This window comes from Actinacidiphila glaucinigra (assembly GCF_035918135.1).
GTDB lineage: Bacteria > Actinomycetota > Actinomycetes > Streptomycetales > Streptomycetaceae > Actinacidiphila > Actinacidiphila glaucinigra.
This window is the reverse complement of the sequence record NZ_CP109144.1, coordinates 4,251,036-4,305,749: the sequence shown is the minus strand read 5'-3', so window position 1 is coordinate 4,305,749 and position 54,714 is coordinate 4,251,036. Positions and strand designations below refer to the sequence as shown.

Here is a 54,714-nt window from a genome sequence, read left to right as displayed (position 1 = left end):
GGATCGCTGCCCGACACGATTCCACCGGCCGCATCGCGGCGGAACTGGAGGTTCAGCTGACGCGGGAGGAGGTGCACGCGGCGAGGACCGCACCGCCGGTGCCTCACGCCGACCGGCTGGTGGAGCGCCTCGCCGCCGGCGGACGGCAGGTGGCCGTCACGACCAACAACTCCGCCCGCGCGGCTCTCGCCTATCTGCAACGGCGCGGACTGGCACGGTACTTCGGCTCGCACGTCCACGGCCGTGCCGCGGATCCGGCGTTGCTCAAGCCGCATCCGGACTGCCTGGAGCGCGCTTTGGCTTCGACCGGGACGGCGCCTGCGGAATGCCTGATGGTCGGTGACTCTCCTGGCGACTTCTTTGCCGCTGTCAGTGTCGGTGTTTCCTTCGTCGGCTACGCGCGCAACGATCGCAAGGCGCAGGCGTTGCGGCAGGCGGGGTCGGAGCATGTTGTCCGTTCCCTGGAGGACTTGACGATGGCTGCCGCCCTCGCCTAGACCTCACAGACCGTACGACATCCAGTGCCCCGGCTCCGCGAGCGGGGCGAAGCCCACTTTCTCGTACACCCCGTGCGCGTCGTGCGTGGCCAGCAGCACGAGCCGTACGCCCAGCCCCTGCACGTGGTCGCGGGCGGTCGTGGCGAGGGCGGTCGCGAGGCCGTGGCCGCGGGCGGCCGGGGTGACGTAGACGTCGCAGAGCCAGGCGAAGGTGGCGCGGTCGGTGACGACGCGGGCGCAGGCGACCTGGGTGCCGGTCTCCCTGTCGTACGCGCCGAAGTTGAGGGAGGCGGCGATCGCGGCGTCCTGGACGGCGCGGGGGCGGCCGAGAGCCCAGTAGGCGTCGGTGGAGAGCCAGTGGTGGACCAGGGTGGCGTCCACGCGGGCGGGGTCGGCGGAGATCTCGTACCGGTCGTCTCTCATGGGGCCCGAGGCTAGGGGATGCGCCTTCGTGCAGCACTGCTTACCGGTGCGATGAAGGACTATTAACTGGACCTTGAGGGTCCTGTGGGCCCACGCTCGAGGGCATGGGTATTCACGTACCGCTCATCACCCCCTTCGACGAGGCGGGCCGCGTGGACGCCGGCGCCCTGGAGCGCCTGGCGCACGAGGTGGCCGACGGGGGCGTCGCCGGGCTGGTGGCGCTGGGGACGACCGCCGAGGCGGCGATGTTGGACGAGGCCGAGAAGGCGGTCGTCCGGGAGACCGTGGGGCGGGTGTGCCGGGAACGGGGGCTCTGGTACACCGTGGGCGCCGGCGGGACGGACACCCGCAGGGCCGCGGCCGAACTCGCGGGGCTCGACGCGGACGCCGCCCTCGTCTCCGTGCCGTCGTACGTCAGGCCCTCCCAGGACGGCGTCGTCGCGCACTTCGAGGCCCTGGCCCGGGCGTCCGCGGTGCCGCTGGTCGTCTACAACATCCCCTACCGCACCGGGCTCGCCCTCACCGCCGAGACGGTGCGCCGGATCGCCGCGATCGACGGGGTCGTGGGCTTCAAGCACGCCGTCGGCGGCATCGACCAGGACACCGTGCTGCTGGTGGGGGAGGTGCCGCTGTACGCCGGGGACGACGTCTTCGCCCCGGCGCTGCTCGCCCTGGGCGCCGAGGGGGCGATCGCCGCCTCCGCGCACCTGGCCACCGAACGGTGGGTGGAGCTGGCCCGCTCTAACGATCCGGCGACGGGGCAGGCGCTCGCGAGGCTCGCCGCCGCCCTCTTCGCCGAGCCGAACCCCACGGTGATCAAGGCGGTGCTGCACGTCCAGGGACGCATCCCGAGCCCCGACGTGCGCCTGCCGCTGCTGCCCGCGGGCCGACCGTCCCTCGGGACGGCACTCCGGGCACTCGCCGCATCGGGGGATACTCGGGACCGTACGTACGCACTGATCGGAGAGACCGGATGAGGATCGGAATCGTCGGAGCCACCGGCCAGGTCGGCGGTGTCATGCGCAAGGTGCTGGCCGAGCGCGACTTCCCGGTGGAGCAGCTGCGGCTGTTCGCGTCGGCCCGTTCGGCCGGGCGCACCGTGCCGTGGAAGGACGGCGAGGTCACGGTCGAGGACGCGGCCACCGCGGACTACGCGGGTCTCGACATCGTGCTGTTCTCCGCGGGCGGCGCGACCTCCAAGGCGCTGGCCCCGAAGGTCGCGGCCGCGGGCGCGGTCGTGATCGACAACTCCTCCGCCTGGCGCATGGACCCCGAGGTCCCGCTGGTCGTCTCCGAGGTCAACCCGCAGGCGATCGCCGACCGCCCCAAGGGCATCATCGCCAACCCGAACTGCACCACCATGGCCGCCATGCCCGTGCTGCGCCCGCTGCACGAGGAGGCGGGGCTGACCGCGCTGGTCGCCACCACCTACCAGGCGGTCTCCGGTTCCGGCCTGGCCGGTGTCGCCGAGCTCGACGGCCAGGTGCGCAAGGTCGCCGACCGGGCGACCGAGCTGGCCTTCGACGGTGAGGCCGTGGAGTTCCCCGAGCCCGCGGTCTACCAGCGGCCCATCGCGTTCAACGTCGTCCCGCTCGCCGGGAAGATCGTCGACGACGGCCGCTTCGAGACCGACGAGGAGCAGAAGCTCCGCAACGAGTCCCGCAAGATCCTGGGCATCCCGGAGCTGAAGGTGTCCGGCACCTGTGTCCGCGTGCCCGTGTTCTCCGGGCACTCGCTGCAGGTCAACGCCCGTTTCGAGCGTCCGGTCAGCGTCGAGCGCGCGTACGAGCTGCTGGGCGCCGCCCCGGGCGTGGAGCTGTCGGAGATCCCGACCCCGCAGCAGGCCGCGGGCAAGGACCCCTCCTACGTCGGCAGGATCAGGGTGGACGAGACCGTCGAGCACGGCCTGGCGCTCTTCCTCTCCAACGACAACCTCCGCAAGGGCGCCGCGCTCAACGCCGTCCAGATCGCGGAGCTGGTCGCCGCCGAGCTGCGCGGCTGACCCCGAGAGTCCCACGGTGCCCCGGCGCGGACCGCGCGCCGGGGCGTCGTCGCGCTTGACCCTCACACCGTGTGAGGCGCTGGACTCGGAGACGTCATGTTCGGGATCGGAGACTTCGCCAGGCACGGCCGCGTGTCGGTCCGCATGCTGCGTCACTACGACGCCATCGGACTGCTGCGCCCCGACCGTGTCGACCCCGCCAGCGGCTACCGCCACTACGCCGCCGGGCAGCTCGCCCGGCTCAACCGCATCATCGCCCTCAAGGACCTCGGCTTCACGCTCGAACAGGTGCGGTCGATCCTCGACGAGGAGGTGAGCGCGGAGCAGCTGCGCGGCATGCTGCGGCTGCGCCGCGCCGAGCTCGCGGCCGCGATGGCCGCGGACGCGGCCCGGCTGGCGGGGGTCGAGGCGAGGCTCCGGACGATCGAGAGCGAGGGACGGATGTCCACCGACGACGTGGTGATCAAGAAGGTGCCCGCGGTACGGCTCGCGGAGCTGACGGCGACCGCGGCCGGGTTCGAGCCGGCGCAGATCGGGCCCGTCATCCAGCCGCTGTACGGCGAGCTGTGCCGGCGGCTGGACGCGGCGGGCGTGCGCCCGGTCGGGTCGGGGATCGCGTACTACGAGGACGCGCCGGAGGGGGAGGGCGCGATCCTCGTCCACGCGGGGCTGCAGGTCGCGGTCGAGCCGGACGGCGGGTACGACTTCGCGGTCGTCGACCTGCCGGAGCTGGAGAGCGCGGCGACGATCGTGCACCGCGGCTCCATGGACGACGTCCTGCGCTCCGAGCAGACGCTGGCCCGCTGGATCGACGCCCAGGGCCACCGGTCCCTCGGCTACCCCCGGGAGCTGTACCTGGAGTGCGAGGGGCATCCCGACACCTGGGTGACGGAGCTGCAGGAACCGGTGGCGACGCGGGCGTGATCGGTCACCCCATCGGCTTCCCCTGCTGAGCCGCCTCGGCGACCAGCTCGAAGGCCGTCCGGCCGTCCAGGGACTCGCGGATGACGTCCGCGTGCCCGGCGTGCCGGGCGGTCTCCTCGATGAGGTGGAGCAGGATCCAGCGGGCGCTGACCTTCATGCCCGGCGGGTTCCAGGGCGCGTCCGGAAGCGGCACCACGACGTCCAGGTCGGGCAGCGCCAGGATCGCCTCCTCGGTTTCCCGGCCGGTCCTCGCGTACTCCTCCAGCCAGCCGGCGAGGGTCTCGCCCTCCAGCAGCCGGAAGCCGTCGAGGTAGTCCGCCTCGGTGCCCTTCTTGTCCTCGTGGCCCAGCAGCAGGCCCTGCACCCAGGACTCCTCGGTCCTGGTGACGTGCTTGACCAGCCCGGCGAGGTTCATCTCGCTGACGCTGGGCCGCGAGGAGGCCTGCTCGTCGGTGAGGCCGAGCACCGCGCGCCGCACCCCGCCGCGCTGCGCCTCCAGGTACGCCAGCAGTGCGTCCCGCTCACCCGTCTCGTTCCGTACCACCGTCGGCATCGTGCGCTCCCCTTGGTCGTGGGTCCTGGCTTCGGGCGCCGGTTCTCCGGCGTCCTTCGCGTCTTCGACGGTACGCACCCATGCGGTCAGTTCCGGTCCGCAATGGGCCGCGGGGAGAAGGCTCCTCCGGACAGGACGGGTACGACGGAGGCCGCGTCGAGTTCCGTGGCGATCGCGACGTCCTCGGGGAAGCCACCGCCGCGGAGTTCGCGTCCGGAGGCGCAGGCCGCGACGGCGGCGGCGGGGTCGGCGGTCCCGGTGAAGGCCGCGGCCGCGGTGTGCGCCTCGGGGGAGGGGGTCACCGCGGGCGCGTGCTCGCGCAGCGCGGCGACGACCGCGCCGGCGCCGAGCAGGTCCTCCAGCGCGGGGCGCAGGGTCCCGTCGGGCCAGCGCTCGCCGGCGGCGACCACCGCGACGGGGCGGTCGCGGACGCCGTAGCCGTGCCGGGCGAGCCACGCGCCGACGGCGCTCGCGTTGCGCAGGGAGGCGGCGACCACGGTCGCCACCTCCCCGGCCGCGGCGGCGATCGCCGACCCGTTGGGGGAGGGCAGCACCAGCCGCGGGGTGAAGGGCGCACGGCGCAGGGCGGCGGGGGACAGCGACCACGGCGAGCGCTCGGTCACCTCCCGCCGCCCCACGGCCAGCCGCGCACCGACCCGACGCGCGTAGGCGGCCGCCGTCGCGTCGCGCCAGGCGTACGGGTGCACCGCGGTCCCCGCCTCGACGGCCACCGTCACCGCGGTGGTGAAGGACAGGACGTCGACGACGACCAGGCAGGCCACGTGCGCCCCGATCCGCCGGGCGCCCTCCGGTCCCCATTCGAAGCGCACCCCGTGGCCTGTCTGCAGAAACCATTCCTCGCTCATGGGCCAGGACTATGCCGCCGCGGCCCTCCCGTGTACATCGGCGACCACGCAACTGACGTTGTCCGGACCGCCGGCGGCGTTGGCCAGCTCCACCAGCGTGCGCACCGCCGCCTCGGGCCCGGCGCCGGAGGCGAGGACCCGGTGCAGTTCCTCGTCCGGCACGACGCTGGACAGGCCGTCCGTGCACAGCAGGTAGCGGTCGCCGGGACGCGGGTCGTGCAGCCGCAGGTCGGGCAGGCGCCCGGCCGGGCGGGTGCCCGAGCCCAACGCCCGTACGAGCAGCGACCGCTGCGGGTGCGAGGCGGCCTCGGCCTCGGTCAGCCGGCCCTCGTCGACCATCGACTGCACCATCGTGTGGTCGTGCGTGATCCGGAAGAGCTCGCCCTCGCGCAGCAGGTACGCCCGCGAGTCGCCGATGTGGACGAGGGCCAGCCGCTCCCCGGACCACAGCAGCGCGGTGAGCGTGGTGCCCGAGTCCGCGAAGCCGCGCACGGTCTCGTCGGCCCGGTCCAGCGCGTCCTGCAGCACGTCGAGCAGACCGCCCGAAGCGGCGCCGGCGTCGAGCTCCCTCAGCGCGTCGACGGCGGCGGCGCCCGCGGGCGCCCCCTCACCACCGAAGCCGTCGGCCACCGCCAGCAGCCGTTCGCCGGCGTAGGCGGTGTCCTGGTTGCCCGGCCTGACGAGGCCGGCGTCGGAGAGGGCGGCGCAGCGCAGCTCCAGGGGGTGGTTCGCGTCGTTCACGGCGGAGTCCTTTCGGGACAGGTGATCGACGAGGAAGGCGGCCAGGTCCCGCCGAGCGCCGTGCGCTGCCTCGGTCCGTGCCCAGTACACCCGGATCTCCCGCGCGGCGGCGGGCGCGTCCAGCGCGCACACCTCCCGTATGCGGGCCAGCGGCATCCCCAGCCGCCGCAGCCAGGCCACGAGCCGGGCGCGTTCCAGCTGGGCGGGCGCGTAGTGGCGGTAGCCGGTCAGCGGATCGACCCGCGCGGGCGTCAGCAGCCCCAGCTCGTCGTACAGCCGCAGCGCCTTCGGCGACAGCCGGGACGCCTTCGCGAACGCCCCGATCGTCAGCGAGTCCATGGCGGGCTCCCTCCCTCGGGCCGGGCACGCCGCCCGGCCGCCTCGATGCTGTGGCCTGCCCCAAGGTCAAGGTCAACTGGCCGTACGGGCCAGGGTCACAGAGCGATCGGGCGGTAGGCGAGCGCGGCGTCGACGATCTGCTCGGCAGAGGCGTCCTCAAGGCCGGCGGGCGGGTGGAAGAGCAGGCCGGAGGCCCGGGGATGCGGGGTGTTGCAGTCGAAGAGCAGCAGGTAGTAGTCGGTGTCCTCGCCGGCCGGATCGTCCTCGACGCGGCGGACGATCTCGACGAGTTCCTCGCGCGTGATGTCCGCCACCCGCGGCCGGGCCGGCCGGGCGGCCTCACGGGCGAATTCCTCCAGGTTGCGCGACGCGCCGTACCAGGCGAAGTCGGACAGCAGGTAGTCGTGGCCCGTGCGCTCGTCGAACGCGGCCACGGCCTTCTTCGCCGGTTCGCCGGCCCCGACCAGGTCCTCGATCCGCTCGATCTCACGGGCGACCTCCGCCAGTCGTTCCGGGCTGACGGGCGGCGGGAGCAGTTCGGGTCGCAGGTCCACGCAGGCATTGTGCGCGGGGGCGCCGACAGCGGGCGCGCGCGGCGGGCCGGGCCGGAGAGGGGTAGGTCACATGACCGTAACGAGACTTTTGCAAGCACCTTGCTTGCAAAAGTTAGCACCGCGCGGCATCCTCGGAGGCATGGCTTCACTGAACGTCGGCACCCTCGGCGAGTACCTGCGGGAGCAGCGCCGCAACGCGCAGCTGTCCCTGCGTCAGCTCGCCGACGCCGCGGGGGTGTCCAACCCCTACCTCAGTCAGATCGAGCGCGGGCTGCGCAAGCCCAGCGCAGAGATCCTGCAGCAGCTCGCCCGGGCGCTGCGCATCTCCGCCGAGACCCTGTACGTGCAGGCCGGGATCCTCGACGAGCGGGACCAGGGCGACGGGATGGAGGTGCGGACCGCCATCCTGGCCGACACGGCGATCAACGAGAAGCAGAAGCAAGTCCTCGTGCAGATCTACGAGTCGTTCCGCAAGGAGAACGCCGCAGTGGAGGAAGCTCTTGACGAGCAGCCCGCTGCGCCGCGCGAGCACGTGGCGAAGAAGGCGGCGAAGAAGGCTGTCGCCGTGCTGAAGCCGAACGCGTCCGGACCGGCCGGACAGGGCAGCGGCGGTGGCGGCGGCGACGCCGCGGCCGCCGGGTGACCGGCCGCGCCCCGTCGCGCGGAACGAACGATCCAACAGACGTACCCGCCACCATCCTCAAACGGGAGAAACCCTCATGGCGATCACCGAAGACATCGTCAAGACCCTCAAGGACCCGACCCCGCTGTACGCGCTGGCCGGGACCGCGGACCTCGCGGCCGAGAAGCTCAAGGAGGTCCCGCCGCTGATCGAGAAGATCCGCGCCGAGGCCCCCGAGCGGATCGAGAAGATCCGCGGCACCGATCCCAAGGCCGTGCAGGAGAAGGTGACCGCGCAGGCCAAGGACGCGCAGACCAAGGCGCAGGCCAAGGTCAACGACCTCCTGGGCACCATCGACGGCGACCTGCGCAAGCTGCGCGACTCCGCGCAGGACTTCGCGCTGCAGCAGGTGGGCCGTGCCGCCGAGTACGCGGTCCGCGCCAAGGAGGCGTACGACGGCCTGGCCGAGCGCGGCAAGGACGCGGTCGCCACCTGGCGCGGCGAGGCCGCCGAGCAGGTCGAGGACATCGCCGTCGCGATCGAGCCGGAGCCCGTCCCGGCGGCGCGGCAGGCACCGGTCTCGGACACCAAGCCGACCCCCGCCCCGGCCCCCGCCCCCGCCCACGCGCCGTCCCCGGCGGCGCAGGACGGCCAGGCGAAGAAGGCCCCCACGGCGGCGAAGAAGGCCCCCGCGGCCAAGAAGCCCGCGACGCCGGGCAAGCCCGCTTCCTGAGCGGCCGGCCATCACGGGCCGGGCACGCGCGGCGTGCCCGGCTCGTTGTGCCGGTACGGTGGGAGCCGATGACGGAGGTGGACGGCAATGCTGGTGCAGGGCTTCTACGACATTCTGGGCTGGGTCTCCATCGCCCTGCTGGTCTTCGCGGTGTTCGCGCTGGTCGACGCGGCCATCCGGCGCGAGGACGCCTACCGGGCGGCGGACAAGAAGACGAAGGCCTTCTGGCTGATCATCCTGGCGGTGGCGGCGGCGCTGATCGCGATCCTGCCGATCATGTCGTTCCTGCCGGTCATCGGCCTGATCGCGGTGATCGTGTACACGGTCGACGTGCGTCCGGCCCTCAAGCAGGTGTCCGGTCCGCGGCGGCGCGGCGGCAGCAGCAGCAGCGACGGCCCGTACGGCCCCTTCAACCGCTGAGGTGTCCCCCGGCCGGCTGACCGGCCGGGGCCGTCGGATCAGGCGCCCGACTCCAGGAGCATGAGCGCGACGTCGTCCGTCAGCTCCCCGCCGTTGAGTTCGCGCACCTCGGTCATGGCCGCGTCCAGCAGCTCCTCGCCGGCGAGTCCGGCCGACAGCTGCCGCCCGACCAGGTCGACCATGCCCTCCTGGCCCAGCCGCTGCGCGCCCAGGCCGATCCGGCCCTCGATGAGCCCGTCGGTGTAGAGCATCAGGCTCCACGCCTCGCCCAGCTCGAAGCGCGCGCCCTCCCAGCAGTCCTTCTGCGGCAGCAGCCCGAGCGCCGGGCCGCCGTGCTCGTACGGCAGCAGTTGCGGCGCCATTCCGGACAGCGACAGCAGGGGTGCCGGGTGACCGGCCAGCCACAGGTCGGCGGCGCGCCCGTCCGGACTGATGTCGACCTGGCAGAGGGTCGCGAAGATCTCGTCGTCGGAGCGCTCGTGCTCCAGGACCTGCTGGAGCGTGCCCAGCAGGGCGGCCCCGCACAGTCCGGCCAGTGTCAGCGCGCGCCAGGCGATGCGCAGCTCCACGCCGAGGGCGGCCTCGTCCGGGCCGTGGCCGCAGACGTCGCCGATCATCGCGTGCACGGTGCCGTCCGGGGTGCGGACGGTGTCGTAGAAGTCGCCGCCGAGCAGAGCCCGGCTGCGGCCGGGCCGGTAGCGGGCGGCGAAGCGCAGGTCGGCGCCGTGGAGCAGCGGCGTGGGGAGCAGCCCGCGCTCCAGCCGCGAGTTCTCCTGGGCGAGCAGCCGGGACTCGGTCAGCTGGCGCTGCGCGACGTCCGCACGCTTGCGCTCCACCGCGTAGCGGATGGCCCGGGTCAGGTGGGACGGATCCAGATCGGCCGGCGTCAGGTGGTCCTGGGCGCCGACGCGGACGGCCTCCGCGGCGCGCTCGGCATCGGTGTCGGTGCCCGCGGTGAGCACCAGCACGGCGGTGCGCGGGGCGAGCCGCAGCAGCTGCCGCAGGTTGTCCATCCCGTCGGACGCGTCCTCGGCGGCCTGGGCGGAGAGCTCCAGCAGGATGCAGTTGACGTCGTCCCGGAGCAGCCGCTCGGCCTCGGTCAGGTTGCGGGCGCGGCGGATGCGGACGCGCGTGCCGGAGACGTCCAGCAGGTCGGGGACGGTGAAGGCGCCGGCGGGGTCGTCACCGATGACGAGCAGGGTCAGGGCAGGGGAGGTCCGGCCGTCGGCCAGGGGTGTTTCCTGGCGCGGCCCCGGCACGGCGGCGTACTGGTCGGTGCGCCGCCCGGTCGCGGACATCGGCGACATCGGACAATTCCTTCCCTCCCCCCGAGGGCAACGTCCCGGAGCGGTCGGATCGGTCGGATCGGTTGCTCAGCTCCGAGAACACTGAAGGGCGACCATAGCGGTAGCGCCCGGCGGCGGGGGAGGCCCTGTTGGTAAACCGCCCGTGTCATATGCGGTTCTGAGCTGGGGATTTCGGCCGCGGGGGGACGAACCGGGCATGACCAACGTCACGTTTGCCCCACCTCGGCGTGGCGCGCGTCACGCGGCGGGGGTCACAGGACGCAGGTCACAGCGGGGCGGCCGCCCGCGCGGCGTGCGCGGTCACCCGGGGCGCACGACCCCGAGGACGGGCATCGACCCGGCACCCGCCATCGTGATCCGCCGCCCGGGGCGCGGCGCGTGGACGATGGCGCCGTCACCCACGTAGATGCCGACGTGGCTGGCGTCGTCGAAGTACACGACCAGGTCGCCCGGGCGCATCCGCGCCACGGGGACGCGCGGCAGGAGCCGCCACTGCTCCTGCGAGGTGCGCGGGATGCCGACCCCGGCGGCGCGCCAGGCGGCCCGGGTCAGCGCGGAGCAGTCGTACGCCGCAGGGCCGTCCGCTCCCCATACGTAGGGCTTGCCGATCTGCGCCGAGGCGAAGGCGACGGCGGCGGCGCCCTGCCGGGTGGCGCCCGCGGCGTCGCGGCGCAGGCGGGTGGCGGCGTCGGTGCGCAGCCAGGCGACCTGGGAACGGTAGGCGGCCTCGTCCTCCAGCCGTTCCAGCCGTGCCCGCTCCCGGGCCTCCAGGCCGGCGAGCAGGCGCTTCGCCCGGGCCAGCCGGCCGGTGACCTCGCGCTCGGCGTCGGCGGCCTCCTTCCGGCCGGCCATGAGGCGCTCCCAGGCGGCGGTCGCGGAGCGGGCGTAGGCGCCCAGCTCCGCGGTGGTCGTGCGCAGCCGGCCGATGGTGGCGTCGGCGGCCTGGGCGCCGCGGTCGGCGAGGGTGAGTCCGTCGAGGAAGGCGTCCGGGTCGTCGCTGAGCAGCAGGTCGAGCCCGGGGCCGATGCCGCCGCCGCGGTACTGGGCGCGGGCGAGCGCGCCCGCCTGGGCGGTGAGGGCGCGCAGCCGGGTCTGCTCGCGGTCGAGGACGCGGGCCAGCGCGACGATCTGCTTCTGCTGGGCGAGGACCCGTTCGTGCGCGGAGTTGTAGGTGTCGGTGGCGCGCTCGGCCTGCCGGTAGAGGGCGTCGACCTCGGCCCGCACGTCCCGCAGTGTGCGGCGCGGGTGGGGCGGATCGGCGTGCGCGACCGGCACGGGGGCGGACAGGAGCAGCAGCAGCGCGGCGCAGGCAAGGCAGGCCGTACGCTTCATGCGGGCACCTCCGCCGCGTATCTGACGGTCCGTCACGTGGTTGTGGATGGTGCCACGGAAGACGCGAATCGGCCAGAGCCGCGGGCCCGCGCATCGCGCTCCGGCGCCGTGCCGGACCGGCCGGCGGCGGGTATCAGCGCAGCGCCGGGGCCAGGGCCTCCCAGCGGACGGTCACCTCGCCCTGGCGCCAGCGGGCCGGGGTGTCGGTGACGGGCCACCCGCCCGGACCCGCCAGGCTGCGCACGGCGCGGATCCAGCGCTGCCGGGCGCCCAGGGAGGCGAAGGGCGCGGCGGCCGCCCACGCCCGGTCGAAGTCGGTGAGGAACGCGTGGACCGGCTCGCCCGGCACATTGCGGTGGATCAGCGCCTTGGGCAGCCGCTCCGCCAGGTCGGAGGGGCGCTCCAGCGAGCCGAGCCGCGTGGCGAAGGTCACCGTGCGCGGCCCCTCGGGGCCGAGCGCCACCCAGACGTGGCGGCGGCCGATCTCGTCGCAGGTGCCCTCCACCAGCAGCCCGTCCGGCGCGAGACGCGCCCGCAGCCGCGTCCACACCTCGGCGACCCGCTCCTCGTCGTACTGGCGCAGCACGTTCGCCGCCCGGATCAGGGCCGGCCTGCGGCCGCCCGGGAGGGGTACCTCGAAGCCGCCGTGCGCGAAGGAGAGTCCCTCGCGCGCGTACGGCCGGGCGGCGGCGACCCGGGCCGGGTCGATCTCGATGCCGACGACCTCGGCGTCGGCGCGCGCGGTGCGCAGCCGTACCAGCAGCTCCAGGGCGGTCCAGGGTGCCGCGCCGTAGCCCAGGTCCACGGCGAGGGGGTCCTCGCTGCGGCGCAGCGACGCCCCGTGCTGGGCGGCGATCCAGCGGTCCATGCGGCGCAGGCGGTTGGGGTTGGTCGTCCCCCGGGTCACCTCTCCGACCGGCCGTGTCGCGCGCATGCGCCGAGCCTATGCGAGCCGGCGGGTGCCGGATCGGGCCGTGTCGACGGTCACGCTTTGGCAAAGCGGAAATGGATCTAGGCCTTCCGCCGGTTGTCACTGTTGAAGGGTGGCCCCCGCTCAGCCGCCCGCCGGAGAAGTGGAGGACGCGACGTGAGCCAGTACGTGGCGAAGGTCCTGGCCGCTGGTGCCCACCGCCGGCTGCGCCGCCATGCCGGTGGGCGCCGTCCGCGGCGCGTGGCCATGCTCAGCGTTCACACCTCGCCGCTCCACCAGCCCGGCACCGGGGACGCGGGCGGCATGAACGTCTACATCGTCGAGCTGGCCAAGCGGCTCGCGGAGGGCCCCGGCGTGGAGGTCGAGATCTTCACCCGCGCCACCACCGCCGCCCTGCCGCCCACGGTCGAGCTGGCGCCCGGGGTCCTGGTGCGGCACGTGGACGCGGGCCCGTACGAGGGACTGAACAAGGAGGACCTCCCCGCGCAGCTGTGCGCCTTCACCCACGGGGTGATGCACGCCGAGGCCAGCCACCGGCAGGGCCACTACGACCTGGTGCACTCGCACTACTGGCTCTCCGGCCACGTCGGCTGGCTCGCCGCCGAGCGCTGGGGCGTCCCGCTCGTCCACGCCATGCACACCATGGCCAAGGTCAAGAACGCCGCGCTCGCCGAGGGCGACACCCCTGAGCCCACCGCCCGGGTCATCGGCGAGACGCAGATCGTCGACGCCGCCGACCGGCTGATCGCCAACACCGCCGAGGAGTCGGACGAGCTGATCCGCCACTACGAGGCCGACCCCCGCAAGGTCGCCGTCGTCCACCCCGGGGTGAACCTGGACCGCTTCCGGCCGGACGCCAACGGCGGCCGTGCCGGGGCCCGCGCGCGCCTCGGCCTCCCGCAGGACGCGGTGATCCCGCTCTTCGCCGGGCGGATACAGCCCCTCAAGGCGCCCGACATCCTGCTGCGCGCCGTGGCGATCCTGCTCGCGGAGGACCCGTCGCTGCGCGAACGTCTCGTCGTCCCCGTCGTCGGCGGGCCGAGCGGCAGCGGTCTGACCAGGCCCGAGCGGCTGCACAAGCTCGCCGCCCGGCTGGGCATCTCCGACCTCGTGCGCTTCCAGCCGCCGGTCGCCCAGGACCGGCTCGCGGACTGGTACCGGGCGGCGTCCGTACTCGTCATGCCCTCCTACAGCGAGTCGTTCGGGCTGGTCGCCATCGAGGCACAGGCCTGCGGCACGCCGGTGGTGGCGGCATCGGTCGGCGGACTGCCGGTGGCGGTGAGGGACGGCGAGACCGGGTTCCTCGTCGCCGGTCACGACCCGGCCGACTACGCGCGCGCCCTGCGCCGCTACGTCGAGCACCCGCAGCTGGTGCCCGCCATGGGCGCGGCCGCCGCCCGGCACGCGGAGTGCTTCGGCTGGGACGCCGCGGCCACCCGGACCGCCGAGGTGTACGCGGGTGCGATGGCCGAGCGCCGGCGTCGCCTACGATCGCCGCATGGGTGAGCGGGAGCAGGCGGCGGCGCGCACGGCGGTCGAACAGGCACTGCAGGAGGCGGAACTCGGCTGGGAGACCGGCGCCGGGGGCGAGTACGTCGTCAAGCTCCCCGGCACGCGCAAGCTCTCCACCACCGTCGCCCTGGCCGTGGGACGGCACACCCTCACGGTCAACGCCTTCGTCGTGCGCCGCCCCGACGAGAACCACGAGGCCTTCTACCGCTGGCTCCTGGAGCGCAACACGCGGCTGTACGGCGTGGCCTACGCCATCGACGCGCTCGGCGACGTCTACCTCTCCGGCCGGCTCCCGCTCGTCGCGGTGACACCCGAGGAGGTCGACCGGGTGCTGGGCGCCGTCGTGGAGAACGCCGACGGCAGCTTCAACACCCTGCTGGAGCTGGGCTTCGCGGACGCGATCCGCAAGGAGCACGCCTGGCGGACCGCGCGCGGCGAGTCCACGCGCAACCTCGACGCCTTCACCCATCTGATCGGCAAGGCGGACAAGGGCGCCGAGTAGCGCGCGGCCACCGCCTCGGCCCGGCGACGCATCGGCGGGACGGCCGTACGGGGTGCAGCGCGCCCGCACGGCCTAGCAGTCCGCGGTCGGCTCCGGTACCCGCACCGGGGCCGGCGGCGCCGCGTCCACCGACCCGGCCCGCGCCCCGCGCTCCCGCAGCAGCAGCCAGTAGCCGGCGCCGGCGACGGTGCCGACCACGGCGCAGGCCGCCCACACCACGCCGCCGCCCCACCGGTCCAGCGCCACGCCGCCCAGCAGCGGCCCGGCGAAGGACGCCGCCGGCCAGGCGAGGGAGTACATGCCCTGGTAGCGGCCCCGGGCGTGGGAAGGCGCCAGGTCGGCGACGAGCGACATCGAGGCCGGCGCGTGCAGGATCTCGCCGATCGTCCACACCGCCACCGTCAGCGCGTAGAACGGGACCGAACCGGCGAAGGCGGTGAGCCCGAAGCCCCAGCCCATCAGCAGCGTGCCCGCGGTGAGCAGCGCCGCCACGCTCCGCCGCTCGACGAGCCGGGTCAGCGGGAGTTGCAGGAGCACGATCAGCAGGCCGTTGAGCCCGATGACGAGTCCGTACTCGCTCGCGGTGAAGCCCTGGCGGCCCATGTGGACGGAGAGAGTCGTCGAGCCCTGCTGGGTGACCGTGCCCAGCAGGAACGTCAGGGCGACGAACGCCATGAAGCGCCGGTCGCGCAGCACGACTCCGAGGCCGACCCGGGACTCCTTCGTCCCGGCGACGTCCACCGGCGGCGGTCCCGAAGCCGCGGGCTCATGGCCCGGCATCGACTCCGGCACCTTGGCGTAGATCACCAGTGCGCAGAGCAGCGTCATGAACGCGTCGCCGAGGAACAGCCAGTAGTAGCCCTGCGAGGCGATGAGGCCGGCGGCCGCCGAGGAGACGGCGAAGCCGATGTTGATCGCCCAGTAGTTGAGGGAGAACGCCCGTACGCGGTCCGCGGCGGGCACCACGTCCGCCATCATCGCCTGCACGGCCGGCCGCGACGCGCTGCTCGCCAGGCCGATCACCATGGCCACCGTCGCGATCGCCGCCTGCCCGTGGACGTACGCCAGAGTCGCCGTGCCGGCCGCCGCCGCGACCTGCGCCAGCAGCATCGTCGAGCGCCGCCCCACCCGGTCGGTCAGCACACCGCCGACGACCGCGCCGACGGCGCCGCCGAGACCGTACAGGGACGCGACAAGACCGGCGTAGGTGGCGGAGTAGCCCCGGTCGACGGTCAGGTAGAGGGCGAGGAAGGTGACGACGAAGCCGCCGAGCCGGTTGACCAGCGTGCTGGTCCACAGCCACCAGAAGGTCCGGGGGAGTCCCGACACGGTCTCCCGTACGGCACGTCTGACATCGGGCACGGCGGCTGCTCCTCGCGGCGTTCGGGGCGTCGTAGGCGTAATGGGCCAGGTTGGCCTGCGCAGCTTACAGGCGCCCTCCGGAGGGCACCAAGAGGTTTTCTCTTAGACTCCTTGGCATGGCAGAAGCTCCCTACAAGCTGATCCTCCTCCGCCACGGCGAGAGCGAGTGGAACGCGAAGAACCTCTTCACCGGCTGGGTTGACGTCAACCTCAACGAGAAGGGCGAGAAGGAGGCGGTCCGGGGCGGCGAGCTGCTGAAGGACGCCGGACTCCTCCCCGACGTCGTCCACACCTCCCTCCAGAAGCGCGCGATCCGCACCGCGCAGCTGGCCCTCGAGGCCGCCGACCGGCACTGGATCCCCGTCCACCGCAGCTGGCGCCTCAACGAGCGCCACTACGGCGCCCTCCAGGGCAAGGACAAGGCGCAGACCCTCGCCGAGTTCGGCGAGGAGCAGTTCATGCTCTGGCGCCGCTCCTACGACACCCCGCCGCCGCCGATCGAGGACGGCAGCGAGTTCTCCCAGAGCGACGACCCGCGTTACGCCTCCATCCCGCCGGAGCTGCGCCCGCGCACCGAGTGCCTGAAGGACGTCGTCGACCGCATGCTGCCGTACTGGTACGACGGCATCGTCCCCGACCTCCTCACCGGCCGCACCGTCCTGGTCGCCGCCCACGGCAACAGCCTGCGCGCCCTCGTCAAGCACCTCGACGGCATCTCCGACGCCGACATCGCGGGCCTGAACATCCCCACCGGCATCCCGCTCGCCTACGAGCTCGACGCCGACTTCCGCCCCGTCACCCCGGGTGGCCGCTACCTCGACCCCGAGGCGGCCGCGGCGGCGATCGAGGCCGTGAAGAACCAGGGCAAGAAGAAGTAGCGCGACGCGATCAAGCCCCCTGCCTGCGGTTTCTCCGCGGGGAGGGGGCTTGTTGCCGCTCCGGGCCGCCTCTGGGCCCGCTACGGAGTGGGCCGGGCCATCGACTCGAGGCAGGAGCCGGCCCGATCCGCGGCCGGCGTAAGGCCCCTGCTCCTGCTCGACCCCGGACCGGACAGGCCACCGCCCGAAGCCGCTCCGCCTGCCGCGCCGTACCGTGGCCGTTCGACTCGAAACCTTGTCAGTTCGCGGCCCTCGCGCGCGACGGCGTTCGGGAACTCCGCCCGCCGCGTGCCTCCGGGCCGACTCGGACGCAGCGTGCCCGACGGGGCGGCGCAGCCCCCGCGACTCCCGCTCGCGCGGGAGTGCCCAGCAGTGCGGGGCTGTGGGGCTGCGGGGCGCCTTGTGGGGTCTAGTCGACCTGCTCCCCGTCGTGCGTACCGCCCTTGCAGAGGTTGCCCTCCTCGTCGCGGGCGTTCCGCCGCCCTCCTTGCACTCGGAAGGCTGACGAAGGATGGGGCACCCTGTGCGATGGCGGCGGTAGCGGTGGCGGCGCCTGTGAGGCCGAGTCCGGCGAGGGCTGCCGTGGCGATCACGACAGTGAGGATTCGTCGAACACGCATGTGGTTCCCCTTTCCTCGGCGCGTTCGGTCTCTACCGGCGGTCCTACCGGCCGGCGCCGGCCGCGGCGACGGATTCGCCCGACGCGGTGCTGCAGCGGACCGCGGCAGCCGTCGTGCCCGCGGCGGCCGATTCCCACCAGCCCTAGGTAAAGGAGGACTTCGGCCCCGCGCGACCGTGGTGCACAGGCGTCTGAGGGGACATGCTGTGCGCATGGAGGACGAGCCCCTGGAACAGTGGCTGCGACGGCGCAACGAACGGCAGGCACGGAAAACGGGTCGGCTCCGTGCCGGCACGCTTGCTCCGGGGCCGCCGCGGGGCGCTCACGTGGCACCGGACGCCCCACGTCTGATCTCGCGGTGGGACGGCCATGCCTGGCAACCGGTCGCCGTGGTGGCCGACCTGGCGGAGGCCAGGGCCGTCCTGCGCGCGGCGCGGAACGGCCGGCGGGCGGCCTCTCCGACCGGAGGCAACGGCGCGGCCACGCCCCCTCCCGCGGCGGCCGCCGACAGGCGGGAGGCGAGGCTGCGGGCGCTGCTGGACGAGTAGCCGGGCCCCGGCATGCGCGCCGCTGCTCAGGAGCAGAAGCCCCGTCGTCCGGCTGCTCCCTGCGGGCACTTCGTAACGGGCGGAGACCACGTCGGGGGCCGCGGATCGAGCAGCCCGGGGCTTTCGGGATCGTCCACGGCGCGAACACGATCCGGTGGTCGAGGACGTCGCGGTCCACGCTCGCCGGGCCGGTGTCGGTGGCCGTCGCTAGCATCGGCGGCAGCCTTCGGGGAGGGGAGCCATGGGGTACACCGGCGATTTCGTTCTGGCGCGCTGCGACGCATCGTTGGAGCGGCTGCCCGTGCTCGGTGACCCCGCCCGGTGCATCGAGGAGTTCGACGAGTACCTGAACGTGTGCCGGCCGCGGCCCGGGGGCCGGCAGACGCTGCAACTCGGCACGGAGCTCCCGGACAACGACGACGATCGGTGGCTGGACGCACTGGTCGCCGCGACCGGTTCGCCCGTCCTGATCGCGAGCGTCTTCGACAGCGACGTCTGCCTCGTACGCGGCCGCGCGCCGTCCGGCGCGGAATGGTCCGCCTTCCCCGACCCGGAGATGGCCGCCGACTACGAGATCGCCGGGTCGCCGCCGCCCGTGGACGACCCGCCCCCGGGGAGGGCGATAAGGAGAGGAACGTCCGCTGGATGCTCGCGGGGGTGCCCGGGACCGCGCAGGAGATCGCCGACTGGGCCGCCGAGGCCGGTTTCACCGCGGACCGTGAGGCGTTGCGCGAGGTGCTCGCCAGCGGGCGGACCCGTTCGTGGAGGACCTCGTCTTCCAGTTGATCGACGCCTGCGGACTGCCGCCCGCCCGACTCGAAGGAGAGGACCCCGTGGACATCGACCCCCTTGCGCACCCCGGTCACCGCCCCGGTGACGGCAGCCCGTACGGCAGCGCGCTGGAGAAGGCGGTGCTGAACCTCCCCCGCGACGGGCACCTGGTGCTGGAGTGCGCCGCGGACGAGCAGTGCTACGCCCAGGTGTGGCACCGCCCGGACGGCACGTACCAGCTCGAGTACCGCGATCTCGCCCCCGCCGAGCACTACCTGACGCGTACGGTCTCGGCCGAGAAGGTCGTCGCGGCCCTCCAGGGCTGGACGGCCGGCGGGGCCGGCCGGCGGGACGCCTTCCGGTGGGAGTCGATCGGCTCCTGGTTCGCCGATTCCTAGGGGCCTAAGGTCGTTCCCCATGACCGAGCCCTCCCTCCATCCCGTCTCGACGGCCGGTGCGTACGACGCCGTCGCCGTTCTCTACGCCCGGCTGTTCAGCGACTCGCTCGACTCGCTCCCGCTGGACCGCGCGGTGATAGCGGCCTTCGCCGACTCCGTGCGGGCGGCCGGCGGCGGGACCGTCGCCGACCTCGGGTGCGGCCCGGGGTACGTCACCGCGCACCTCCGGGACCTCGGGCTGGACGCGTTCGGCGTCGACCTGTCGCCCGTGATGATCGGCCTCGCCCGGGAGGCGCATCCGGACCTGCGCTTCGACGTCGGCTCCATGGACGCCCTGCACGACGTCGCCGACGGCGAGCTGGACGGCATCCTGTCCTGGTACTCCGTCATCCACACCCCGCCATGCGACCTGCCCGCGTACTTCGACGAGTTCCGCCGGACCCTGGCCCCGGGCGGCCACCTCCTGCTGGGCTTCTTCGAATCCGGCGGCGAACCCCTCGACGCGTTCGACCACAAGGTGACGACGGCCTACCGCTGGCCGATCGACGACCTCGCCGCCCTGGCGGTCTCCGCCGGCTTCACCGAGACCGCCCGGATGCTGCGCGAGCCCGGACCGGACGAGCGCTTCCGCAGGGGCCACCTGCTCATGACCCGGGACGGCGGCCGCCGGGCCGCCGATGAGTTTCCCGCCCCGGGCCGGTCATAAGGGCGTACGCGCCCATGCGTCAGGAGGAGGCAGCGATGACCACCGACGGATTCACCACGTGCCTGTGGTTCGACGGGAAGGCCGAGGAGGCGGCGGACTTCTACGTCTCGGTCTTCAAGAACTCGGCCATCGGCACGATCGGCCGCTACACCGAGGCCGGGCCGGGGCCCGCCGGGTCCGTGGTGGCCGTGGAGTTCACGGCCAACGGCCAGAAGTTCGTGGCGCTCAACGGCGGTCCGGAGTTCACCTTCAGCGAGGCGGTCTCGTTCCAGATCCGCTGCGCCGACCAGGCCGAGGTCGACCACTACTGGGAGAAGCTCACCGACGGCGGCGAGGAGGGCCCCTGCGGGTGGCTGAAGGACCGGTTCGGGGTGTCGTGGCAGGTGTTCCCCGAGGTGCTGCTGGAGATGATCGGGGACGCCGACCCGGAGAAGGCCAGGCGGGCCACGGCGGCGATGCACTCCATGAAGAAGCTGGACCTCGCCGCGCTGCGCCGCGCGTACGACGGGGCGTGAGCGGGAGAAGACGGCGTCGGGGGCCCGTCCGGAGTGACCGGACGGGCCCCCGAGCGTGAAGAACGCGGGTGGCGTGGAGTCGGTGGAGTCAGCAGCTGCCGCCGCAGCGGCAGGGCGCTCCGGACTGGCAGCCGCATCCGCAGCCCGATCCGCAGCCGCACGCTCCGAGCAGCGGCAGTTCACGGATGCCGGGGGACTGCGGGGTCCCCTCGGGGGACGGCTGGTCGCGGGCGGTGGGTGACGTGGGGGACTCGGGCATGGTTACCCTCCTCTGCCGTTGGCGACGGCTGCCTGCATGCCTTTCACCAGTGAACGACGCCCCACCCCGGCGCATCAACGGCGCGCGGAAGCGTTTACCCCTGAGGGGGCACACTCCCCGCGCGCCGTCCCGCGCCGTACGGCCGTTCCGCTGCTGTTCGGCAACCGCCGTTCCGGCGCCTAGTCCGCCGGCATCGGGGTGGGAGGCGGGGACAGCTCGTCCGCGTGCTCGCCCGTGACGAGGTAGACGACGCGCTTGGCGACCGAGACCGCGTGGTCGGCGAAGCGCTCGTAGTAGCGGCCGACGAGCGTGACGTCCACGGCCGTCTCGATGCCGTGCTTCCAGCGGTCGTCCAGCAGGTGCTGGAAGAGCGTGCGGTGCAGCTCGTCCATGCGGTCGTCGTCCGCCTCCAGCTGCAGCGCGTCGTCGACGTCCTTGGTGACGATGACCTCGGCGGCCTTCGCCATCAGGCGCTGAGCCAGCTGGCCCATCTCCAGGATCGTGCTGTGCAGGTCGCGCGGGACGGCGGTGTTGGGGAAGCGCAGCCGTGCGAGTTTCGCCACATGCCGGGCGAGGTCGCCGGCGCGCTCCAGGTCCGCGCTCATGCGCAGGCTGGTGACGACGATCCGCAGGTCGGTCGCGACGGGCTGCTGGCGGGCGAGCAGGGTGATGGCCCGGTTCTCCAGCTCGCGCTGCAGGTCGTCCACCTTCTCGTCGGCGGCGATCACGCTCTCCGCGAGCTTGAGGTCGGCGTCGAGCAGTGCCGTGGTGGCCCGCCCGATCGCGGAGCCGACCAGCCTGGCCATCTCGACCAGGCCGTCACCGATCGAGTCGAGTTCCTCGTGATATGCGTCGCGCATCGCATTCCTTCCGTTGCCGCTTCAGCCATTCGAAAAGAGGATTGTCCTCCCACGCTGACACGCTCCCAACCTCGCGCGGGCACGCGTACCGCCCGAGCATCCGGAATGAACCGGTACTGACACCACGGTGAACTCTTGGCAACGCGCGTTCGAGAAGACGCTCCGACCCTGTGGGCCACTCATTTCGTCCCCCTAACCTGGGTGTATGGACGTGAACGCGGCAGTCGCCGCAGCCAGTGCGATCGCCGGGCTCTGCACCGGTGTGATCGCTGTGCTCGCGTTCCGCTGGAGCGAGCGGGAACAGGCCCGCCCCACACGCACATCCCTGCGGCCCGACGCCGCAGCCGTACTACCGCCGGGCGTGGACACGGTGCTGTCCGTGCTGCGCTCGTCGGCCGTCGTCCTCGACGAGGGCGACACGGTGGTCAAGGCGAGCTCGGCGGCGTACGCCCTCGGGCTGGTCCGCGGCGGCAGGCTCGCCGTCGACCAGATGCTGCAGATGGCCCGGGAGACCCGGCGGGACGGCGAGATACGGCAGGTGGAACTGGACCTGCCACGCCGGGGCGCCGGCCGCGGGGAGGGCCTGGCGGTCTCCGCCCGGGTGGCACCACTGGGCTCGCGCCTGGTGCTGCTGCTGGTCGAGGACCTGACCGACGCCCGGCGCATCGAGGCGGTACGGCGAGACTTTGTCGCCAACGTCAGCCATGAGCTCAAGACCCCGGTCGGCGCGCTGTCGCTGCTCTCCGAAGCGGTGATGGACGCCAGTGACGACCCGGAGGCCGTCGAGCGCTTCGCGGGCCGGATGCAGATCGAGGCCGCCCGGCTGACCAGCCTGGTCCAGGAGATCATCGACCTCTCCCGGGTCCAGGACGACAACCCCCTCGACGACGCCGAGCCCGTAGCCGTCGACGACCTCGTCGCCGAGGCCGTGGACCGCTGCCGCCACCCGGCGAACGCCAAGCAGATCACCATGGCCACCGGCGGTGCCCCCGACCTGTACATCTGGGGCAACCGCAGCCAGCTCGCGGCCGCACTCGGCAACCTCGTCGAGAACGCGGTCAACTACAGCCCGGCCCGCACCCGCGTGGGGATCGCGGGCCGCAGGGTCGCCGCACCCGGCGGCGACCTGATCGAGATCTCCGTGACCGACCAGGGAACCGGCATCTCCGAAAAGGACCGGGACCGCATCTTCGAGCGGTTCTACCGGGTCGACCCGGCGCGTTCGCGCGCCACGGGCGGCACCGGGCTCGGTCTGTCCATCGTCAAGCACGTGGCCGCCTCCCACGGCGGGGAGGTCACGGTGTGGAGCGCCGAAGGCCAGGGCTCCACCTTCACCCTGCGGCTGCCCGAAGCCGCGGTGTCCCGGGACGGCCGGGACCGCTCCACCGCCGTGGCGGCGGAGGACGGGGAGCCCGGGCCCGGCTCCGGCTCCTCCTCCGCGCTCTACGAGACGTTTCCCGATCACATCCCCGCCCCGGAGGTCCTTCCGTGACCCGAGTACTCGTCGTCGAGGACGAAGAGTCCTTCAGTGACGCCCTGTCGTACATGCTCCGCAAAGAGGGCTTCGAGGTCGCCATCGCGGCGACCGGGCCCGACGCGCTGGACGAGTTCGAGCGCAACGGCGCCGACCTGGTCCTGCTCGACCTGATGCTGCCGGGCCTGCCCGGCACGGAGGTCTGCCGCCAGCTGCGGCTGAAGTCCACCGTCCCGGTGATCATGGTCACCGCGAAGGACAGCGAGATCGACAAGGTTGTCGGTCTCGAAATAGGAGCGGACGACTACGTCACCAAGCCCTACTCCTCGCGTGAGCTGGTCGCCCGCATCCGTGCGGTGCTGCGCCGCCGCGGCGAGCCCGAGGAGATCTCGCCTTCGGCGCTGGAGGCCGGCCCGGTCCGCATGGACGTCGACCGGCACGTCGTCACGGTGGGCGGCGGCAAGGTCGACCTGCCGCTCAAGGAGTTCGACCTCCTGGAGATGCTGCTGCGCAACGCGGGCCGCGTCCTCACCCGCATGCAGCTGATCGACCGGGTCTGGGGCGCCGACTACGTCGGCGACACCAAGACCCTCGACGTCCACGTCAAGCGGCTCCGCGCCAAGATCGAACCGGACCCGGGTGCGCCGCGCTACCTGGTGACGGTCCGTGGCCTGGGCTACAAGTTCGAGCCGTAAACCGGCCGCGGCCGGCACCGCCGGACGTGAAGGGGCCCCGGGAGCGCATCGCTCCCGGGGCCCCTTCGTGTGCCGGGTGCCTCAGCCGGCGGGCGACTCGGTGATCGTCTCGGTCTCGGTGGGCGAGGCCGTGACGCCCTCGGCGGGCGACTCGCCCGGGCTCGCGGTCTCGGTGGGCGAGGGCTTCTCGCTCGGCCCGAAGGAGGCGTAGTAGCCGGCGGCGGGCAGCGCGAGGCTCGGAAGGGAGACCTCGCCGGTCTTGCTGAAGTCGAAGACGACGTTCTTGAAGTCCCCGTCGTTCTTGCTCTCCGAGCCGCCCTTGAAGACGGCGGACGGGTTGCCGTCGCCGCCGAGCAGCACGGAGCTGTGGCCGGGGAGCGTGATCGGGCCGGACAGTTCGGCGTCCAGCTCACCGACCTTCACGGAGTCCAGGGTCTGCTGGTCGTCGCCGTTGTTGAAGATCTTGGCCGTCACCGAGGAGGAGCCGTCGGAGGTGGCCTGGGTGAGCACCACGACGTTCTGGACCTCGATGTCGCCGACGCTGGTCGCGGCGTTGTCCGGCCTGACGCGCAGCGTCTCCGCGTTGTTCCCGGCGGCGCAGGCGGCGAGCGGGAAGAGCGAGAGTGCGAGGGCGGCGGCGAGGGCGCCGCGTCGAAGGCTGCTGCTCACGGCGGCGGCGTCTCCTTGGGCGGGGTACGGGAGGTACGGACGTACGGGACTTACGGGTTACCTGGTGCGGGATCAGGTTACCGAGCCCGTCCGGCGCGCCCGCACCGGGCCACCCCCGGGTGGGCCGGGGCTTCACCCGCCCGGGTGTCCCGGGGGCGTTCCAGAGGCCGCCGAGGGCCTTCCGCGGGACCGCCGGACAGTCCGGCCCGGGCGCGGCGGAATCCATTCCGGGATTCCACCGAACGATTCCCGCCACACCGGCAAGATCCATTTACCGTTCATCCGCCGGACGGAAATCCGGCGTGGTGCGAAAATGGTTCGCATCAAGCCCGTGGCGGCCGAACGGAGTAGCGGGAGACCCCCCGCAAGAGAGCGACAAATCGGGATGTTCCTCCCCTTGTCCGGGCCGTCCGCAGGGTGTAACGGGGGCGTTTCAGGCCCCCTCGGCACCCGCTCCGACCTGCGAATTCCGCCTTCCGCCGGCCCTTCGCAGCACGTTCCGGTCGCACTTGTCAAGCCCCGAAATATGCCCTGACCTGCGAAAACGCCATTCAGAACCAGCCGTTCCCGTGTTACCCTGGATAGCCACGGAAGGGGTACCTGTCACATGACGTTCAAGGTTGGCGACACCGTGGTCTATCCCCATCACGGGGCCGCGCTGATCGAGGCCATCGAAACTCGCCAGATCAAAGGCGTGGACAAGACCTACTTGGTGCTCAAGGTCGCCCAGGGCGACTTGACGGTACGCGTGCCCGCGGACAATGCGGAGTTCGTCGGCGTGCGCGACGTGGTCGGTCAGGAAGGGCTGGACCGGGTCTTCGAGGTGCTGCGCGCACCGTACACCGAGGAGCCCACCAACTGGTCCCGCCGCTACAAGGCAAATCTGGAGAAGCTCGCCTCCGGCGACGTCATCAAGGTCGCGGAAGTCGTGCGTGACCTGTGGCGTCGCGAGCGGGAGCGCGGGCTGTCGGCCGGCGAGAAGCGCATGCTCGCCAAGGCCCGCCAGATCCTGGTCAGTGAACTCGCGCTCGCGGAGAACACCAACGAGGACAAGGCCGAGACCCTCCTCGACGAGGTCCTCGCGTCCTGACGCGGATTTCCGCCGTGGTGCCCGGTGCGTTCCATACGCCGGGCACTGCGGCATGCCGGGGCGCCCTCACGGTGGCCTGGCACTTCGACGACGCCGAGGAGCCCCCTCGTCTTCGTTCGCGCGTCGCTTCCCCCTGCATACTGGGTGCCGGGCCCGGGCAGCTGGCCCTGTCGGGGTCACGGAAGGGTCCGACAGGGGCTTCGCGCCCGGCACGTTGAGGCGATACCCATTTCGGCCAAGGACACAAACCTGACTACCGCGGCAGTCATTCCCGCCGCCGGACGTGGAGTCCGGCTCGGCCCCGGTGCGCCCAAGGCGCTGCGCACCCTGGGCGGCGTCCCGATCCTCGTGCACGCGGTGCGTGCCATGACCCGCGCCCGCGCGGTGTCCCTGGTCGTGGTGGTGGCGCCCCCCGACGGGGTCGCCGAGGTCAGGGCGCTGCTCGACAGCCACGGCCTGCCCGAGGCGAAGGACATAAGGATCGTCGCCGGCGGCGAGAGCCGGCAGGAATCGGTACGGCTCGGCCTGACCGCGCTGCCGGACGAGGTCGAGGTGGTGCTCGTCCACGACGCCGCCCGCCCGCTGGTGCCGGTCGACATGGTCGACGCCGTCGCCGCCGCTGTGCGCGACGGCGCCCCGGCCGTCGTGCCGGGGCTGCCGCTCGCCGACACGGTCAAGGAGATCGACCCGGCCACCGAAGCCGTCGTCGGCACCCCGGACCGCTCGCTGCTGCGCGCCGTCCAGACCCCCCAGGGCTTCGACCGGGCGACGCTGCTCAAGGCGCACACCACGGTCACCGGGGCGGTCACGGACGACGCGAGCATGGTGGAGCGGCTCGGCGTCCAGGTGCTGGTCGTGCCGGGGCACGAGGAGGCCTTCAAGGTCACCCGCCCGCTGGACCTGGTCCTCGCCGAGGCCGTCCTCGCCCGCAGGAGGGCCACCGATGACTACTGAGCCGACCGCCGCCGCCCCGGCCCCGCACGTCCCCGTGCTGCCCCAGGTGGGCATCGGCACCGACATCCACGCCTTCGAGGCGGGCCGCGAACTGTGGGTCGCCGGCCTGCTCTGGGAGGGCGAGGGGGACGGCCTGGCCGGCCACTCCGACGCCGACGTGGTCGCGCACGCCGCCTGCAACGCGCTGTTCTCCGCCGCCGGCATGGGCGACCTGGGCGCGCACTTCGGCACCGGGCGCCCGGAGTGGTCCGGCGCCTCCGGTGTGACCTTGCTCACGGAGGCGGCCCGGATCGTCCGCGAGGCGGGCTACGACATCGGCAACGTGGCCGTCCAGGTCATCGGCCCGCGCCCCAAGATCGGCAAGCGGCGCGACGAGGCACAGAAGATCCTGTCCGCCGCGGTGGGCGCCCCCGTGGCCGTCTCCGGCGCGACGACCGACGGTCTGGGCTTCACCGGGCGCGGCGAGGGACTGGCCGCCGTGGCGACCGCACTGGTGGTCCGACGCGCGAAGTGACCGGCGGCGCGGACGAGTTGAGCCGCCGCCCGCGGGGCCGCGCCGTCCGCCGTACGGGTGAAGCGGCCGCCGGCCGGCAGGCCGGGCGGCCGGTGCCACGGCCCCCGCGAGCGTCACAACACCGTGAAGCTCACGCGGAGCGGACGGCGCACGCACCCGGGGCCACTACCCTTGATGCGTGACTATTCGCCTGTACGACACCGACGCGCGCCAGGTCCGTGACTTCACCCCGCTCCGGCCGGGCTGCGTCTCGATCTACCTGTGCGGCGCGACCGTGCAGGCAGCCCCGCACATCGGGCACATCCGGTCCGGCCTGAACTTCGACATCATGCGCCGCTGGTTCGCCTACCGCGGCTACGACGTGACGTTCGTCCGCAACGTCACCGACATCGACGACAAGATCATCGCCAAGTCCGGCGAGCAGGGCCGCCCCTGGTGGGCGATCGGCTACGAGAACGAGCGGGCCTTCAACGAGGGTTACGACGCGCTCGGCTGCCTGCCGCCCACGTACGAGCCGCGCGCCACCGGCCACGTCCCCGAGATGATCGAGATGATGCGCGGCCTCATCGAGCGCGGTCACGCCTACGAGTCCGAGGGCAACGTCTACTTCGACGTCCGCTCCTTCCCGGACTACCTGGAGCTGTCCAACCAGGAGCTCGACAACCTCCGCCAGCCGGAGAGCGAGGGCGAGACCGGCAAGCGGGACGCCCGCGACTTCGCGATGTGGAAGGCCGTCAAACCCGGCGAGCCGTTCTGGGAGACTCCGTGGGGCCCCGGCCGTCCCGGCTGGCACCTGGAGTGCTCCGCGATGGCCCACAAGTACCTGGGCACCGCCTTCGACATCCACGGCGGCGGCATCGACCTGATCTTCCCGCACCACGAGAACGAGATCGCCCAGGCCAAGGCCTTCGGCGACGACTTCGCGCAGTACTGGGTGCACAACGCCTGGGTCACGATGAGCGGCGAGAAGATGAGCAAGTCGCTCGGCAACTCGGTCCTCGTGAGCGAGATGACCAAGCGCTGGCGGCCCATCGTGCTGCGCTACTACCTCGGCACCCCGCACTACCGCTCGATGATCGAGTACAGCGAGGAGTCGCTGCGCGAGGCCGAGTCGGCGTTCGCGCGCATCGAGGGCTTCGTGCAGCGGGTCGTCGAGATGGCGGGCCCGGTCGAGCCGGCCGCCGAGGTGCCGCCGGCCTTCGCCGAGGCGATGGACGACGACATGGGCGTGCCGCAGGCGCTGGCCATCGTCCACACCACCGTCCGGCAGGGCAACTCGGCGCTCACCGCGGACGACAAGGAGAGTGCCGTCGCCCGCCTCGCCGAGGTGCGCGCGATGCTCGGCGTCCTGGGCCTCGACCCGCTGGACCCGCACTGGGCCGGCGACGGCCGCGGCGAGGACCTGCACGGGGTCGTGGACTCCCTCGTCCGGCTGGTGCTGGAGCAGCGGGAGTCGGCCCGGGGCCGCAAGGACTACGCGACCGCCGACGCCATCCGCGACCGGCTCCAGCAGTCCGGGCTGGAGATCGAGGACACGCCCTCGGGTCCGCGCTGGACGCTCGGCTCCCGGTAGCCGGGCGCCCGCGTCATCATTGACACATACGTACGTTCACGCAGTAGCAGCAACAGCAGCAGGAAACAGGTGACCCATGGCCGGCAACAGCCAGCGCAGGAACCGCCGCACGTCCAACAAGAAGGGCGCGACGGTCGGTAGCGGCGGGCAGCGGCGCAGGGGCCTGGAGGGCAAGGGCCCCACCCCGCCCGCGGAGGCACGCAAGGGGCACGCCAAGCAGCGGGCCGCCAACGCCAAGGTGAAGCGCGCCGCGTCCACGCAGTCCCGCCGCCCCTCGGGCCGGGGCGCCAAGTCGACCTCCGAGCTGGTGGCCGGCCGTAATCCGGTGGTGGAGGCGCTGCGCGCCGACATCCCGGCCTCGGCGGTCTACGTCCAGCAGTTCATCGACAACGACGAGCGCGTGCGCGAGGCGATCAAGCTCGCCACCGACCGGGGCATCCCGCTGATGGAGGCCCCGCGCCCCGAGCTGGACCGCATCACCAACGGGCTCAACCACCAGGGCCTGGTGCTGCAGATCCCGCCGTACGAGTACGCGCACCCCGAGGACCTCGCCGCCGCGGCCTTCGACGCGGGCGAGGACCCGCTGATCATGGCGCTGGACGGGGTCACCGACCCGCGCAACCTCGGCGCCGTCGTCCGTTCGGTCGCCGCCTTCGGCGGCCACGGGGTCGTGGTGCCCGAGCGCCGCGCCGCCGGGATGACCGCGGGCGCCTGGAAGACCTCGGCCGGCACCGCCGCGCAGGTCCAGGTGGCCCGGGCCACCAACCTCACCCGGACCCTGGAGGCCTACCAGAAGGCGGGCCTCACGGTCGTCGGCCTGGCCGCCGACGGCGAGGTCGAGCTGCAGGACCTCGAGGCGCTGGCCGGACCGGTCGTCGTCGTCGCGGGTTCGGAGGGCAAGGGCCTGTCCCGGCTCGTCGGCGAGACCTGCGACCTGCGGGTGCGCATTCCGATGCCGGGCGGCGCGGAGTCGCTGAACGCCGGCGTCGCCGCGGGCATCGTGCTCTACGAGGCGTCGCGCCGCCGGGCCTGAGCCCCGGCGCGCCGCGGGGCCCGAACGGGCGCGCCCCCGGCCTCCGGACCGGGACGCGCCCCCTGACGCGCCCCGGCGGCAACCTCGGTTGACGGGCCTCGGACACAACGGGGCCCGTCACACAGTGTCCTTATCGGGTGTCACTCGGTTAGATGAGTGTGGACACCAGAACACCCCGCACTCCTCCGGGGGGACGGTCGTCGTCGATCACCGACGAGCCTGTTCTCAACATGCTCAAGGTCTCCTCCGACCCGGCCCAGGTCATCGTCAATCACGCGAGCTTCCGCGTGCAGCTCGGCGCGGCGTCGGGGCGGGCCCTGACGAGGACCCAGCGCGTCCCCGTCATCCCGACCTCCGTCCGCCCCTCCGCCGCCGCGCAGCGGCGCGGCGCGCCCCTGGTGTGGTCCGGGCGCAGCCAGCCCGGCGACGCCGCCGCCGGCCAGCTGTTCGCCGCGGTGCGCAACGGTCAGGTGGACGGTCTCGACCTCGGTGCCGCGACGCAGGTGCTGCCGCGGATCGAGGAGCCGCCGCAGCCCGTCGTCGGCCCGCCGCGCCGGCCGCCGGCGCCCGGCGAGATGCTCGGCGGCATCCGTCCCGCGCGCGGCGCCTACGACGACTTCCTCGACCCCGAGGACACCAACGAGTTCGCGTACACCGCGCCGCCCGCCGGCCCCGGCGACGAGGACCCCGACTTCGACCCGTACGAGGAGCCCGGCGAGGAGTACGGCCGCGGCCGCAACCGGGAACGCACGGATCCCATCCGGCACGCCTACTACCCCGGCCGCCGGATGAACCTCGGCATCGTCCTGCTGCCGCTGCGCATCTTCCTCGGCTTCATCTCCATCTACGCCGGCATGGGCAAGCTCTGCGACCCCGTCTACTTCGACGGCGGCAAGCGCGGCTCGATGGTCACCTGGCTCGCCTCGCTCCACCCGTGGGGCATGGCCGAGCCGCTGCGGGACCTCGCCCTCGCGCACCCCATCGGCGCCGGGCTGACGGTGGCCTTCCTGCAGGTCATCGCGGGTGTGCTGACGGTCTTCGGACTCTGGCAGCGGTTCGCGGCGTCGATCGGCGCCCTGCTGTCGGCGGCGCTGCTGGTGACGGTGAGCTGGCGGACCGTCCCGGCGTACGACACTCCCGACATCATCCTGCTCGCCGCCTGGAGCCCCCTGGTCATCGCGGGGGCGCCGGTCTACTCCGCCGACGGGCGCCTGGCGAGCGAGGCCTGGCGCAAGCTCGGCCCGCGCGCCCCGCTGGCGGAGCTGCGGCGCCGGGTGCTGCGCCGCGGCGCGGTGCTGGCCACCGTGCTGGTCGGGATGTCGCTCGTGGTGGGGGCCACGCTCGGCACCGCCGTACGGTCCACCAGCCCGCGGTCCCAGCTCCCCGCTCCGACCGACCTGCCGACCAACGACCTCGAGGGCTCGCCGCTGCCCGAGGTGCCCGGGGAGAAGTCCTCCCGGCCCTCCACGACGCCCTCGGCGGGCCGTTCCGGCGGTCCCTCGTCCTCGCCGTCCTCCTCGCCGTCGGCCCCGGGGGCGGCGTCCAGGGTGCCCAACGCCACGCAGTCGCGTCCCGGGTCGTCCTCGGCCAACACCGGCAGCGGCGGCGGCACCGGCGGCGGGCCCGCGCAGACCGCGCCGTCCGTCCCGTCCCGTCCCACGGTGCCCAGCAACCCGCCCACGCAGGGCGGCGGCACCGGCGGTGGCGGCACCGGCGGCGGTTCCTCCGACAGCGGCGGCGCGCTCGGCGGGCTGCTGGGCAGCGGGGAGACCTCCGGGTGGCTGCTCGGCGCCCCGGCGCGGCACGGCTCGGGGAAGGTCGCGTAACGCCCGTACGGCACACGGGAAGAGGCGGCCGGAGGTTCCTTCCTCCGGCCGCCTCTTCGTGCCCGTGGTGGGCCGTTGTGGCCCGTTCTGCCCGCTCTGCGTCCTGGCGGCCGGTGGTCAGGGCCGGGAGGCGAGTTCCTTCGCGGCCTCGGCCAGGTCCTTGGCGGTGTCGATGGCCCGCCAGTACGCACCCTGGGGCAGCGGGAAGCCCGCGAGGCGCCGCTCCCGGGCGAGTTGGGGGAAGGTCGTGCGCTCGTGGTCACCGCGCTCGGGGAGCAGTTCGGTGAACTCGGGGGAGAAGACGTAGACGCCCGCGTTGATCAGGAACGGCGAGGGCGGCGACTCGATGAAGTCCAGGACGTGGCCGAACTCGTCGGTCTCCACGGCGCCCCACGGGATGCGCGGGCGGGCCAGCGCCAGGGTGGCGACCGCGGCCCGCTCGACGTGGAAGGCGGCCATCTCCCGCAGGGAGAACCGCGTCCAGATGTCGCCGTTGGTGGCGTACCAGGGCTCCTGGGGCCGGGGCAGGGAGGCGGCGGCGTACCTCAGGCCGCCACCGCGGCCGAGCGGTTCGCGCTCGACGACCGTGGTCACCCGCAGCGGCAGCCCGGCCGCCGCGCCGGCGAGCCACTCCTGGAGGACCTCGGCGAGATGGCCGCACGAGATCACGGCGTCGGTGACGCCCTCGGCGGCCAGCCAGGCGAGTTGATGGCCGATGATCGGGATCCCGGTTCCCGGGATCTCGATCATCGGCTTGGGGCGGGTGTCGGTGTAGGGCCGCAGGCGGGAGCCCTGTCCTCCGGCGAGGAGGACGGCCTGGGTCACCGCCTGGGAGGTCGCGGGCGTGCCGGTCATGGGCGCACCCTACGCGACCCGCGCGACGGGTCATCCGACCGAGGCCACGCCCGTCGCGAAGGCGGTGTCGCAGACCGGCCGCGACCAGGCCTGGGCACGGTGCACCGAGCCGTACTTGGCGACCGCGGCACGGCCCAGGGACCGGGCGATCGAGCCGCAGTACTGCGCCAGCGAGGGCCGCTCGGCCATCTCACGCTGAAGGTGCGTCAGGGCGACGCCGGGGTTCTTCTGCTGCACCTCGCCCAGCAGTTTGCGGCGGAGCACCTCCTGCGGGGCCGACCGTGCGGTCGCCGTCTCCTTCTGGTGCGAGGCGGTGAGGACTTGGGCCTCGGACGCCGAAGTCGCCCACGGGACGCGGGTGACGGCGAGGGTGCCGGAGAGCACGAGGACGACCGGGAGGACGAGGGCGAGTGACTTGCCGATGCGGCGGGCTACCTGGTTCACGGCAGTGATGGTAGCGAGGAGTGATGATTTGGCGACATTTAGCCACTCTGATGAGTGATGAATGCCCCTTGATCGACTACGAGTGCATTGACGAACACGGTCGAAACGCCATTGTATGACCGGAAATGCGGCCTGATTCGGTCCCCGGAACGGGCGTGGCCCGGCCCCCCTTGCGCGGGGGCCGGGCCACCTGGGTCCTCAGCGGCGGGGTGACCGGTCGGTCACCGCTCGGCCGCTCAGTCGCTCAGTCGCTCACCGGTGGAGGTGGAGAAGACGTGGCTCTCGCCGGCACGCGGCACGACGTGCAGCACGGAGCCCTTCTCCGGCACCTGGCGGCCGCCGACGCGGATGACCAGGTCCTTGTGCTCGCCGCCGACCTCGGCCGAGCCGTAGACGAAACCGTCCGCGCCCAGCTCCTCGACGACGTTCACGGTGACGGCCAGGCCGGCCGGCGCGTCCTTCGACAGGCCCGAGCCGTCGCTGGTGACGATGTCGAAGTGCTCGGGGCGGACGCCGACGGTGACCGTGCGGTCGCCCTTGTCGGCCGCGGCCTGCACCGCGTCGCGCTCGACCGGCACCACGGAGTTGCCGAACTTCACGCCGCCGTCGGCGATCGGCACCTCGACCAGGTTCATCGCCGGGGAGCCGATGAAGCCCGCGACGAAGAGGTTGGCCGGGCGGTCGTACATGTGCCGCGGGGTGTCGACCTGCTGCAGCAGACCGTCCTTGAGCACCGCCACGCGGTCGCCCATGGTCATGGCCTCGGTCTGGTCGTGGGTGACGTAGACCGTGGTGGTGCCGAGGCGGCGCTGCAGGGAGGCGATCTGCGTACGGGTCTGGACACGGAGCTTGGCGTCCAGGTTGGACAGCGGCTCGTCCATGAGGAAGACCTGCGGCTCACGCACGATCGCGCGGCCCATCGCCACACGCTGGCGCTGACCACCCGAGAGCGCCTTGGGCTTGCGGCCCAGGTACTCGGTGAGGTCCAGGATCTTGGCGGCTTCCTCGACGCGCTTGCGGATGTCCGCCTTGTTGACGCCCGCGATCTTCAGGGCGAAGCCCATGTTGTCCGCGACGGTCATGTGCGGGTAGAGCGCGTAGTTCTGGAACACCATGGCGATGTCCCGGTCCTTGGGCGGAAGGTGGGTGACGTCCCGGTCACCGATCCGGATGGCGCCGCCGTTGACGTCCTCGAGGCCGGCCAGCATGCGGAGCGAGGTCGACTTGCCGCAGCCCGAGGGGCCGACGAGGACGAGGAACTCGCCGTCCTCGATGTCGATCTGGAGCGCGTCTACGGCCGGGCGCTCGGACCCGGGGTAGATCCGGGTCGCCTTGTCGAAAGTGACAGTAGCCATGGTGCAGTGGTCCCTTCACCGGCAGGAACGTGCCGGACGATCCGAGTAAAGGAATGAGGTCTAGTCCACAGGGTGTGGACCTTCCGCGACGCTACCTGGCCCGCCCCGCTTTGTCAGCACCCTCCCGGCCCTCAATTCCCGGACCCTCCCCCCTCCCCGCCTGGGTACACTTCTCATGGCCCCACCCGTCACCCGGGCACCCCGGAGCGGGGACGGCGCCGTGCCGCCTTAGCTCAGCTGGTAGAGCACCGCTCTTGTAAAGCGAAGGTCGTCGGTTCGAACCCGACAGGCGGCTCCAGTTGGGACCAGCGACAACGCCCCGGACCATGATCGGTCCGGGGCGTTTGACATCCACGGGTGACATCAACGGGGGCGGTCACTCACGGTCGAGGCGGCGCCCGAGCAGACGGTCCATGTGACTGATGGCCTCACGCTGTGTGTCCGATGTCACGTGCGTGCAGACGTCCGTCGTGATGCTGATCTGGCTGTGCCCCAGGATCTCCATGACCACACGGGGAGCAACGCCGGCCGCCGTCAGCAGCGTCGCGCAGCCGTGCCGGGCATCGTGCAGACGGATCCGCCGAAGGCCGGCCGAAGCGGCGAGCCGGAAGAAGGACCGGTTGATGTTCCTCGGCTCGACCGGGCGCCCCGTCTGGGTGGTGAAGACGTACGAGTGAGGGGCGAGGTCGCTGCCCTTCCGCCGTGCCGCCTCGGTCTGCCGCAGCCGGTGCCAGCGCAGGGCCGCAAGGCAGATCAGGGGCAGAGGGACGGGCCGGGCCCGGCCGCTCTTGGTGGTGTCCTCGTACAGCTCGCCGCCGACGCGCTGCACCTGCTTGCTGACCCGCAAGACCCGGTTGTCGAGGTCCACGTCCGACCAGCGGAGCCCCAGGATCTCCCCGCGCCTCAGCCCCATGGCGACCGCCAGGACGAAGGCGGGCGTACAGCGGATCGTGACGAGCCTCCTCCAGGAACGTCAGCGTCTCGTCCAACGTCCAGGAGCTCCTGGCCGACGACCTTGGGTGGCTCCACGAGGGAGGCGATGTTCCGGGTGACCCGTTCCTCCCGGCAGGCCGCGGTGAGGGCCGTACGGAGCACGCGGTGGGCCTCCTTGGCGGTGGCAGGCGTCGTACGGCGGGACGCCTCGGCGACGAAGGTCCGTACGTCGCGCGGTCCCAGGGATTCCAGCTGCTTGGAGCCGAGCAAGGGCACCAGGTAGAGGCGTACGTGCATGGCGTACTTGCCGGCCGTGGATCGCTGCCGGTTGGGCTTGATGACGTTCTCCAGCCAGTACGGCAGCCACTCGGCGAGCTTGGCGGACCGGGTGGGCACCGGGATGCCGGACTCCACTTTGGCCAGCAGGTCCCGGCGCTTGGTGTCGCACTCGGTCCAGGTCTTGCCGTAGGCGAACTTGCGGGCCCGGGTGCCGTCGGGTTGGAGGAAACCGAGAGCATGGCCCTGCCCACCAAAACCCCACGGCGACGCTGGTTCCGTCACCGTTGAGCAGCTGCTGGGACTGAATGAGATCGTCTTCGATCCAGCGCCAAGACCAGCTCGGCTCGTGTCTCGGGCGAAGCCTGACGTCTGGCCTAGACGATCTTTCTTGCAGCAGCAGTTGTTACAGGTTTCTCTACCTCATCAAGGCACCCGGCGTCGCTCACGCTCCGCCGGGCGCGCGGCCGACGTCCGGCCGCGCCCACGCTCCAGTCTTCGCCCCGCTCGGCACCGCCGTCCGCCGCCGCGCGCCCACGAGGTAGGCCGAGGGCATGAGGTGAGAACCGCGGTGGCCGGGGCGGTCGACTCCGAGATTTTAGGCAGCCACCATGGGGCGAGCCTCGAAGATCGGGGCCCACATCGGGCCTTAACGGGCAGGTCCACAGACCGCCCGAGTCGCCAGCAGCTTACGGGCCCCGATCTCTCGCCCCATGGCAGCTCCAGCCCAAAGTCTCTCCGCCGACCTCAGTTCCCCGCCGGCGCGCCGCTCACCCGAGACGGTTGTTAACGGTCAAGGCGTGTCGCAGGTTGTCCGTACTTCATCCCGAAGGAATACAGCGACGAATCATGGGTGGCACGTCCAACGAACTTGATCCCGTTGACGCGGTGCTCGACCTGCGTCAGGCGGATGGCCCGGCTGCCGTATTGAGTCGACAACTCCACGACGTTCCCGGGTTCGAGGCTCTCGGCAAGCACTATGACAGCCATCCGCTTCTCGACCCCTGGTTCGTTCGGGCACGGTTGTACAGCAACGGAGTACAGCAACCGCCACGACCGACGTCAACCGATATCGCACCTGGGTGCCCAACGGACTGGCCAGGTAGAACTCAGCGACCGTCGCCCATAGTTCGCATCGGGGGGATCGGGCGTGCCACAGCCGTGCCAGGTGAGCCGGTGCCGAACGGGGACCCACGGGGAACAGCGGTGACGGGATCGCTTTGCCGCAGGTCAGCGTCCGCCCAGGTGAGGCACGGTCCGCAGCCTCAGTCTTCCAAACTGGGATACCAGGAGCCCAGCGCCGAAGTCAGTCGCCTAGTAGTGCTTGGTCAGGTTGGTATTGGGGTGGGTATGTCGCGGTGGCAGGTGGGGCAGGCGCCGGTCCAGGTGGCGAGGAGGATCTGCAGGTCGCGGACGACCTGGTAGAGGCTCAGGCCGGCGCCGCGTCTTTTGGGGCTCGGGCCAGTCGCTGCAGGGTGCAAAAGGCATGGGCGATGGAGACGAGGGTGACGTGGTGGTGCCAGCCGTTCCAGGTCCGGCCCTCGAAGTGGGCAAGGCCCAGGGCCTGCTTCATCTCCCGGTAGTCGTGCTCGATCCGCCAGCGGAGCTTGGCGAGACGGACCAGGGTGGTCAGCGCGGTGGTCTCCGGCAGGTCGGACAGCCAGAACTGGACCGGCTCCTTTTCACCCGCGGGCCACTCGGCCAGCAGCCAGCACGCCGGCAGCTCGACGCCGTCGGTGGCCTGCCGGATCTCACGTCCGGCGGGCCGGATCCGCAAGACGACGAACCTGGAGTAGATCCGCTTGACGCCTGAGCGGCCGGTGCCGGGCCGGGATCCCTCGCGCCACTGCACCGGCCGTGCCGCGCTCCGGCCTGCGGCGATGACCAGATCTTTCACCGAGCGGGCAGGCTGGGGGTATTTCGGCACCGGCGGCCGGCCGGTCCCGCAGTACGGCTCGGCGACCGGTGCCGCATCGCCCGGCTGGGCCGACAGCGTGCTGGAGATACCCACCACGTAGTGCATGCCCCGCGCGTTCAGGCCGAGCCGGAAGGCCGCCGCGTCGCCGTATCCGGCGTCCGCGATCGCCAGCGGCACATCGATCCCCCAGGAGCGGGTCTCATCGGCCATGTCCAAAGCGAGCTGCCACTTCTCGACATGCCCGATGTCCTGGGGGATGCCGCAGGACGTGCGGCGTGCGACCTTGTCCGGGTCTGCTTTCGGCGAGGACGGATCCCAGCTCTCGGGCAGGAACAGCCGCCAGTTCACGGCCGCCGAGGCATGGTCACGGGCCAGATGAAGCGAGACACCCACCTGACAGTTGGTGACCTTGCCCGCAGTCCCGGTGTACTGCCGTGACACACACGCCGAGGCGTTGCCGTCCTTCAGGAACCCGGTGTCGTCGAAGACCAGAGCGGTGGGCCGGATCACCGATTCCATCTTCCACGCCAGACGGGCCCGCAGATGGGCCGGATCCCACGGACTGGTGGTGATGAAGTGGGCCAGCGCCTGCCGGTTGCCGTCCTCTCCCAACCGAGCGGCCATCGGCTCGACCGACTTGCGCCGCGCGTCCGTCATCAGACCACGCAGATACACCTGCCCCCACCGGCGCTGATCCTTGCGCGCAAACGGCTCGAACACCTCCGCCGCGAACGCCTCCAACTCATCACGCACCACAGCAACTTCGTCCGGACTCACACCCTCCCAACGCCCGACCACCCCACAAGGACACGCACAGACTCAGCCGACCTGACCAAGCACTACTAGGTCGTCCTCCGGTCCGATCGGGCGAAGGGCCGATTCGTAGTCGCCCGTGACGACCAGGTCATCGATCACCCGAACCATGGATGAGATGCCGGCATGGCGGACGATGAGTTCGTCCCAGCAGTAGAAGTACGTGCCGTCAAGGCACTCGCCCGTGTCCTTCCACCGGTCCATCAGGCGCTGGACCTCGTCGAGGGTGAATATGGTCCCGGACCACCGATTACCGTCGGGGAAGGTCAGCCACATGTCGACGTTGCATACCTCCTCCAGGTCTTCGCCCGCCCCTGGCACGAAGCAGATCTCGTAGTCTTCGCGCTTCACCCGGTAGAACGGGCCATCCCACATGTCGCCTCCGAGAAGCCTCTGCCGCATCGACTCGCGCGGAAACTGGCGCCACAAGCAATCGCACACCAAGTCCATGCCATCAATGGCACTCAACCAGTTTGTCGCACCCACGATGAAGGACATCCCAGTCGTGCCCCTTCCGTGCCCGATCAGACGGGAAAACAGGGGGAAGCACGGTGCCACTCGCGCACGAAGAAGGGGCGCCCCCGTGTCTTGGGGCACCCCTTCTGTCCAGCGCCTTCGCCGGCCTACTGCGGAGAGTGTGGGATTTGAACCCACGGTGACATCGCCGCTGCCACGACGGTTTTCAAGACCGTGTACGGATCGACGCTCCAAAAGCGTCGAGTGCACCCACGGCCGCGTGGATATGAGCCGGCCCGCGACGCAACCGTTCTCCCGCGCACCACCAGGACAGTCGCTCTTCTGTGTCCTCCCTTGGATGCATGCCCAGGCCATGCTCGGGGCACAGGGGCCACGCCTTCCGCAGAAGCTCCATGACGGTCTCCTGCGCGGCATCGGCGACGCTCGCCAGTGCAGAGGCAAGGCTGTCCTGTGAGTTCGGGTCCAAGTGGTTGCCGTGCCACTCGCCGTTGGCCATGACGACGTAGACGTTCTCCGGCCCATCCGCGTCGTAGGACGGAAGGGCCAGCAGCTGCAGGGGTTCCAGCTGGGGAAGCGTCACCGCTAGGTCCCGGTTCAGAAGGGCGAGAGCCTGGTCCCACACTGGGTACTCGCCCGGCAAGACGCCGCGAGGCTCAGGGGGGTCGAAAAGAGCGCACATGAGCACCATCCTCCGCCACGCCAGGGACAGCCCCAATCGGGATCTAGAATTGGCCTGTGACCCACAGTCGTTCCAATGCCGGGGCACCCCGCGAGCCTGACTTGCCGCCCTACCAGGTTGTCCTGGCGGAAACCGACTGGGGTTCGCTCCAGACGGCTTTCGGGTCCGGTGAGGACCTTCCTAAGGTTCTGACGCAACTTTTGGAGCCCGATCCCAAGGTCCAGGTCACGGCTTTGCGGGAGCTGGGTGAGCTGGTCGGCCACCAGAACACTATTTACGAAGCCACCGCCCCCGCCGCCATGTACGTCGCCGGCATCCTCACCCACCCGGCGGCCATGACGCGACGGCCCTATCGCGACATCCCCATCCGCGCGACGTTGTTGGGCTGGCTGGCTTCCACGCTTCACGACGCCTCCGACGAGATCGTCGCCCGCAACGAGGAGTACTGGCCAGGCTTCGCCCCGGACACCACGGTGGCGGCCTTCCGGGAGTTGCGTCCGATGCTCTATCGGGCCGTCGCGCCCTTCCTGCAGGACAGCCACGAGAACGTGCGCGAAGCCGCCGTCATGGCCGCGCTCATCCTCGCCGAACACCCCGCGCTCGCCGAGCACCGTGATCACCTCGCCGGGCACGCGCGCCGCATCCTGGACACCAGCAGCTACGAGCCCAACCGGCGCGTCGCGTGGAGGGCCCTCAAAGCATGGGGCCACCATCCGCCCGGCCCGGAGCCTCTTTCGGAGGAGGCCGAGGACCGGGGGCCGCACAGCGATGGCCGCGGTGATCTCGAACCTCCCTTCTGACCGATACGCGCACGGCACACCTGCAGACCATGGCAGCAGGTAAGAGAACCGGGACCGGGTGCCGAGGTGCGACGTCAGGCGGAGGACCTCGTGTCGGTCCGGGCGGCGGACGGAGCGCGGCTGCGGCATCTGGCGACGCGGCTCCGCACCCGCGCCCAGGTGGACGCGGTGGGATGGCGGCGGGCCACCGAGCGACTCGGCCTTCTGCACGACTGACCGGGGAGCCCCGCCGCTTCTGCCCATCGGCCGCGACATCGTCCGGACGGGCGGGACGTCATGTACGGTCCCGCGTGCGCGTATGCGCAGCCGCACACGGAGCGCCGGACCGGGCGCCCAGCAGGTGGGAGAGTTCCGTCTCGGCCCCCTCGTACCCCGCATCGGCGATCCGCTGCAGTGCGCGCAGGTCGGCCGCGGCGGACGCGCGGCGGGTCAGCAGGAACCCGGCGTGCAGGCAGCCCTCGTCCAGCAGTTCGCCCAGTTCCTCGGTGTCCCCGGCGGCGTCGGCTAGGTCGGCCAGCCGGTCGAGGGCGGTCTCGTTCCCGGCGTCGGCCAGTTCCCGCAGGATCTCGCGGTCGAAGTTCGTGTTCACCATGGCGTCAGGGTGCAGCCCTGCCCCAGGGGCAGGGTCAAGTGCCACGATTGCAGGGTGATCACCATCGGGCAGCTCGCCGGGTACGTCGGAGTGTCGGTCAAGACCGTCCGCGTCTACCACGCCAAGGGGCTGCTGCCCGAGCCCGACCGCGACGTCTCCGGATACCGGCGCTACGGCGCGGACGACGTCGTCGCCCTCATCAGGATCCGGACGCTCGCCGAAGCGGGCGTCCCGCTGGCCCGGATCCGTGGACTGATGACGGCCGGCGAAGAGGAGTTGCGCCGGGCGCTGCTCGACATCGACGGCCGGCTGACCGACCGGATCCACGGGCTGCGGGCCACGCAGGCACGTCTGCGCGAACTCGCCTCCGGCGAGCCGACGCTGCTGCCCGCCGGGGTCCACGCCCACCTGGAGGCCCTGGCGCGGTGGGGTTTCACCGCCCGATGGGTCGAGCTCCAGCGGGATCTGTGGATCCTGGTCTTCGCCACCCACCCGGACCGGGCGGGCGAGCTCTTCCGGGACCAGAGCGAGATGCTGTCCGAGCCCGCGCTGCGGCAGCTCTTCCTGCGGTACGACCACGCGTACGGCCTCGACCCCGGTGACCCCCGCGTCGAGGAGCTGGCCCGGCGGATCGTCGAGGCGACCCGGAGCCGCTACGGCGCGGGCACGCCGCCCGAGGCGGACGCGGCCTCCGGGATCCCCGCGCTCGTCCAGGACCGGATCAACGCCGCATCCCCGGCCTGGCGGCGGCTGGACTCGCTGATCCGGGCAGGGCTGGGCGCGGTGCGGTGAGTCGCCGCAGACCTGCCGTGAGTAGCGGCGATGGGGCGCTCGTTCCTGCGGTCGTGGGGGTGATCGACTCGGAATTGAACACGTTCAAGATTGCTGTCAGGATGATGTCCGCAGCGGATGCCACTTCGGCGTGCCGCTGATTCGTGGTGCCACGAGGGGGGGACGGCTGTGGATCCGAACACGCCTGGGCGCGATCTCGGGTTCGTCGGCTGCAGCTCGGCGATCTGGTCGTGCGCTATGCCGTGACCTACGCGCTCACGTGGGTGGCGGTGGATCTTGCGCTGCCTGCGGATGTGCATACGGAGCTCTGGGCCCCCTCCATACCGCTGATCGCGATCCCGTCACTCCTGATCAGCGCGTACTACGCCCTCCTCAACCCGCGGACGAGCCTGGAGTTCCGGCTTCCCCTGGCGTTCCTCCTGCTTCTGCCCACCTGGTTCCTGCTCTTCCAGAACTTCGCGGAAATGCTGCTCATCCCCGTGACGGGCCAGCTCGTCTTCGCCCTGTGCGTGATGCGGGTCCCGCTGCTGGGGCCGGCACGGCGGTGACGGAGGGAACGCGTGCGGCCGCCCCACGGTCGACTGCCGTAGGGCGTTCTCGCCCGCGGCCTACCGTTCGGCCGGCGTCGGGGTCAGGATCGCGTTCGGTGAATCGAGGCCGACCAGGGCGCCCGGTGCCCGGGTCAAGATGCTCGTCACACGAGGGCCCGCGCAGGGCGACCGGGGCTTCGTGACGGAACCGCCAACGCGCGGGTGGGGAAGGGGCGGGCAGAGGTGATGGAGAAGGAGTGGCCGGAGGGCCGGGTCCCGGATCCGGAGGCGGCGCGGGAGCGGTACGAAGCCGACCTGCGGAGCGACTGGGGGGCGGTGCGCGACGTGCTGCGCGCGGACCGGGGGGACGCCCACGTGGGGCTGGGCGCCGTGGTGGCCGCCGCCGGGATCGTGGGGGTGTTCGCCGGCCCGGTCGTCGGCGCGCTGGTCGCGGAGGTCTTCGCCGCGGTCTTCCTGGCGGCCTTCGGGGTCAAGCTGCCGGGGGGACGGCGCCGGGCGGACGCGGCGAACGGCGCCCACCGCTTCGCGTTCGGCTGGGGGCAGTGGCTGTAGGCCCGCGCAGGGGTGCCCGCCCGTGCGGGCACCCCTGCGGGGTCAGCGGACCGTGACCTGGGCCGTGCCCGTGACGCCGCCGCTGGTCACCGTGACGGTCGCGGTGCCGGAGCGGTGGGCGGTCAGGGCGCCGGTGGACGGGTCCACCGAGGCGACCTTGGGGTTGCTCGACGTCCAGACGTGGGACGCGGGGTCCGCGATCGGGATGGTGAGCGGTGCGATGTTGTCACCGGCGATCTGGTCACCGGTCGCGGTCAGGTCGACGCGGTCGCCCCGGGCGATCGGGTCCTTGGGGCCCGTGACCTTGATCGAGGCGAGCGCGGGCTCGACGGTGTACTGCAGGTGGCCGTCGTCACCGATCCGGACGAGACCGAAGTGGTAGATGCCACCCTGGTCGGCCGGGGCGTAGGCGGGCATGCCGAGGTCCGCGAAGGTGAACTGCGGGATGCCGCCCTGCTCGGTGCCGACGCTCTCGCCCTCGGGGTCGAGGATCTGCTCGGCGAAGCCGCGCGCGTGGCCGTACATCATGATCACGTGCTGCTTCGGGTGCGTCTCCTGGTAGCGCTGCACCAGCCGGAGGTACATCCGCGCCTCCCAGCGGTCCGTGAACTGGCTGTTCGCGGCCGGGTGCGGGTCGTACGCGGGCATGTGCGTGACGACCAGCACGTCCTTGGCGGTCGTGTCCGTCAACTGCCGCACCAGCCACGGGTACTGCACGCCCTCGGGGTTCTGGAACGGGTCCGAGGACTGCAGGCTGCCGTGCGAGTTGTCGGTGACGATCATCCGCGCCGCGCCCTGGCTGTACGCGTAGTGGGTGTCGCCGAAGGTGTCGCTGTAGTTGCCGTTCTCGGAGTCGGCGCCCTGGGTGATCTCGTGGTTGCCGACGATGTCGCGCGCGGGGATGCCGAGGGCGTCCATCTTGGCCTTCGCGTACTGCAGGTCGGCCGGCCTGCCGTCGTCGGGCATGTCGCCGAGGAACTGCGCGGAGTCCGGGCGCGCCTGCGGGGTCAGGGTGGGCAGCCGCTCGGCGATGGAGTCCATCACGTTGCTGCTGACCGAACCCGGGTCGCTCGCGAGCATGTGGGCGTCGTCACCGGTGAGGATCGTGGTGCCGCGCTTGGCGAAGTCGGCGGAGTCCTCCTCGAAGGACAGCCACTTCGGGTTGTCCGGGATCGCGTGGTACGCCGGCACTGTGACCGGGCGCGGCGAGTACAGGGCCTGCAGGCCCGCGACGTTGAGCGAGCCGCTGTAGGCGGTGCTGGGGCTGATCGCCAGGAAGTCGATGAAGCTGATCGTCAGCGGGAACTGCATGCCCGCCGGCAGCTGCGCGACCGCCAGGTGCCAGTCCTTCCACGTCACGAACGTCGGGTACAGCGTGGTCGACGAGCCGTTGACGCCGATGTACTTCTCGGCGAGCTCGATGCCGTTGCCGTCACCCTTGATCCACACGCCGATGGCGGTGGGGACCTGGCCGTTGTTGGTGTCGGTCTTCAGGGTGACCTTCGGGGAGAGCACCAGCTGCTTGACGCCGGAGGCGGCCGGCATCGAGTAGTCGAGCCGCAGGGACCCCGACTCGCCGGAGCCCGGTGGGACGACGCCCGGGTCGGCGGTCAGGGTGGCCGGATTGCCGGTGGTGTTGTTGCTGAGCCGCCACACGTCCAGGCTGGTGACCGGGTCGATGACCTTGCTGACCCGGCCCACGGCGATCGACGTGGTCGCGGTGGTGCCGGCGACCTCGGCGCTGACCTCGGCCAGACCGCCGTTGTCGCCGCTCGCGGTGAACAGGCCGTGCGCGTCGACGGTGCCCAGGTTCTCCGGGGTGACCTTCCAGGTGGCCGCCTCGGCGGGGATCTGCACCGCGCCGCCGTCCTTGACGGTGCCGGACAGGGCGAGCTGCTGGGTGGCGCCGTTGTCCAGGTCGGCCTTGTCGGGCGAGACCGTGAGGGTCGTGAGCCTGCTGACGACCTCGAGCTTCTCCGAGGCGGAGGCGCGGCCGTTCGAGGCGATGATCCGGCCCGAGCCCGTGCGGTGCGGGGTGAGCTTGCCGTCCTCGTACGAGGCCAGCGACGCGGGCACGACGCGGACGTGGACCTGGCCGGCCGCCGGGTTCGCGAGCCGGTCGACGGAGTGCACCGGGAGCGGGATGGTCCCGCCGGCGACGGTGGTGACCTGCTCGCCGCCGTTCACCACGACCTTGACGGCCGGGCCGGCCTCCTTGGCGGTGGAGTAGAAGAAGATGCCGTTGGCGACCGGACGTTCCGTGTTGCCGGGCTGGTCGGAGGGCTTGTTAGCGATCTCGGCCCGGTCGGCGCCGGGGGCGCGGCTGACCATGCCGGTGGAACCGCCGCCGTCGAAGAGCATGGCGTCGTAGGCGCCGTGGGCGACCATGTAGCCGGCGGCCTGGTCACGGGTCACGCCGAAGGCGGTGGTGGCGCCGCCCTGGCCGTCGACGGCGATGACGATGGCGTGCTTGCCGTCCTTGGTGACGCCGACCGCGGTCTCCGGGTTGGCGCCGCTCGGCGGGGTGCCGGTCGGGTCCTTGTAGACCTGGCCGTCCTTCACCAGCGTGTCGACGCCGCTGATCAGCTGGGTGACATCGTTGTCGGGCGAGAGCCGGGTGGCGATGCCCACCGTGTCGCCGCCGTGCAGGGTGTCGGTCAGCCACTGCCCGCCGTCACCGGCGCCGAGCAGACCGAGCCGGCCGTCGGCGAGGCGCGGCACGGCGGTGACGCCGGTCTGCACGGTGTCGACGACGAAGCCGCCGTCGGTGACCTGGCCGACCACCAGGACGGAGGCCTTGGACAGGCCGGGCGTCTCGCCGAGGTCGGGGGTGACCTCGGTGATGCCGCCGGACGTCACGTCGTTCACGGTGTTCACCGAGGTGAGCGCGCGGGTCGCGGCGCCGGCGGTGATCGTCCCGGAGAAGGTCTGCGGGCCCATCACGATGGTTCCGTCCGGCTTGACGCCCAGCTGGGAGTCGAAGCCCGGCCTGGGGCTCTTCAGCAGGCGCCCGTCGGTCATGATGCCGCCGAGCGGACGGCCGCTGGCGTGGATCTCGAAGTAGTCGCCGTTGACGCCCGCCACCGCGTGGGTGCGGTGGGCCATCGAGGACGGCGTCTCGTCGGCCGGGTTGGTGATGGTGTCACCGGCCTGGACCATGCCGACCCGGAGGTTCGGGTCGTCGAGGTCGGCGGAGAGCACCTGGATGTGCTGGCGGCCGCCGACGGTGTCGTAGGTCTCGCTGTAGTGCTGCAGACCGTGCGTGACCGTCTCTGCGGGGGTCCGGGTGTAGTCCACCACGAGCGGCCAGTTCTGCGGAGTCTCCGGCAGCCAGTCACGGTCGGGCGCGTGGCCCTGGACGGCCTCCTCGCCCGCCGGTGCCGAGGCGGTGGCCACGGCCCCGCCCACGGCGCCGGTCAGCGCCAGTGCCAGCGCGGTGACCACGGCGGCGCGGCGTGCGCCGGTCCCCACGGTTCTCTTCCCGCGAAGTGTCATTGCGTGTTCCTTACGGGTGATGGGCCGGCTGGTCGTCGGCCCGTGTCCACCCGACACCCGTTCGGCGAAGGCGAGATGGCCGGTTGCGGATCCGCAGGTGGCCCGGAGGGGGTGCGGGGTTATGGATTCGGTCAAGTCGCCCCCGTGACCGGGGGTTCCGCCGGGCGCCCCGCACCGCCGTCCGACCTGGCCGGACGTGCGGAACGCCCCGGCCGTAGCGGCGGCCGGGGCGTTCCGTGGGTCCCGCGGGTCAGGTACGGGCGCCCGTCACCAGGGGGCGGGGCCCGGGGGCGCGACGACCGGGGGACGGTCGTCGCAGGTGATGGTGTTGGGCAGCTGCCACGCGCCCAGCCAGGGGCCGGTGGTACCGCCGCCGTCGTTGCCGCCGAGGTCGGTCAGGGAGAACTCGGAGCCGGTGGCGGGGAAGTTGAAGGACCCGCAGTTGTTGACGCCGACCGCGCCGACGTTGCGGGCGTCGACGTTCTCGAAGGACGCCGAGCCGGCGACCCTGGCGCTGACGACCGAGGTGCCGGTGCCGTCCACCCGGATGTCCTTGAAGTGCACGTTCGTGATCGAGTAGGTGTCCTTCACCGGCCAGTCGGCGACCAGCATGATCGCGTTGTAGGTGCTGTCGAGGAAGTGGTCGCCAGTCACGCGGATGTCGGCGTCGATGTTCCGCTCCAGGGCGTAGAACCAGATCGCGCCGAGGCCGATGTTCCAGTTCAGCTCGTACGTGCCCGCCCGCACCGTGGTGTTGTCGGTGATCCACAGGTGCCCGGTGAACGGCTGGGCGCCGAAGCGGGAGCCCACCTGGAGGGCGCTGCCCTCGCGGATGGGGTCGGCGATCAGGTTGCCGGAGACCGTGGTGTCGGTGCCGCCGTAGATCGCGATGCCGTTGGCGAGCACGGGCGTCTGCACGGTGTTGTGGTCGAAGGTGTTGCGGGCGTTGCCGGTCTTCTCCGACCACATCGCCAGCCCGTCGTCGCCGGAGTTGCGGACGAAGTTGTTGCGGACGACCGAATCCGTCACGCCGGTGTGGAAGTTGAGGCCGTCGGCGATCTGGTCGGTGATGACGTTGCCGGTGATCCGCAGGTTCGACATCGGGCCGTCGAACCACATGCCCACCTTGGTGTGGTGGATGTACAGGCCCTCGATGGTGGAGTCGCTCATCGCCCCGCCGACGCCGTTCACCTGGTCGGTGTCGATGCGTTCGCGGACGTCGCCCTCGATCGCGAAGCCCGACAGGTGGACGTCGCGGCTGCCGCCGACAGACGCGTCCTTGCCGTAGAAGCCGACGCCGGTGTGGACGGATCCGTCGGGGGCGGGGGAGTCGAGCGCGACCTCCTTGCCCTTGATGACCGTGTACCAGCTGCCGGCGCCCTCGATCGTCACGTCGTCCACGATGATGTGCCGGTTGACCTGGTAGGTGCCCGGCGGGATGTAGACCTTCAGGTGTGCGTGGCGGGCGAAGGCGATCGCCTTGTCCAGGGCCTTGGCGGAGTCCCGGCGGCCTGTCGGGTCGGCGCCGAAGGCGAGGACGTTCGCCGCGAGGAGCGAGACGCGGGGCGGGGCGACCAGGTGGGAGTCGAGGAGGTCGACGGTCGTCGGGACGGCCCCGGAGCGTGCCGGGACGGTGAGCCGGATCCTGTCGCCCGCCTTGTACGTCCGGCCCAGCAGCAGGCGCTGCTCGTCGTAGAAGTGGTTCGGCCGGAAGGGCTTGGAGATCACCGGCGCCGGGGTGGTCGCGTTGGGCACGCAGCCGCACTCGGTGATCCACCAGTCGTCGTGGAGCAGCCCGGCCTGCGGGTCGTTGGAGAACGGGTACTGGTTGTAGAGCCAGGCGTACTGCGATGTCAGGGGCATCGTCGTACGGCCGCGGCCGCCCACCGTCACGTCGAGCGGCGCGGTGATGCCGCCCCCTCCGGGCGCGTCCGGGATGCTGTACCGCACGGTGATCGCGTTGGCGGCGCTCGGCAGCGTGAACTCCACGTACTGGCCGCGCCGCAGGGTCACCGCCTTGCGCCCGGACGCCTCCGCGGGGAGCGTGTAGGCGGTCCGGTCGGGGCCGATGACCTCCCCGTTCGTGACGGCGTTCTCGGCCTCCTGCTCCACGAACCCGAGGTCCGCGCCGCGGCCCTTGACCAGCGCCGGGTCCAGTGCCGCCCGCGTCACGACCGGCCGGGCCGCGCCTTTCGCCGTCGCGGTACCGGCCTGGGCCGTGGCGCCGACCGGGCCGATGCCGACGCCGAGGCCGGCCGCCACCGCGACCACCGCCACGGCTCTTCGCCAGGCACTCCTGCTGCTCCGTGTCATCCCCAGCTCTTCTCTCGTAAGGCGCGACCGCCCGGGACGTTCGAGGCGGAGCGGACGTCGTGAGGTGAGGTGACAGTAAGGACCCGTCAGGCCGCTTCACAAGGCTCATGCGTGATGTTTTCGGCCTGATGATGGTCAAGTGCGTCTGCCTGTTCGTTTTTTGCGCGGCTTGCGTCACTCGTTGCGGAAGAGGACAGCGTAAAGCGCGCCCCGGGCCGAGCGCGGCCAGGGGTTGGTGGGGGCGGCTTACCGGCCCGGCCAGGGCCGGGGCGAAGGGACCCACTGCGGTCCGCGGTGGTGCAGCCACCACTCGCCGATGGTTTGGAACTTCTCCTCGAAGGCGGCGTCCTGGCTCATGACGCCGGTGATGGGCGCCCGCAGGCGGGTGAGGCGGCCGTCCGCCTCGCAGATCACCACCCGTCGCACGCCCATGTTCGACTCGACCCAGATGCCCTGGACGTCCGCCCAGCGGATCGTCCTGCGCCGCGGGTTGTGCACCACCGCGGCCGACGGGGTGAGCGTGACGCCGAACCGCGCGGACATCAGCAGCCCCGCCGGCACCGCGAGCCACACACCCGTCGGGAACGCGAAGCCGGGGCCGAACGGGTCGGGGAAGAGCAGTGGTGCGGCGATCGCCAGGACCGTGACGAGGACGGCGGCGGGCACCAGCGGCATCACCCTCTGGTGCCAGGTCGGCCGGAAACGGACGTGCTCCATCGAACTCCCCACCCCTTGCCTGCCCATGATTGCCGACGCAGCCTGGCCGAGCCCGGCGCCGCTGTCCACCCCGGCGGGAGGGTCAGCCGGCCGGAGCGGCCGCGGGGGGCGGTCCGGGCGCGTGGCGCAGCCCGTAGGCGATGAGGGGTTCGAGGGCGGCGAGGAGTTCGGTGCCCCGGTCGGAGGGGTGGTAGAGGATCTGCACGGGGGTGCTCGGGATGACCGCGCGGCCGATGAGGCCGAGGTGCTCCATCTCCTTGAGGCGTTGCGAGAGCAGCCGGTCGGAGATGCCCGGCACCATGCGGCGGTAGTCGGTGAAGCGCCGGGCGCCGCGGGCGGCGGCCAGCAGCACGGCGCCGGTCCAGCGGCGGCCGACCTGTTCGAGGACGGCCTGGAAGGCGGTGCAGGCCTCGGCGTCGATGTCGGGTTCGGTGGTCTCGTGGGAAGGCACTTACCAAAGATTAGCGACTAACCCTCGCCTTTGCCAAAGGTGCGGGCCCCCCGACGCTGAAGCCATGGACACCACCGACCGTGCACAGCGGCTCCGCTTCGGACTGAGCCTCGACCCGGACGCCGGCCGTCTGCCGGAGACGCTGGAGCTGGCCGCCGCCGCGGACGCCGCGGGGCTGGACCTGCTCGCCCTGCAGGACCACCCGTACCAGCCCGGGCACCTCGACGCGCTCACGCTGTCCGCCCTGGTCGCGGCCCGCACCTCGCGCATCTCCGTCTTCACCGACGTCGCGGACCTGCGGCTGCGGCCCCCGGTCATGCTGGCCAAGACCGCCGCGAGCCTGTCGGCGGCGTCCGGCGGCCGCTTCCAGCTCGGCGTGGGCGGCGGCGGCATACCGGAGGCGATCGGCTCGATGGGGGCGGCGCCGATGCCGCCCCGCGAGGTCGTGGCGTACACGGAGGAGTCGCTGCGGATCATGCGGACCGCGCTGGACGGCGGACCCGTGCGGCACCGTGGCGACGTGCTCACGGTGCCCGGCTACCAGGCCGGCCCGGTGCCGCCGCGCCGGGTCGAGCTGTGGCTCGGCGGGCAGCGGCCGCGGATGCTGGCGGTCGCGGGCCGGGCGGCGGACGGCTGGATCTCGCCGTTGAACATCTACGTGCCGCCGCAGGAGGTGCCGGAGCGCCAGCGCGTCGTCGACGAGGCGGCCCGCGCCGCCGGGCGCGATCCCGCTCGCGTCCGCCGTATCTACAACGTGATCGGTGTCATCGGCGGCTCCGGCGCCCCCGGCCTCAACGGCGACGTCGGCCGGTGGGCCGACACCCTCGCCGAGTGGGCGACCGTGCTGCGCTTCGACACCTTCGTCTTCTGGCCCGTCACCGCGCACCGGCAGCAGCTGGAGGTATTCGCCGGCGAGGTCGTGCCGGCCGTCCGCGAGCGGGTGGCCCGATGACGCCCGGCCCCGGCCTCGGCACCGGCCTCGGCCCCGGCACCGCCCCGGCCACCGCCTTCGCGGTGCCCGCCGCCCTGGCGGAGCGGACCGTGCTCCCCGGCGACCCCCGCTACCCCCTGCTGCGCTCCACCTACACCACCGTCGCCCACCCCGCCGCCGTGGTCCTCGTCCGCGGGCCCGGCGACATCGCGGCCGCCCTCGCGGCGGCCCGGGCACAGGGACTGCCCGTCTCCGTGCGCTCCGGCGGCCACGGGCTGTCCGGCCGGTCGTCCAACGACGGCGGTGTCGTCATCGACCTCTCCCGGCTCGACGAGGTGCGGGTCGTGGACGGCGCGACCCGCCTCGTGCGGATCGGTGCGGGCGCCCGCTGGGGCCGGGTGGCCTCCACCCTCGCGGCCCACCGGCTGGCCGTCAGCTCGGGCGACCACGGCAACGTCGCGGCCGGCGGCCTGGCCACCGCGGGCGGCATCGGCTGGCTCGCCCGTACGTACGGCCTCACCGTCGACCGTGTGCGCGCCGTCGAACTCGTCCTGGCCGACGGGACCGCGCTGCGCGCCGACGCCACGCACCACCCGGACCTGTTCTGGGCGGTACGCGGGGCGGGCGCGGGCGTGGGGATCGTGACCGCCTTCGAGATCGAGGCGATGGAGCTGGGGGACATCGGCGTGGCCCAGCTGGTCTTCGAGGCGGACCCCGCGGGCGGCGCCCTCGCGCAGTGGGCGTCCGCGATGGCCGCCGCGCCGCGCACGCTCACCTCCGCCGCCCACCTCCTGTCCAACGGCCCGGCCCTGGCGCTCTCCGTCACCGTCGCCGTGGCCGACGACGACCCCGACCGCGTCCGCGAGGCACTCGGCCCCCTGGTGGCGGGGCGGCACCGCCCGCTCCAGGCGACCGCCCAGCTGGCCCCGTACACCGCGCTGGTCTCCAGCGCCCACGAGCACGCCAACACCGGCCGGCAGCCCGTGGTGAGCACCAACTCGCTGCTGCCGGAGCTGACCCGGGACGCGGCGCGCGCCGTCATGGCGACCGCCGGTGACCGGCACCGCCCGGCCTTCGTCCAGCTGCGCTCGCTCGGGGGCGCGATCAACGACGTCCCGGCCGACGCCACCGCCTACGCCCACCGCACCGCGCAGGTCCTGGCGCAGGGCAACCTCTTCCCGCCGCACGGGCCGGACGACCTGCACCGCCTGTGGACGCCGGTCCGTGAGCTCGGCAACGGCAGTTACGTGAACTTCGAGAGCGGCACCGGCCCCGGCGTCTTCGACCGCGCCTACCCGGGCGCCACCGGCGCGCGGGTGCGCGAGCTGTGGCGGCGCCACGACCCGGACGGCGTCCTGCGCCCGCTCACCCCCGGCTGACCGGGCCCGGGCCGGACCGCCGGCGCTCCGCGAAGGGCCCGCCCGGCCCGAAGGCCAGCGCCGCGAAGCGCCGGCCCATCCGCCGGTAGCCCGCTGCGTTGGGGTGCAGGTCGTCGGGCAGGTCGGCGACGTCGCCGGGCCCGAAGAGCCGGCGGCCGTCCAGGTAGTGCAGGTTGCGGTCGCCGGAGGCGGCACGGGCGGCCACGATCCGGGCCAGCTCGGCCCGGATGACGGTGAGCGTGAGCGCGCCGCCGGGGACGTCCTCGGGAGAACCCATGGCCACCACCCGCGGGACGGGGGCCGACAGGTCGGGCGCGGTCGGGCCGGGGGTGGTCTCCACGACCGGGCAGCTGATGGGCGACACGACCAGCAGCGGGGTGTCCGGGTGCCCGTCGCGGACGGTGTCGAGGAACCCGTGCACCGCCGGGCCGAAGGAGCGCAGCCGGAAGGCGTCCCGGTTAACGATGTTGATGCCCAGCTTGAGGCTGATCAGGTCGGCCGGCAGGTCCCGGATGGTCCGGGCGACGTACGGGTCGAGCATCGCGTTGCCGCCGAGTCCCAGGTTGAGCAGCTCGGCCCCGGCCAGGGCCGCGGCGAGCGCGGGCCAGGTGGCGGTCGGGGACTCCGCCGCGGCGCAGTGGCTGATGGAGCTGCCGTGGTGGATCCAGCGCCGCCGGCCGGTCGGTCGCGGCGGCAGCACCTCGGCGTCCGCCCACAGCCCGACCAGCTCGGTGCGGGTCTGCTGCGGCAGCCACAGCTCGACGTCCTTCTCCCCGCCGGGCAGGCCGTCGAACCGGACCCGCCCCGGCGCCCCCGCCTCGCGCCGGGAGGGCTCGGCGAAGAGGTCCGGCTTGTGGAGCACGTTCCCGGGCGGCGCGGGGGCGCTGCCGGTGCGCCTGCCGTCGACGACCAGGTCGACGACCCCGGCGGGCAGCGGCTCGGAGGTCCCCGCCAGCTGCCAGACCGAGGTCAGCAGCTCGAGCTCGACCACCCGGGCCGCGGTGCGGAACGCCAGCCGGACGCCTGAGGGCAGGGCGGTCGTCTCGTCCATGAAGACGTCCGGGTACTGCGACCGCGTCCACGCCGGGAGACGCCGCGGCAGCAGCCCGGCCCGCGTCCGCTCCAGGTCGAGCGCGCCGCGGATCTCCACCGGTCCTCCGGTCAGCGGGACCACGCGCAGGGAGTGCGTCGCTGTTGTCACGTTTTCTCCCTGCCCGGGACCGGCCGCGGCCACACGGGCCGCGCCGAGGGGGCCGCTGCCCGCGCGGCGGCGGGGCCCCTACGGCACCAGGACGACCTTGCCCATCGTGCCGCGGCCCTCCAGGGCCGTGTGCGCGGCGGCGGCCTCGGCGAGCGGGAAGCGCTGTACGACGGGGGTGAGCCGGCCGGACGTCCACGCGGCGAGGGCCTCCTCCTCCAGCGTCCGCAGGCCGAACCGCAGCATGGCCGGACCGAGGACGACCCCGGAGGTGATGCCGCGCGCGGTCAGTTCCCCGGGCGTGAACTCCAGCGGCCCGCCGGACGCCCAGCCGTAGACGACGTGCCGTCCGCCCGGGCCCAGCAGGTCCACCGCCCCACGCCCGAGGCCGCCGCCGACGGCGTCGAGGACGACCGTGGCCGGCCGCCCGGCGAGGGCCTCCCCGGCCGTGTCCGTCCAGCCCTCGGCGCAGTAGTCGACGGCGGCGTCCGCGCCCAGCTCCAGGACGCGCGCGGTCTTGGCGGGCCCGCCTGCGAGCCCGAGGACGACCGCGCCCGCGGCGCGCGCCGCCTGCACCAGCAGGCTGCCCAGCCCGCCCGCCGCCGCGGTGACCACGACCGTGTCGGCGGGGCCCAGGGGCGCCTGGCGCAGGATGCCCATGGCCGTGCGGCCGGTGCCGATCATGGCGACGGCTTCGGCGGCGTCGCGGCCGTCCGGCAGCACGTGGAGCCTGTCGACGGCGGTGACGGCGAGTTCGGCGTATCCGCCCGGCACCATGCCCAGGTGGGCGACGACGGGCCGGCCGAGCCACTCCGGGCCGACGCCCTCTCCGGTCGCCTCCACGGTGCCGGCCACCTCGCGGCCGGGGACCGTGGGCAGTTCGGGCAGTGGGTAGGGGACGTCGGGGTCGCCGGAGCGGATGGCGGTGTCGATCACATGGACGCCCGCGGCGGCGACGGCGATGCGCACCTCGCCGGGGCCGGGCTCCGGGTCCCCGGTCTTCTCGTGGCGCAGGTTGCCTGCCGGGCCGAACGCGTGGAGACGGATGGCGTGCACGGTGCTTCCCCCTGGACATGACGCAGTGGGCGGTCGGATGATCCGCACCGCCCACTGTCCGACCTCAAGTGAGGTTGAGGTCAAGCCGGTCGAGCCGGTCGAGCCGGTCGAGCCGGTCGAGCAGGTCAAGCGAGGAGCTTCGCCTTCGCCTTGGTGTACTCGTCCTCGGTGATGTGGCCCTGGCTCTTGAGTTCGGCGAGCTTGGACAGCTGGTCGACGTTGCCGCCCGCCGCTCCGCCGTCGCCCGTGGCGGCCTCCCGCACGTACTGCTTGAAGGCCGCGTCCATTTCCTTCGCCTGCTTCTGGTCCCGCTCGGCCATGCCCTTGCCCCTGGCGATGACGTAGATCAGTACGCCGATGAAGGGCAGGAAGATCAGCACGATGATCCAGCCGGCCTTGGCCCAGCCGCCGACGGTGTGGTCGCGGAAGAGGTCCCCGATGATCCTGAAGAGCAGGAAGAACCACAGCACCCAGCAGAAGATCAGGAGCATCGTCCAGAAGAGGTTCAGCAGAGGGTAGTCGTCCATGCCCCAAGTGGACGACGGCCGAACGGGTCCCGCACCCGGGATTGCGCCGTCCGGGCTACAGCCGGGGGAAACGCGCCGTCAAGTCCCAGATCACGGGGTTGGCGTCCAGGCCGTCGTGCATGTCGGCGAGGTCGGCGACCAGGTCGTGCAGGAAGTCGCGGGCCTCGCGGCGCAGCTCGGCGTGGGCGAGGGAGAGCGGGCGGTCGTCCGGCGCCCAGTCGGCGCTGACGTCGACGAATCCGAAGCGGCGCCGGAAGCGCAGCCGGTCGGTGGACTCGGTGAAGTCCAGCTCGGCGTACTGGGGGCGGGCCGCGCGGCTGCCGAGCGGGTCGCGGTCCAGCTGCTCGACGATGTCGCAGAGCGCCCACGCGAAGTCGAGGACGGGCACCCATCCCCAGGCTGTGGACAGTTCACGGTCGGCCGTCACGTCCGCCACGTAGACGTCCCCGCAGAACAGGTCGTGGCGCAGCGCCCGTACGTCGGCGGTGCGGTAGTCGGTCTGCGGGGGGTCGGGAAAGCGGCGGGAGAGCGAGTAGCCGAGGTCGATCACCCGCCGATGGTACGCGGCGGCCCCGGCGGCAGGTCCTTGTGGAGGACGGAGCAGGGGC

At 72.4% G+C, this 54,714-nt stretch carries 58 protein-coding genes, 2 tRNA genes and 1 pseudogene (2 of these 61 running past the window's edge); 31 read left to right on the top strand and 30 right to left on the bottom strand.

All coding sequences use genetic code 11. The annotated features are described in order from the left end of the window. Positions 1-497, top strand: the 3' portion of a protein-coding gene (locus OIE69_RS19145) for an HAD family hydrolase (RefSeq protein ID WP_326573100.1). It extends 187 nt beyond the left edge of the window; the window shows 497 of its 684 coding nt (coding positions 188-684); the start codon falls outside the window, past its left edge; the stop codon is at positions 495-497. Between the two features lie 3 nt (positions 498-500). Here OIE69_RS19145 and OIE69_RS19140 read toward each other — a convergent pair whose 3' ends face one another. After that, positions 501-920: a GNAT family N-acetyltransferase gene (locus tag OIE69_RS19140; RefSeq protein ID WP_326573098.1), complete on the bottom strand. Its 420-nt coding sequence runs from the start codon at positions 918-920 to the stop codon at positions 501-503. A 104-nt stretch (positions 921-1,024) separates the two neighbouring features. Between OIE69_RS19140 and OIE69_RS19135 the strand changes: the two genes are divergently transcribed. The 3 genes from OIE69_RS19135 to OIE69_RS19125 all read left to right on the top strand — a co-directional run bounded on the left by OIE69_RS19135 (position 1,025) and on the right by OIE69_RS19125 (position 3,846). After that, positions 1,025-1,897: a dihydrodipicolinate synthase family protein gene (locus tag OIE69_RS19135; protein WP_326573096.1), complete on the top strand. Its 873-nt coding sequence runs from the start codon at positions 1,025-1,027 to the stop codon at positions 1,895-1,897. After that, on the top strand, positions 1,894-2,922 hold the full coding sequence (locus OIE69_RS19130) for an aspartate-semialdehyde dehydrogenase (protein ID WP_326573094.1): 1,029 nt from the start codon (positions 1,894-1,896) through the stop codon (positions 2,920-2,922). Before OIE69_RS19135 ends, OIE69_RS19130 begins: the two co-directional genes overlap by 4 nt. Before the next feature lie 96 nt (positions 2,923-3,018). Beyond that, positions 3,019-3,846 (top strand): MerR family transcriptional regulator, encoded by an 828-nt coding sequence (locus OIE69_RS19125; protein WP_326573092.1) that lies wholly within the window; start codon positions 3,019-3,021, stop codon positions 3,844-3,846. A 4-nt stretch (positions 3,847-3,850) separates the two neighbouring features. Here OIE69_RS19125 and OIE69_RS19120 read toward each other — a convergent pair whose 3' ends face one another. The 4 genes from OIE69_RS19120 to OIE69_RS19105 form a co-directional block, all read right to left on the bottom strand. Further along, positions 3,851-4,399, bottom strand: coding sequence for a DinB family protein (locus OIE69_RS19120; RefSeq protein WP_326573090.1), 549 nt, complete (start codon positions 4,397-4,399; stop codon positions 3,851-3,853). 86 nt (positions 4,400-4,485) lie between these two features. Beyond that, entirely contained in the window at positions 4,486-5,265 is a 780-nt protein-coding gene (locus OIE69_RS19115; protein ID WP_326573088.1) for a 2-phosphosulfolactate phosphatase, read from the bottom strand. Between the two features lie 9 nt (positions 5,266-5,274). Next, positions 5,275-6,345: a MerR family transcriptional regulator gene (locus OIE69_RS19110; RefSeq protein WP_326573086.1), complete on the bottom strand. Its 1,071-nt coding sequence runs from the start codon at positions 6,343-6,345 to the stop codon at positions 5,275-5,277. Between the two features lie 95 nt (positions 6,346-6,440). Then, positions 6,441-6,899, bottom strand: a complete 459-nt coding sequence (locus OIE69_RS19105; protein ID WP_326573084.1) for a bacteriocin immunity protein — start codon at positions 6,897-6,899, stop codon at positions 6,441-6,443. Positions 6,900-7,038: 139 nt separating this feature from the next. Between OIE69_RS19105 and OIE69_RS19100 the strand changes: the two genes are divergently transcribed. From OIE69_RS19100 to OIE69_RS19090, 3 genes are all read left to right on the top strand, one after another. Next, on the top strand, positions 7,039-7,542 hold the full coding sequence (locus OIE69_RS19100; RefSeq protein WP_326573082.1) for a helix-turn-helix domain-containing protein: 504 nt from the start codon (positions 7,039-7,041) through the stop codon (positions 7,540-7,542). Positions 7,543-7,618: 76 nt separating this feature from the next. Continuing rightward, entirely contained in the window at positions 7,619-8,254 is a 636-nt protein-coding gene (locus OIE69_RS19095; protein WP_326573080.1) for a hypothetical protein, read from the top strand. 87 nt (positions 8,255-8,341) lie between these two features. After that, complete coding sequence (locus OIE69_RS19090) at positions 8,342-8,674, top strand: DUF2516 family protein (protein WP_326573078.1); 333 nt, start codon at positions 8,342-8,344, stop codon at positions 8,672-8,674. Between the two features lie 38 nt (positions 8,675-8,712). On the opposite strand, the gene OIE69_RS19085 is transcribed toward OIE69_RS19090, so the two are convergent. The 3 genes from OIE69_RS19085 to OIE69_RS19075 all read right to left on the bottom strand — a co-directional run bounded on the left by OIE69_RS19085 (position 8,713) and on the right by OIE69_RS19075 (position 12,247). Continuing rightward, the gene (locus tag OIE69_RS19085) at positions 8,713-9,981 is read right to left on the bottom strand and encodes a PP2C family protein-serine/threonine phosphatase (RefSeq protein ID WP_326573076.1); all 1,269 of its coding nucleotides are present in this window, start codon (positions 9,979-9,981) and stop codon (positions 8,713-8,715) included. A gap of 300 nt (positions 9,982-10,281) precedes the next feature. Beyond that, the gene (locus tag OIE69_RS19080; RefSeq protein WP_326573074.1) at positions 10,282-11,313 is read right to left on the bottom strand and encodes a C40 family peptidase; all 1,032 of its coding nucleotides are present in this window, start codon (positions 11,311-11,313) and stop codon (positions 10,282-10,284) included. 133 nt (positions 11,314-11,446) lie between these two features. Beyond that, positions 11,447-12,247: a class I SAM-dependent methyltransferase gene (locus OIE69_RS19075; protein ID WP_326573072.1), complete on the bottom strand. Its 801-nt coding sequence runs from the start codon at positions 12,245-12,247 to the stop codon at positions 11,447-11,449. Positions 12,248-12,400: 153 nt separating this feature from the next. Here OIE69_RS19075 and mshA point away from each other — a divergent pair, with 153 nt between their 5' ends. Together mshA and OIE69_RS19065 are read left to right on the top strand one after the other, a co-directional pair. Next, on the top strand, positions 12,401-13,750 hold the full coding sequence (mshA, locus tag OIE69_RS19070) for a D-inositol-3-phosphate glycosyltransferase (protein ID WP_326573071.1): 1,350 nt from the start codon (positions 12,401-12,403) through the stop codon (positions 13,748-13,750). Then, on the top strand, positions 13,743-14,258 hold the full coding sequence (locus tag OIE69_RS19065; protein ID WP_326573069.1) for a YbjN domain-containing protein: 516 nt from the start codon (positions 13,743-13,745) through the stop codon (positions 14,256-14,258). Before mshA ends, OIE69_RS19065 begins: the two co-directional genes overlap by 8 nt. A 72-nt stretch (positions 14,259-14,330) precedes the next feature. Here the strand turns inward: OIE69_RS19065 and OIE69_RS19060 are convergent, their stop codons facing one another. Beyond that, positions 14,331-15,620 carry an MDR family MFS transporter gene (locus tag OIE69_RS19060; RefSeq protein ID WP_326573068.1) on the bottom strand — a complete coding sequence of 430 codons (1,290 nt, stop codon included), beginning with the start codon at positions 15,618-15,620 and terminating at the stop codon, positions 14,331-14,333. Positions 15,621-15,736: 116 nt separating this feature from the next. Between OIE69_RS19060 and OIE69_RS19055 the strand changes: the two genes are divergently transcribed. The 6 genes from OIE69_RS19055 to OIE69_RS19030 all read left to right on the top strand — a co-directional run bounded on the left by OIE69_RS19055 (position 15,737) and on the right by OIE69_RS19030 (position 20,055). After that, entirely contained in the window at positions 15,737-16,498 is a 762-nt protein-coding gene (locus tag OIE69_RS19055; RefSeq protein WP_089227655.1) for a phosphoglyceromutase, read from the top strand. Between the two features lie 831 nt (positions 16,499-17,329). After that, entirely contained in the window at positions 17,330-17,665 is a 336-nt protein-coding gene (locus tag OIE69_RS19050; RefSeq protein WP_326573067.1) for a DUF6087 family protein, read from the top strand. A 645-nt stretch (positions 17,666-18,310) separates the two neighbouring features. After that, positions 18,311-18,451: a hypothetical protein gene (locus tag OIE69_RS19045; RefSeq protein ID WP_326573066.1), complete on the top strand. Its 141-nt coding sequence runs from the start codon at positions 18,311-18,313 to the stop codon at positions 18,449-18,451. Beyond that, on the top strand, positions 18,427-18,834 hold the full coding sequence (locus OIE69_RS19040) for a hypothetical protein (protein WP_326573065.1): 408 nt from the start codon (positions 18,427-18,429) through the stop codon (positions 18,832-18,834). Before OIE69_RS19045 ends, OIE69_RS19040 begins: the two co-directional genes overlap by 25 nt. 19 nt (positions 18,835-18,853) lie before the next feature. Next, positions 18,854-19,540, top strand: a complete 687-nt coding sequence (locus OIE69_RS19035; RefSeq protein ID WP_326573064.1) for a class I SAM-dependent methyltransferase — start codon at positions 18,854-18,856, stop codon at positions 19,538-19,540. Positions 19,541-19,575: 35 nt separating this feature from the next. Continuing rightward, positions 19,576-20,055, top strand: coding sequence for a VOC family protein (locus tag OIE69_RS19030; RefSeq protein WP_326573063.1), 480 nt, complete (start codon positions 19,576-19,578; stop codon positions 20,053-20,055). A gap of 88 nt (positions 20,056-20,143) precedes the next feature. On the opposite strand, the gene OIE69_RS19025 is transcribed toward OIE69_RS19030, so the two are convergent. Then, entirely contained in the window at positions 20,144-20,314 is a 171-nt protein-coding gene (locus OIE69_RS19025) for a hypothetical protein (protein WP_158689751.1), read from the bottom strand. A gap of 179 nt (positions 20,315-20,493) precedes the next feature. Continuing rightward, a complete protein-coding gene (gene phoU, locus OIE69_RS19020; RefSeq protein ID WP_018559604.1) occupies positions 20,494-21,174 on the bottom strand; it encodes a phosphate signaling complex protein PhoU in 681 nt (226 codons plus the stop codon). A 205-nt stretch (positions 21,175-21,379) separates the two neighbouring features. Between phoU and OIE69_RS19015 the strand changes: the two genes are divergently transcribed. Both OIE69_RS19015 and OIE69_RS19010 read left to right on the top strand, forming a co-directional pair. Then, positions 21,380-22,666, top strand: coding sequence for a sensor histidine kinase (locus OIE69_RS19015; protein ID WP_089227648.1), 1,287 nt, complete (start codon positions 21,380-21,382; stop codon positions 22,664-22,666). Continuing rightward, a complete protein-coding gene (locus OIE69_RS19010; protein WP_018559602.1) occupies positions 22,663-23,343 on the top strand; it encodes a response regulator transcription factor in 681 nt (226 codons plus the stop codon). Before OIE69_RS19015 ends, OIE69_RS19010 begins: the two co-directional genes overlap by 4 nt. Positions 23,344-23,424: 81 nt before the next feature. On the opposite strand, the gene OIE69_RS19005 is transcribed toward OIE69_RS19010, so the two are convergent. Further along, positions 23,425-24,012 (bottom strand): DUF461 domain-containing protein, encoded by a 588-nt coding sequence (locus OIE69_RS19005; RefSeq protein ID WP_326573062.1) that lies wholly within the window; start codon positions 24,010-24,012, stop codon positions 23,425-23,427. Positions 24,013-24,619: 607 nt separating this feature from the next. Here OIE69_RS19005 and OIE69_RS19000 point away from each other — a divergent pair. From OIE69_RS19000 to OIE69_RS18975, 6 genes are all read left to right on the top strand, one after another. Further along, positions 24,620-25,102: a CarD family transcriptional regulator gene (locus OIE69_RS19000; protein WP_018559600.1), complete on the top strand. Its 483-nt coding sequence runs from the start codon at positions 24,620-24,622 to the stop codon at positions 25,100-25,102. 222 nt (positions 25,103-25,324) lie between these two features. Beyond that, positions 25,325-26,056: a 2-C-methyl-D-erythritol 4-phosphate cytidylyltransferase gene (ispD, locus tag OIE69_RS18995; protein WP_326581264.1), complete on the top strand. Its 732-nt coding sequence runs from the start codon at positions 25,325-25,327 to the stop codon at positions 26,054-26,056. Continuing rightward, on the top strand, positions 26,046-26,570 hold the full coding sequence (gene ispF / locus OIE69_RS18990) for a 2-C-methyl-D-erythritol 2,4-cyclodiphosphate synthase (RefSeq protein WP_326573061.1): 525 nt from the start codon (positions 26,046-26,048) through the stop codon (positions 26,568-26,570). The genes ispD and ispF overlap by 11 nt, the downstream gene beginning before the upstream one ends. Before the next feature lie 178 nt (positions 26,571-26,748). Beyond that, positions 26,749-28,143 carry a cysteine--tRNA ligase gene (gene cysS / locus OIE69_RS18985; protein ID WP_089227644.1) on the top strand — a complete coding sequence of 465 codons (1,395 nt, stop codon included), beginning with the start codon at positions 26,749-26,751 and terminating at the stop codon, positions 28,141-28,143. Between the two features lie 76 nt (positions 28,144-28,219). Beyond that, positions 28,220-29,176: a 23S rRNA (guanosine(2251)-2'-O)-methyltransferase RlmB gene (gene rlmB, locus OIE69_RS18980; protein ID WP_089227643.1), complete on the top strand. Its 957-nt coding sequence runs from the start codon at positions 28,220-28,222 to the stop codon at positions 29,174-29,176. 152 nt (positions 29,177-29,328) lie between these two features. Beyond that, a complete protein-coding gene (locus tag OIE69_RS18975) occupies positions 29,329-31,002 on the top strand; it encodes a DoxX family protein (protein WP_326573060.1) in 1,674 nt (557 codons plus the stop codon). Between the two features lie 117 nt (positions 31,003-31,119). On the opposite strand, the gene OIE69_RS18970 is transcribed toward OIE69_RS18975, so the two are convergent. The 3 genes from OIE69_RS18970 to OIE69_RS18960 all read right to left on the bottom strand — a co-directional run bounded on the left by OIE69_RS18970 (position 31,120) and on the right by OIE69_RS18960 (position 33,656). Then, the gene (locus OIE69_RS18970) at positions 31,120-31,857 is read right to left on the bottom strand and encodes a nucleotidyltransferase family protein (protein WP_326573059.1); all 738 of its coding nucleotides are present in this window, start codon (positions 31,855-31,857) and stop codon (positions 31,120-31,122) included. A gap of 30 nt (positions 31,858-31,887) precedes the next feature. Then, complete coding sequence (locus tag OIE69_RS18965; protein ID WP_326573058.1) at positions 31,888-32,301, bottom strand: hypothetical protein; 414 nt, start codon at positions 32,299-32,301, stop codon at positions 31,888-31,890. Positions 32,302-32,537: 236 nt separating this feature from the next. Beyond that, on the bottom strand, positions 32,538-33,656 hold the full coding sequence (locus OIE69_RS18960; protein ID WP_089227639.1) for an ABC transporter ATP-binding protein: 1,119 nt from the start codon (positions 33,654-33,656) through the stop codon (positions 32,538-32,540). A gap of 222 nt (positions 33,657-33,878) precedes the next feature. Between OIE69_RS18960 and OIE69_RS18955 the strand changes: the two genes are divergently transcribed. Continuing rightward, positions 33,879-33,954 (top strand) — tRNA-Thr (locus OIE69_RS18955). A 78-nt stretch (positions 33,955-34,032) separates the two neighbouring features. On the opposite strand, the pseudogene OIE69_RS18950 reads toward OIE69_RS18955, so the two are convergent. The 5 genes and pseudogenes from OIE69_RS18950 to OIE69_RS18930 all read right to left on the bottom strand — a co-directional run. Beyond that, positions 34,033-35,099: pseudogene (locus tag OIE69_RS18950) on the bottom strand (tyrosine-type recombinase/integrase); the annotation flags it as partial. Between the two features lie 1,195 nt (positions 35,100-36,294). After that, on the bottom strand, positions 36,295-37,560 hold the full coding sequence (locus OIE69_RS18945) for an IS701 family transposase (RefSeq protein WP_326570052.1): 1,266 nt from the start codon (positions 37,558-37,560) through the stop codon (positions 36,295-36,297). A 42-nt stretch (positions 37,561-37,602) separates the two neighbouring features. Next, complete coding sequence (locus OIE69_RS18940) at positions 37,603-38,094, bottom strand: hypothetical protein (protein WP_326573057.1); 492 nt, start codon at positions 38,092-38,094, stop codon at positions 37,603-37,605. 131 nt (positions 38,095-38,225) lie between these two features. After that, positions 38,226-38,305: transfer RNA gene (locus OIE69_RS18935), tRNA-OTHER, on the bottom strand. Beyond that, the gene (locus OIE69_RS18930; protein WP_326573056.1) at positions 38,279-38,653 is read right to left on the bottom strand and encodes a hypothetical protein; all 375 of its coding nucleotides are present in this window, start codon (positions 38,651-38,653) and stop codon (positions 38,279-38,281) included. The genes OIE69_RS18935 and OIE69_RS18930 overlap by 27 nt, the downstream gene beginning before the upstream one ends. A gap of 155 nt (positions 38,654-38,808) precedes the next feature. Here OIE69_RS18930 and OIE69_RS18925 point away from each other — a divergent pair, with 155 nt between their 5' ends. Together OIE69_RS18925 and OIE69_RS18920 are read left to right on the top strand one after the other, a co-directional pair. Further along, positions 38,809-39,552, top strand: coding sequence for a hypothetical protein (locus OIE69_RS18925; protein WP_326573055.1), 744 nt, complete (start codon positions 38,809-38,811; stop codon positions 39,550-39,552). Between the two features lie 66 nt (positions 39,553-39,618). Next, entirely contained in the window at positions 39,619-39,768 is a 150-nt protein-coding gene (locus OIE69_RS18920; protein ID WP_326573054.1) for a hypothetical protein, read from the top strand. Positions 39,769-39,826: 58 nt separating this feature from the next. On the opposite strand, the gene OIE69_RS18915 is transcribed toward OIE69_RS18920, so the two are convergent. Next, a complete protein-coding gene (locus OIE69_RS18915; RefSeq protein WP_326573053.1) occupies positions 39,827-40,144 on the bottom strand; it encodes a hypothetical protein in 318 nt (105 codons plus the stop codon). A 54-nt stretch (positions 40,145-40,198) separates the two neighbouring features. On the opposite strand from OIE69_RS18915, the gene OIE69_RS18910 reads away from it, so the two are divergent. The 3 genes from OIE69_RS18910 to OIE69_RS18900 all read left to right on the top strand — a co-directional run bounded on the left by OIE69_RS18910 (position 40,199) and on the right by OIE69_RS18900 (position 42,039). After that, the gene (locus OIE69_RS18910; RefSeq protein WP_326573052.1) at positions 40,199-40,936 is read left to right on the top strand and encodes a MerR family transcriptional regulator; all 738 of its coding nucleotides are present in this window, start codon (positions 40,199-40,201) and stop codon (positions 40,934-40,936) included. 230 nt (positions 40,937-41,166) lie between these two features. After that, complete coding sequence (locus OIE69_RS18905) at positions 41,167-41,484, top strand: hypothetical protein (protein ID WP_326573051.1); 318 nt, start codon at positions 41,167-41,169, stop codon at positions 41,482-41,484. 228 nt (positions 41,485-41,712) lie between these two features. Then, entirely contained in the window at positions 41,713-42,039 is a 327-nt protein-coding gene (locus OIE69_RS18900) for a hypothetical protein (RefSeq protein WP_326573050.1), read from the top strand. A 42-nt stretch (positions 42,040-42,081) separates the two neighbouring features. Here the strand turns inward: OIE69_RS18900 and OIE69_RS18895 are convergent, their stop codons facing one another. The 4 genes from OIE69_RS18895 to OIE69_RS18880 all read right to left on the bottom strand — a co-directional run bounded on the left by OIE69_RS18895 (position 42,082) and on the right by OIE69_RS18880 (position 49,015). Then, positions 42,082-45,534, bottom strand: coding sequence for a phosphodiester glycosidase family protein (locus OIE69_RS18895; protein WP_326573049.1), 3,453 nt, complete (start codon positions 45,532-45,534; stop codon positions 42,082-42,084). A gap of 267 nt (positions 45,535-45,801) precedes the next feature. Continuing rightward, complete coding sequence (locus OIE69_RS18890; protein ID WP_326573048.1) at positions 45,802-47,847, bottom strand: glycosyl hydrolase family 28-related protein; 2,046 nt, start codon at positions 47,845-47,847, stop codon at positions 45,802-45,804. Positions 47,848-48,093: 246 nt separating this feature from the next. Continuing rightward, positions 48,094-48,564 carry a hypothetical protein gene (locus OIE69_RS18885; RefSeq protein ID WP_326573047.1) on the bottom strand — a complete coding sequence of 157 codons (471 nt, stop codon included), beginning with the start codon at positions 48,562-48,564 and terminating at the stop codon, positions 48,094-48,096. 82 nt (positions 48,565-48,646) lie between these two features. Further along, positions 48,647-49,015, bottom strand: a complete 369-nt coding sequence (locus OIE69_RS18880; RefSeq protein WP_326573046.1) for a winged helix-turn-helix transcriptional regulator — start codon at positions 49,013-49,015, stop codon at positions 48,647-48,649. A 64-nt stretch (positions 49,016-49,079) separates the two neighbouring features. Between OIE69_RS18880 and OIE69_RS18875 the strand changes: the two genes are divergently transcribed. Then, positions 49,080-49,967, top strand: a complete 888-nt coding sequence (locus OIE69_RS18875) for an LLM class flavin-dependent oxidoreductase (protein ID WP_326573045.1) — start codon at positions 49,080-49,082, stop codon at positions 49,965-49,967. Then, positions 49,964-51,325 (top strand): FAD-binding oxidoreductase, encoded by a 1,362-nt coding sequence (locus OIE69_RS18870; RefSeq protein WP_326573044.1) that lies wholly within the window; start codon positions 49,964-49,966, stop codon positions 51,323-51,325. Before OIE69_RS18875 ends, OIE69_RS18870 begins: the two co-directional genes overlap by 4 nt. Here the strand turns inward: OIE69_RS18870 and OIE69_RS18865 are convergent. The 5 genes from OIE69_RS18865 to OIE69_RS18845 all read right to left on the bottom strand — a co-directional run. Beyond that, positions 51,312-52,526 carry a GDSL-type esterase/lipase family protein gene (locus tag OIE69_RS18865; RefSeq protein WP_326573043.1) on the bottom strand — a complete coding sequence of 405 codons (1,215 nt, stop codon included), beginning with the start codon at positions 52,524-52,526 and terminating at the stop codon, positions 51,312-51,314. The two genes, OIE69_RS18870 and OIE69_RS18865, sit on opposite strands and share 14 nt — an antisense overlap. A gap of 78 nt (positions 52,527-52,604) precedes the next feature. After that, on the bottom strand, positions 52,605-53,579 hold the full coding sequence (locus OIE69_RS18860) for a zinc-binding dehydrogenase (RefSeq protein WP_326573042.1): 975 nt from the start codon (positions 53,577-53,579) through the stop codon (positions 52,605-52,607). A gap of 125 nt (positions 53,580-53,704) precedes the next feature. Continuing rightward, positions 53,705-54,106 (bottom strand): SHOCT domain-containing protein, encoded by a 402-nt coding sequence (locus OIE69_RS18855; protein ID WP_326573041.1) that lies wholly within the window; start codon positions 54,104-54,106, stop codon positions 53,705-53,707. Between the two features lie 55 nt (positions 54,107-54,161). After that, positions 54,162-54,656, bottom strand: coding sequence for a hypothetical protein (locus OIE69_RS18850; RefSeq protein WP_326573040.1), 495 nt, complete (start codon positions 54,654-54,656; stop codon positions 54,162-54,164). Further along, positions 54,653-54,714, bottom strand: the 3' portion of a protein-coding gene (locus OIE69_RS18845; protein WP_326573039.1) for a GNAT family N-acetyltransferase. The gene runs 487 nt beyond the window's last position; the window shows 62 of its 549 coding nt (coding positions 488-549); the start codon falls outside the window, past its right edge — the gene reads right to left on this strand; the stop codon is at positions 54,653-54,655. The genes OIE69_RS18850 and OIE69_RS18845 overlap by 4 nt, the downstream gene beginning before the upstream one ends.

Excerpts from the sequence above, each read along its gene's own strand:
- OIE69_RS19115 (WP_326573088.1), bottom strand. The coding sequence starts at position 5,265 with ATGAGCGAGGAATGGTTTCTGCAGACAGGCCACGGGGTGCGCTTCGAA.
- ispF (WP_326573061.1), top strand. The coding sequence starts at position 26,046 with ATGACTACTGAGCCGACCGCCGCCGCCCCGGCCCCGCACGTCCCCGTG.
- OIE69_RS18970 (WP_326573059.1), bottom strand. The coding sequence starts at position 31,857 with ATGACCGGCACGCCCGCGACCTCCCAGGCGGTGACCCAGGCCGTCCTC.
- OIE69_RS19000 (WP_018559600.1), top strand. The coding sequence starts at position 24,620 with ATGACGTTCAAGGTTGGCGACACCGTGGTCTATCCCCATCACGGGGCC.
- OIE69_RS18960 (WP_089227639.1), bottom strand. The coding sequence starts at position 33,656 with ATGGCTACTGTCACTTTCGACAAGGCGACCCGGATCTACCCCGGGTCC.
- OIE69_RS19120 (WP_326573090.1), bottom strand. The coding sequence starts at position 4,399 with ATGCCGACGGTGGTACGGAACGAGACGGGTGAGCGGGACGCACTGCTG.
- OIE69_RS19030 (WP_326573063.1), top strand. The coding sequence starts at position 19,576 with ATGACCACCGACGGATTCACCACGTGCCTGTGGTTCGACGGGAAGGCC.
- OIE69_RS19075 (WP_326573072.1), bottom strand. The coding sequence starts at position 12,247 with ATGCGCGCGACACGGCCGGTCGGAGAGGTGACCCGGGGGACGACCAAC.
- OIE69_RS19055 (WP_089227655.1), top strand. The coding sequence starts at position 15,737 with ATGGCAGAAGCTCCCTACAAGCTGATCCTCCTCCGCCACGGCGAGAGC.
- OIE69_RS19025 (WP_158689751.1), bottom strand. The coding sequence starts at position 20,314 with ATGCCCGAGTCCCCCACGTCACCCACCGCCCGCGACCAGCCGTCCCCC.
- OIE69_RS18855 (WP_326573041.1), bottom strand. The coding sequence starts at position 54,106 with ATGGACGACTACCCTCTGCTGAACCTCTTCTGGACGATGCTCCTGATC.
- OIE69_RS19135 (WP_326573096.1), top strand. The coding sequence starts at position 1,025 with ATGGGTATTCACGTACCGCTCATCACCCCCTTCGACGAGGCGGGCCGC.
- OIE69_RS19130 (WP_326573094.1), top strand. The coding sequence starts at position 1,894 with ATGAGGATCGGAATCGTCGGAGCCACCGGCCAGGTCGGCGGTGTCATG.
- rlmB (WP_089227643.1), top strand. The coding sequence starts at position 28,220 with ATGGCCGGCAACAGCCAGCGCAGGAACCGCCGCACGTCCAACAAGAAG.
- OIE69_RS19045 (WP_326573066.1), top strand. The coding sequence starts at position 18,311 with ATGCTCGCGGGGGTGCCCGGGACCGCGCAGGAGATCGCCGACTGGGCC.
- OIE69_RS18975 (WP_326573060.1), top strand. The coding sequence starts at position 29,329 with ATGAGTGTGGACACCAGAACACCCCGCACTCCTCCGGGGGGACGGTCG.
- OIE69_RS19110 (WP_326573086.1), bottom strand. The coding sequence starts at position 6,345 with ATGGACTCGCTGACGATCGGGGCGTTCGCGAAGGCGTCCCGGCTGTCG.
- OIE69_RS19095 (WP_326573080.1), top strand. The coding sequence starts at position 7,619 with ATGGCGATCACCGAAGACATCGTCAAGACCCTCAAGGACCCGACCCCG.
- OIE69_RS18885 (WP_326573047.1), bottom strand. The coding sequence starts at position 48,564 with ATGGAGCACGTCCGTTTCCGGCCGACCTGGCACCAGAGGGTGATGCCG.
- OIE69_RS18870 (WP_326573044.1), top strand. The coding sequence starts at position 49,964 with ATGACGCCCGGCCCCGGCCTCGGCACCGGCCTCGGCCCCGGCACCGCC.
- OIE69_RS19065 (WP_326573069.1), top strand. The coding sequence starts at position 13,743 with ATGGGTGAGCGGGAGCAGGCGGCGGCGCGCACGGCGGTCGAACAGGCA.
- OIE69_RS18900 (WP_326573050.1), top strand. The coding sequence starts at position 41,713 with ATGGAGAAGGAGTGGCCGGAGGGCCGGGTCCCGGATCCGGAGGCGGCG.
- OIE69_RS19085 (WP_326573076.1), bottom strand. The coding sequence starts at position 9,981 with ATGTCGCCGATGTCCGCGACCGGGCGGCGCACCGACCAGTACGCCGCC.
- OIE69_RS18915 (WP_326573053.1), bottom strand. The coding sequence starts at position 40,144 with ATGGTGAACACGAACTTCGACCGCGAGATCCTGCGGGAACTGGCCGAC.
- OIE69_RS19100 (WP_326573082.1), top strand. The coding sequence starts at position 7,039 with ATGGCTTCACTGAACGTCGGCACCCTCGGCGAGTACCTGCGGGAGCAG.
- phoU (WP_018559604.1), bottom strand. The coding sequence starts at position 21,174 with ATGCGCGACGCATATCACGAGGAACTCGACTCGATCGGTGACGGCCTG.
- OIE69_RS19090 (WP_326573078.1), top strand. The coding sequence starts at position 8,342 with ATGCTGGTGCAGGGCTTCTACGACATTCTGGGCTGGGTCTCCATCGCC.
- OIE69_RS18895 (WP_326573049.1), bottom strand. The coding sequence starts at position 45,534 with ATGACACTTCGCGGGAAGAGAACCGTGGGGACCGGCGCACGCCGCGCC.
- OIE69_RS18875 (WP_326573045.1), top strand. The coding sequence starts at position 49,080 with ATGGACACCACCGACCGTGCACAGCGGCTCCGCTTCGGACTGAGCCTC.
- OIE69_RS19125 (WP_326573092.1), top strand. The coding sequence starts at position 3,019 with ATGTTCGGGATCGGAGACTTCGCCAGGCACGGCCGCGTGTCGGTCCGC.
- OIE69_RS19080 (WP_326573074.1), bottom strand. The coding sequence starts at position 11,313 with ATGAAGCGTACGGCCTGCCTTGCCTGCGCCGCGCTGCTGCTGCTCCTG.
- OIE69_RS18890 (WP_326573048.1), bottom strand. The coding sequence starts at position 47,847 with ATGACACGGAGCAGCAGGAGTGCCTGGCGAAGAGCCGTGGCGGTGGTC.
- OIE69_RS19140 (WP_326573098.1), bottom strand. The coding sequence starts at position 920 with ATGAGAGACGACCGGTACGAGATCTCCGCCGACCCCGCCCGCGTGGAC.
- OIE69_RS19035 (WP_326573064.1), top strand. The coding sequence starts at position 18,854 with ATGACCGAGCCCTCCCTCCATCCCGTCTCGACGGCCGGTGCGTACGAC.
- OIE69_RS19015 (WP_089227648.1), top strand. The coding sequence starts at position 21,380 with ATGGACGTGAACGCGGCAGTCGCCGCAGCCAGTGCGATCGCCGGGCTC.
- OIE69_RS18940 (WP_326573057.1), bottom strand. The coding sequence starts at position 38,094 with ATGTCCTTCATCGTGGGTGCGACAAACTGGTTGAGTGCCATTGATGGC.
- OIE69_RS19050 (WP_326573067.1), top strand. The coding sequence starts at position 17,330 with ATGGAGGACGAGCCCCTGGAACAGTGGCTGCGACGGCGCAACGAACGG.